52 protein-coding genes, 1 tRNA gene and 2 pseudogenes are annotated in these 56,140 nt (G+C 59.7%); 24 read left to right on the top strand and 31 right to left on the bottom strand.

Annotated features, from left to right (window positions below):
• Window positions 1-77 precede the first annotated feature (77 nt).
• Entirely contained in the window at window positions 78-1,427 is a 1,350-nt protein-coding gene (locus ACTJLA_RS14115) for an MFS transporter (protein ID WP_054921658.1), read from the top strand.
• 19 nt (window positions 1,428-1,446) lie between these two features.
• Entirely contained in the window at window positions 1,447-2,772 is a 1,326-nt protein-coding gene (gudD, locus tag ACTJLA_RS14110; RefSeq protein ID WP_072447976.1) for a glucarate dehydratase, read from the top strand.
• 197 nt (window positions 2,773-2,969) lie between these two features.
• Here the strand turns inward: gudD and ACTJLA_RS14105 are convergent.
• From ACTJLA_RS14105 to ACTJLA_RS14090, 4 genes and pseudogenes are all read right to left on the bottom strand, one after another.
• Window positions 2,970-3,971: pseudogene (locus ACTJLA_RS14105) on the bottom strand (chitinase); the annotation flags it as partial.
• Between the two features lie 40 nt (window positions 3,972-4,011).
• Window positions 4,012-4,647, bottom strand: a complete 636-nt coding sequence (locus ACTJLA_RS14100; protein ID WP_200584443.1) for a lytic polysaccharide monooxygenase auxiliary activity family 9 protein — start codon at window positions 4,645-4,647, stop codon at window positions 4,012-4,014.
• 209 nt (window positions 4,648-4,856) lie between these two features.
• Window positions 4,857-5,240, bottom strand: a complete 384-nt coding sequence (locus ACTJLA_RS14095; RefSeq protein ID WP_056785934.1) for an addiction module antidote protein — start codon at window positions 5,238-5,240, stop codon at window positions 4,857-4,859.
• A 1-nt stretch (window position 5,241) separates the two neighbouring features.
• Entirely contained in the window at window positions 5,242-5,544 is a 303-nt protein-coding gene (locus ACTJLA_RS14090) for a type II toxin-antitoxin system RelE/ParE family toxin (protein ID WP_054896297.1), read from the bottom strand.
• A 627-nt stretch (window positions 5,545-6,171) separates the two neighbouring features.
• Here ACTJLA_RS14090 and ACTJLA_RS14085 point away from each other — a divergent pair.
• The 3 genes from ACTJLA_RS14085 to ACTJLA_RS14075 all read left to right on the top strand — a co-directional run bounded on the left by ACTJLA_RS14085 (window position 6,172) and on the right by ACTJLA_RS14075 (window position 8,470).
• Window positions 6,172-6,507: a DUF6124 family protein gene (locus tag ACTJLA_RS14085; protein WP_089041995.1), complete on the top strand. Its 336-nt coding sequence runs from the start codon at window positions 6,172-6,174 to the stop codon at window positions 6,505-6,507.
• A gap of 189 nt (window positions 6,508-6,696) precedes the next feature.
• On the top strand, window positions 6,697-7,437 hold the full coding sequence (locus tag ACTJLA_RS14080) for a type 1 glutamine amidotransferase domain-containing protein (RefSeq protein WP_034126180.1): 741 nt from the start codon (window positions 6,697-6,699) through the stop codon (window positions 7,435-7,437).
• A gap of 106 nt (window positions 7,438-7,543) precedes the next feature.
• Entirely contained in the window at window positions 7,544-8,470 is a 927-nt protein-coding gene (locus ACTJLA_RS14075) for an acetoacetate decarboxylase family protein (RefSeq protein WP_034126376.1), read from the top strand.
• Window positions 8,471-8,484: 14 nt separating this feature from the next.
• Here ACTJLA_RS14075 and ACTJLA_RS14070 read toward each other — a convergent pair whose 3' ends face one another.
• Complete coding sequence (locus tag ACTJLA_RS14070) at window positions 8,485-8,943, bottom strand: MerR family transcriptional regulator (RefSeq protein ID WP_034126375.1); 459 nt, start codon at window positions 8,941-8,943, stop codon at window positions 8,485-8,487.
• Between the two features lie 177 nt (window positions 8,944-9,120).
• Here ACTJLA_RS14070 and ACTJLA_RS14065 point away from each other — a divergent pair, with 177 nt between their 5' ends.
• The 3 genes from ACTJLA_RS14065 (at window position 9,121) to ACTJLA_RS14055 (ending at window position 11,285) form a co-directional block, all read left to right on the top strand.
• The gene (locus ACTJLA_RS14065; protein WP_032896079.1) at window positions 9,121-9,951 is read left to right on the top strand and encodes an alpha/beta fold hydrolase; all 831 of its coding nucleotides are present in this window, start codon (window positions 9,121-9,123) and stop codon (window positions 9,949-9,951) included.
• 94 nt (window positions 9,952-10,045) lie between these two features.
• Complete coding sequence (locus tag ACTJLA_RS14060; protein ID WP_314549894.1) at window positions 10,046-11,071, top strand: alpha/beta hydrolase family protein; 1,026 nt, start codon at window positions 10,046-10,048, stop codon at window positions 11,069-11,071.
• A 43-nt stretch (window positions 11,072-11,114) separates the two neighbouring features.
• On the top strand, window positions 11,115-11,285 hold the full coding sequence (locus ACTJLA_RS14055) for a DUF2986 domain-containing protein (RefSeq protein WP_069558568.1): 171 nt from the start codon (window positions 11,115-11,117) through the stop codon (window positions 11,283-11,285).
• Here ACTJLA_RS14055 and ACTJLA_RS14050 read toward each other — a convergent pair.
• The 5 genes from ACTJLA_RS14050 to ACTJLA_RS14030 all read right to left on the bottom strand — a co-directional run bounded on the left by ACTJLA_RS14050 (window position 11,257) and on the right by ACTJLA_RS14030 (window position 15,769).
• Window positions 11,257-12,252, bottom strand: coding sequence for a GlxA family transcriptional regulator (locus ACTJLA_RS14050; RefSeq protein WP_314549888.1), 996 nt, complete (start codon window positions 12,250-12,252; stop codon window positions 11,257-11,259). The two genes, ACTJLA_RS14055 and ACTJLA_RS14050, sit on opposite strands and share 29 nt — an antisense overlap.
• Before the next feature lie 4 nt (window positions 12,253-12,256).
• On the bottom strand, window positions 12,257-12,799 hold the full coding sequence (locus ACTJLA_RS14045; protein ID WP_200584447.1) for a cysteine hydrolase family protein: 543 nt from the start codon (window positions 12,797-12,799) through the stop codon (window positions 12,257-12,259).
• Window positions 12,800-12,890: 91 nt separating this feature from the next.
• On the bottom strand, window positions 12,891-13,424 hold the full coding sequence (locus ACTJLA_RS14040; RefSeq protein ID WP_198790809.1) for a GNAT family N-acetyltransferase: 534 nt from the start codon (window positions 13,422-13,424) through the stop codon (window positions 12,891-12,893).
• Window positions 13,414-14,625 (bottom strand): YeeE/YedE family protein, encoded by a 1,212-nt coding sequence (locus tag ACTJLA_RS14035; RefSeq protein WP_103299821.1) that lies wholly within the window; start codon window positions 14,623-14,625, stop codon window positions 13,414-13,416. The genes ACTJLA_RS14040 and ACTJLA_RS14035 overlap by 11 nt, the downstream gene beginning before the upstream one ends.
• 526 nt (window positions 14,626-15,151) lie before the next feature.
• Window positions 15,152-15,769 carry a TetR/AcrR family transcriptional regulator gene (locus ACTJLA_RS14030; RefSeq protein WP_054896303.1) on the bottom strand — a complete coding sequence of 206 codons (618 nt, stop codon included), beginning with the start codon at window positions 15,767-15,769 and terminating at the stop codon, window positions 15,152-15,154.
• A 134-nt stretch (window positions 15,770-15,903) separates the two neighbouring features.
• Here ACTJLA_RS14030 and ACTJLA_RS14025 point away from each other — a divergent pair, with 134 nt between their 5' ends.
• Window positions 15,904-16,344 (top strand): hotdog fold domain-containing protein, encoded by a 441-nt coding sequence (locus tag ACTJLA_RS14025; protein WP_314549877.1) that lies wholly within the window; start codon window positions 15,904-15,906, stop codon window positions 16,342-16,344.
• Window positions 16,345-16,354: 10 nt separating this feature from the next.
• On the opposite strand, the gene ACTJLA_RS14020 is transcribed toward ACTJLA_RS14025, so the two are convergent.
• Together ACTJLA_RS14020 and ACTJLA_RS14015 are read right to left on the bottom strand one after the other, a co-directional pair.
• Window positions 16,355-17,683, bottom strand: a complete 1,329-nt coding sequence (locus ACTJLA_RS14020; RefSeq protein ID WP_294164944.1) for a sensor histidine kinase — start codon at window positions 17,681-17,683, stop codon at window positions 16,355-16,357.
• Window positions 17,676-18,350, bottom strand: a complete 675-nt coding sequence (locus tag ACTJLA_RS14015; protein WP_034126172.1) for a response regulator transcription factor — start codon at window positions 18,348-18,350, stop codon at window positions 17,676-17,678. Before ACTJLA_RS14015 ends, ACTJLA_RS14020 begins: the two co-directional genes overlap by 8 nt.
• Window positions 18,351-18,485: 135 nt before the next feature.
• On the opposite strand from ACTJLA_RS14015, the gene ACTJLA_RS14010 reads away from it, so the two are divergent.
• The 4 genes from ACTJLA_RS14010 to ACTJLA_RS13995 all read left to right on the top strand — a co-directional run bounded on the left by ACTJLA_RS14010 (window position 18,486) and on the right by ACTJLA_RS13995 (window position 19,871).
• Complete coding sequence (locus ACTJLA_RS14010) at window positions 18,486-18,659, top strand: hypothetical protein (RefSeq protein ID WP_014719228.1); 174 nt, start codon at window positions 18,486-18,488, stop codon at window positions 18,657-18,659.
• Entirely contained in the window at window positions 18,640-18,987 is a 348-nt protein-coding gene (locus ACTJLA_RS14005; protein ID WP_294164945.1) for a hypothetical protein, read from the top strand. Before ACTJLA_RS14010 ends, ACTJLA_RS14005 begins: the two co-directional genes overlap by 20 nt.
• The gene (locus tag ACTJLA_RS14000; RefSeq protein WP_155290827.1) at window positions 18,988-19,146 is read left to right on the top strand and encodes a hypothetical protein; all 159 of its coding nucleotides are present in this window, start codon (window positions 18,988-18,990) and stop codon (window positions 19,144-19,146) included.
• Between the two features lie 155 nt (window positions 19,147-19,301).
• Window positions 19,302-19,871 (top strand): type 1 glutamine amidotransferase family protein, encoded by a 570-nt coding sequence (locus tag ACTJLA_RS13995; RefSeq protein WP_314549870.1) that lies wholly within the window; start codon window positions 19,302-19,304, stop codon window positions 19,869-19,871.
• 296 nt (window positions 19,872-20,167) lie between these two features.
• On the opposite strand, the gene ACTJLA_RS13990 is transcribed toward ACTJLA_RS13995, so the two are convergent.
• From ACTJLA_RS13990 to ACTJLA_RS13980, 3 genes are read right to left on the bottom strand one after another with little or no spacing between them, the layout of a single operon-like run.
• Window positions 20,168-21,262, bottom strand: coding sequence for an HlyD family secretion protein (locus ACTJLA_RS13990; RefSeq protein ID WP_314549867.1), 1,095 nt, complete (start codon window positions 21,260-21,262; stop codon window positions 20,168-20,170).
• A complete protein-coding gene (locus tag ACTJLA_RS13985) occupies window positions 21,255-22,892 on the bottom strand; it encodes a hypothetical protein (RefSeq protein WP_054896307.1) in 1,638 nt (545 codons plus the stop codon). The genes ACTJLA_RS13990 and ACTJLA_RS13985 overlap by 8 nt, the downstream gene beginning before the upstream one ends.
• 39 nt (window positions 22,893-22,931) lie before the next feature.
• Entirely contained in the window at window positions 22,932-25,268 is a 2,337-nt protein-coding gene (locus tag ACTJLA_RS13980; RefSeq protein ID WP_314549861.1) for a membrane-bound PQQ-dependent dehydrogenase, glucose/quinate/shikimate family, read from the bottom strand.
• Window positions 25,269-25,360: 92 nt separating this feature from the next.
• Between ACTJLA_RS13980 and ACTJLA_RS13975 the strand changes: the two genes are divergently transcribed.
• Window positions 25,361-26,266 carry a LysR family transcriptional regulator gene (locus tag ACTJLA_RS13975; protein WP_252949827.1) on the top strand — a complete coding sequence of 302 codons (906 nt, stop codon included), beginning with the start codon at window positions 25,361-25,363 and terminating at the stop codon, window positions 26,264-26,266.
• Window positions 26,267-26,359: 93 nt separating this feature from the next.
• Window positions 26,360-27,034, top strand: a complete 675-nt coding sequence (locus tag ACTJLA_RS13970) for a MarC family NAAT transporter (RefSeq protein ID WP_034126166.1) — start codon at window positions 26,360-26,362, stop codon at window positions 27,032-27,034.
• 134 nt (window positions 27,035-27,168) lie between these two features.
• On the opposite strand, the pseudogene ACTJLA_RS13965 reads toward ACTJLA_RS13970, so the two are convergent.
• The 3 genes and pseudogenes from ACTJLA_RS13965 to ACTJLA_RS13955 form a co-directional block, all read right to left on the bottom strand.
• Window positions 27,169-27,365, bottom strand: a pseudogene (locus ACTJLA_RS13965) (ParA family protein); the annotation flags it as partial.
• A 112-nt stretch (window positions 27,366-27,477) separates the two neighbouring features.
• Window positions 27,478-27,553 (bottom strand) — tRNA-Asn (locus ACTJLA_RS13960).
• A gap of 33 nt (window positions 27,554-27,586) precedes the next feature.
• Entirely contained in the window at window positions 27,587-28,510 is a 924-nt protein-coding gene (locus ACTJLA_RS13955) for a LysR family transcriptional regulator (RefSeq protein WP_198790817.1), read from the bottom strand.
• A gap of 99 nt (window positions 28,511-28,609) precedes the next feature.
• On the opposite strand from ACTJLA_RS13955, the gene lldD reads away from it, so the two are divergent.
• Both lldD and ACTJLA_RS13945 read left to right on the top strand, forming a co-directional pair.
• Window positions 28,610-29,740: an FMN-dependent L-lactate dehydrogenase LldD gene (gene lldD / locus ACTJLA_RS13950; protein WP_314549854.1), complete on the top strand. Its 1,131-nt coding sequence runs from the start codon at window positions 28,610-28,612 to the stop codon at window positions 29,738-29,740.
• 411 nt (window positions 29,741-30,151) lie between these two features.
• Window positions 30,152-31,078 (top strand): GGDEF domain-containing protein, encoded by a 927-nt coding sequence (locus ACTJLA_RS13945; protein WP_314549850.1) that lies wholly within the window; start codon window positions 30,152-30,154, stop codon window positions 31,076-31,078.
• 134 nt (window positions 31,079-31,212) lie between these two features.
• On the opposite strand, the gene ACTJLA_RS13940 is transcribed toward ACTJLA_RS13945, so the two are convergent.
• The 7 genes from ACTJLA_RS13940 to ACTJLA_RS13910 form a co-directional block, all read right to left on the bottom strand.
• Window positions 31,213-31,986 (bottom strand): TenA family transcriptional regulator, encoded by a 774-nt coding sequence (locus ACTJLA_RS13940; RefSeq protein ID WP_153474739.1) that lies wholly within the window; start codon window positions 31,984-31,986, stop codon window positions 31,213-31,215.
• A 78-nt stretch (window positions 31,987-32,064) separates the two neighbouring features.
• Entirely contained in the window at window positions 32,065-34,527 is a 2,463-nt protein-coding gene (locus ACTJLA_RS13935; RefSeq protein WP_054922581.1) for an EAL domain-containing protein, read from the bottom strand.
• A 71-nt stretch (window positions 34,528-34,598) separates the two neighbouring features.
• On the bottom strand, window positions 34,599-36,401 hold the full coding sequence (locus tag ACTJLA_RS13930) for an ABC transporter ATP-binding protein (RefSeq protein ID WP_314549846.1): 1,803 nt from the start codon (window positions 36,399-36,401) through the stop codon (window positions 34,599-34,601).
• Window positions 36,394-37,029, bottom strand: a complete 636-nt coding sequence (locus ACTJLA_RS13925) for a DsbA family protein (protein ID WP_032896046.1) — start codon at window positions 37,027-37,029, stop codon at window positions 36,394-36,396. Before ACTJLA_RS13925 ends, ACTJLA_RS13930 begins: the two co-directional genes overlap by 8 nt.
• Window positions 37,030-37,032: 3 nt before the next feature.
• Window positions 37,033-37,974, bottom strand: coding sequence for an oxygen-dependent tRNA uridine(34) hydroxylase TrhO (trhO, locus tag ACTJLA_RS13920; protein WP_014719256.1), 942 nt, complete (start codon window positions 37,972-37,974; stop codon window positions 37,033-37,035).
• Between the two features lie 101 nt (window positions 37,975-38,075).
• Window positions 38,076-38,369 (bottom strand): BolA family protein, encoded by a 294-nt coding sequence (locus tag ACTJLA_RS13915; protein ID WP_054896313.1) that lies wholly within the window; start codon window positions 38,367-38,369, stop codon window positions 38,076-38,078.
• 6 nt (window positions 38,370-38,375) lie between these two features.
• A complete protein-coding gene (locus tag ACTJLA_RS13910; RefSeq protein ID WP_014719258.1) occupies window positions 38,376-38,894 on the bottom strand; it encodes a DUF2059 domain-containing protein in 519 nt (172 codons plus the stop codon).
• 196 nt (window positions 38,895-39,090) lie between these two features.
• On the opposite strand from ACTJLA_RS13910, the gene ACTJLA_RS13905 reads away from it, so the two are divergent.
• Complete coding sequence (locus tag ACTJLA_RS13905) at window positions 39,091-40,473, top strand: class II fumarate hydratase (RefSeq protein ID WP_057977022.1); 1,383 nt, start codon at window positions 39,091-39,093, stop codon at window positions 40,471-40,473.
• On the opposite strand, the gene ACTJLA_RS13900 is transcribed toward ACTJLA_RS13905, so the two are convergent.
• The 3 genes from ACTJLA_RS13900 to pap form a co-directional block, all read right to left on the bottom strand.
• Entirely contained in the window at window positions 40,470-41,426 is a 957-nt protein-coding gene (locus tag ACTJLA_RS13900; protein WP_181125058.1) for a DMT family transporter, read from the bottom strand. The genes ACTJLA_RS13905 and ACTJLA_RS13900 overlap by 4 nt on opposite strands.
• A gap of 183 nt (window positions 41,427-41,609) precedes the next feature.
• Window positions 41,610-42,794 (bottom strand): thiolase family protein, encoded by a 1,185-nt coding sequence (locus ACTJLA_RS13895; protein WP_057977018.1) that lies wholly within the window; start codon window positions 42,792-42,794, stop codon window positions 41,610-41,612.
• Window positions 42,795-42,970: 176 nt separating this feature from the next.
• The gene (gene pap, locus ACTJLA_RS13890; protein WP_314549832.1) at window positions 42,971-44,485 is read right to left on the bottom strand and encodes a polyphosphate:AMP phosphotransferase; all 1,515 of its coding nucleotides are present in this window, start codon (window positions 44,483-44,485) and stop codon (window positions 42,971-42,973) included.
• A 154-nt stretch (window positions 44,486-44,639) separates the two neighbouring features.
• On the opposite strand from pap, the gene mnmC reads away from it, so the two are divergent.
• From mnmC to ACTJLA_RS13865, 5 genes are all read left to right on the top strand, one after another.
• Entirely contained in the window at window positions 44,640-46,640 is a 2,001-nt protein-coding gene (gene mnmC, locus ACTJLA_RS13885) for a bifunctional tRNA (5-methylaminomethyl-2-thiouridine)(34)-methyltransferase MnmD/FAD-dependent 5-carboxymethylaminomethyl-2-thiouridine(34) oxidoreductase MnmC (RefSeq protein WP_054920482.1), read from the top strand.
• Between the two features lie 136 nt (window positions 46,641-46,776).
• Window positions 46,777-48,549, top strand: coding sequence for an N-acetylglutaminylglutamine amidotransferase (locus tag ACTJLA_RS13880; protein WP_314549827.1), 1,773 nt, complete (start codon window positions 46,777-46,779; stop codon window positions 48,547-48,549).
• A 3-nt stretch (window positions 48,550-48,552) separates the two neighbouring features.
• Window positions 48,553-50,298, top strand: a complete 1,746-nt coding sequence (ngg, locus tag ACTJLA_RS13875; protein ID WP_137204244.1) for an N-acetylglutaminylglutamine synthetase — start codon at window positions 48,553-48,555, stop codon at window positions 50,296-50,298.
• 157 nt (window positions 50,299-50,455) lie between these two features.
• Window positions 50,456-51,640: an osmoprotectant NAGGN system M42 family peptidase gene (locus ACTJLA_RS13870; RefSeq protein ID WP_034126152.1), complete on the top strand. Its 1,185-nt coding sequence runs from the start codon at window positions 50,456-50,458 to the stop codon at window positions 51,638-51,640.
• A gap of 72 nt (window positions 51,641-51,712) precedes the next feature.
• Window positions 51,713-51,940 (top strand): YheU family protein, encoded by a 228-nt coding sequence (locus tag ACTJLA_RS13865; RefSeq protein ID WP_003192759.1) that lies wholly within the window; start codon window positions 51,713-51,715, stop codon window positions 51,938-51,940.
• A gap of 10 nt (window positions 51,941-51,950) precedes the next feature.
• Here the strand turns inward: ACTJLA_RS13865 and csrA are convergent, their stop codons facing one another.
• Window positions 51,951-52,154, bottom strand: coding sequence for a carbon storage regulator CsrA (csrA, locus tag ACTJLA_RS13860; RefSeq protein WP_072433735.1), 204 nt, complete (start codon window positions 52,152-52,154; stop codon window positions 51,951-51,953).
• A gap of 127 nt (window positions 52,155-52,281) precedes the next feature.
• Entirely contained in the window at window positions 52,282-53,097 is an 816-nt protein-coding gene (locus ACTJLA_RS13855; protein WP_014719268.1) for an SDR family oxidoreductase, read from the bottom strand.
• Between the two features lie 329 nt (window positions 53,098-53,426).
• On the opposite strand from ACTJLA_RS13855, the gene ACTJLA_RS13850 reads away from it, so the two are divergent.
• On the top strand, window positions 53,427-53,579 hold the full coding sequence (locus tag ACTJLA_RS13850; RefSeq protein ID WP_003192767.1) for a DUF3309 family protein: 153 nt from the start codon (window positions 53,427-53,429) through the stop codon (window positions 53,577-53,579).
• Window positions 53,580-53,752: 173 nt separating this feature from the next.
• Here the strand turns inward: ACTJLA_RS13850 and ACTJLA_RS13845 are convergent, their stop codons facing one another.
• Window positions 53,753-55,840, bottom strand: coding sequence for an LTA synthase family protein (locus ACTJLA_RS13845; RefSeq protein ID WP_034126149.1), 2,088 nt, complete (start codon window positions 55,838-55,840; stop codon window positions 53,753-53,755).
• Between the last annotated feature and the right edge of the window lie 300 nt (window positions 55,841-56,140).

Below are 56,140 nucleotides of genomic sequence, written 5' to 3'. Positions count from 1 at the left end.
TTCAAAAAACAACTTGTATGATGTCTGTCAACAAAACACCAAACCCGCATAAAAATAATCAGGGGGAGTTTTCATTCGTGAAGCATTCAAGCCCAGCATCTGCCGTACCCGAAAGTGATTCAGCGCTCGCCCGCGCCGTGAGCAAAGTGAAGGGCCATGTGCTCCCACTGTTCGTGGTCATGTTCATCCTCAACTACATCGACCGGGTCAATATCGGCTTCGTGCGCACGCACATGGAGCATGACCTGGGAATCGGCGCAGCGGCCTACGGCTTCGGCGCCGGGCTGTTCTTCATTGGCTATGCACTGTTCGAAGTGCCCTCCAATATGCTGCTGCAAAAAGTCGGCGCCCGCATCTGGCTGACCCGCATCATGTTCACCTGGGGCATCGTCGCCACGCTGATGGCGTTTATCCAGAACGAAACCCACTTCTACATCCTGCGTTTCCTGCTGGGTGTGGCGGAAGCCGGGTTCTTCCCTGGCGTGATCTATTACTTCACGCGCTGGTTGCCCGGTGTGGAGCGTGGCAAGGCCATCGCGATCTTTCTCAGTGGCTCGGCGGTGGCGTCGTTGATCTCCGGGCCGTTGTCGGGTGCGTTGTTGCAGATCGAAGGCTTTGGTTTGCATGGCTGGCAATGGATGTTCGGCATCGAAGGCCTGGCCTCGGTGGCGCTGGGCTTCTTCGTGTGGTTCTGGCTCGACTCCAAACCCCATGACGCCAAGTGGCTGAGCCGCGAAGAGCAGGATGCGCTGGTGGGCGCTATCGATCAGGAACAGCGTGATCGCGAAGCCCTGACCACGGTGAAACCCACCCTCGGCAAGCTACTCAAAGACCGCCAGATCCTGCTGTTCTGCGCTCTGTACTTCTGCATTCAACTGACGATCTACGCCGCCACCTTCTGGCTGCCGAGCATCATCAAGAAGATGGGTGACTTGAGTGATGTGCAGGTCGGTTTCTTCAACTCGATCCCCTGGCTGATCTCGATCATTGCCATGTACGCCTTTGCGTCGCTGTCGGGCAAGTTCAAGTTCCAGCAGGCCTGGGTCGCGGCGGCCCTGCTGATCGCGGCGGCCGGCATGTTCATGTCCACCACCGGCGGGCCGATCTTCGCTTTCGTGGCGATCTGTTTTGCGGCCATCGGGTTCAAGTCTGCGTCGTCGCTGTTCTGGCCGATCCCCCAGGGCTACCTGGATGTGCGCATCGCCGCCGCGGTGATCGCGCTGATCAACTCCATTGGCAACCTGGGCGGTTTTGTGGCGCCGACTACCTTCGGCTTTCTCGAACAAACCACCGGCTCGATCCAGGGCGGGCTGTATGGCCTGGCCTGCACCTCGGTGCTCGCGGCCATCCTGGTGTTCTTTGCCAAGACCTCACCCTCTGCCGTACCGGCCGTGCCCAGCGGCGCCGCCATCAGCAAACCTCTTTGAACTCAGCCAGGAACTTGCCATGAATACCCCTGTAGTCACTCACTTCCAAGTCATTCCCGTCGCCGGCCACGACAGCATGTTGCTGAACCTCAGCGGCGCCCACGGGCCCTACTTCACGCGCAATATCGTCATCCTCAAGGACAGCAGCGGCAACACTGGCGTGGGCGAAGTACCCGGCGGCGAGCGCATTCGCCAAACCCTGGAGGATGCCCGCAGCCTGGTGATCGGCCAGCCGATTGGCCAGTACCAGCGCGTTCTCAACCAGATGCGCAGTACCTTTGCGTCTCGAGACAGCGCGGGCCGAGGCCTGCAGACCTTCGACCTGCGCATCACCATCCACGCCGTCACCGCCATGGAAGCCGCCCTACTCGACTTGCTTGGCCAATTTCTTGAGGTGCCGGTGGCCGCCTTGCTTGGCGAAGGCCAGCAACGCGATGCGGTGAAGATGCTCGGCTACCTGTTCTATGTGGGGGATCGCAACGCCACAGACCTGGCCTATCGCAACGAGGCCGATGCCGACGATGAGTGGTTCCGCCTGCGTCATGAAACAGCCCTGACCGCCGACGCGGTAGTGCGCCTGGCCGAAGCGGCCAAGGCCAAATATGGTTTCAACGATTTCAAGCTCAAGGGCGGCGTATTGAGTGGCGACGCGGAAATCGAAGCCGTCACCGCGCTGGCCGAAAGGTTTCCCGATGCGCGCATCACCCTTGATCCCAACGGCGCATGGTCGCTGAAGGAAGCCATCCGCCTGTGCCGCGACCAGCATCATGTGCTGGCCTACGCCGAAGACCCCTGCGGCGCAGAAAACGGTTATTCAGGCCGTGAAGTCATGGCCGAATTCCGCCGCGCCACGGGCCTTAAAACCGCCACCAACATGATCGCCACCGACTGGCGCGAAATGGGCCACGCCATCCAGTTGCAATCGGTGGACATTCCCCTCGCCGACCCGCACTTTTGGACCATGCAGGGCTCGGTGCGCGTCGCGCAAATGTGCAACGAGTGGGGCCTGACCTGGGGCTCGCATTCCAACAACCACTTTGATATTTCCCTGGCAATGTTCACCCAGGTGGCGGCGGCCGCACCGGGCGAGATCACCGCCATCGACACCCACTGGATCTGGCAGGACGGCCAGCGCTTGACGCGGGAGCCGTTGAAGATTGAAGGGGGCTATGTGAAGGTGCCGGCCAAGCCTGGCCTGGGTGTGGATATCGATATGGACGCGGTGGCCAAGGCTCATGAACTGTACAAAGGCATGGGCCTTGGAGCCCGGGATGACAGTGTGGCGATGCAGTTTCTGATCCCGGGTTGGGGCTTTGATAACAAGCGGCCTTGTCTGGTGCGGTAAATCGGCTTTAGGAATGCTCAGCGCAATTTGAGCGTGACGCAAAAAATCCGATGCCCAAACAGGCATCGGATTTTAGTCAGATCAGAAGCTTAGCTGTTTGACCTCTGGCACGTCTGCCAGAGGCCCCTTTTGCGCTACTGCCGATTGGCGATCTCCAGATCCGCCTCTTCCTGCTCCAGGCCAGCGAGATCAGTGCCATTGATCATCGGCCCATAACGGCGGCTGAACTCCCAGTTGTAGGGCACATGGTCTTTGTTGATCCCGTTGTCCCAATTCACCGACCAGGTCATCAGGCCCTTGATCGACAATCCTTTGTCGTGCAAACGCTTGAATGTATTGGTCACGGCTGTCGGGTTGACTACATAACCGGTGGCAGCCGCATCGACGTTGGCGGGCAGGCCAATGACGAACTTGTCGGCAGGGATTTTGGTAAACCCGCGCGTTCCGCTCACCAGACTTTCGGTGAGGTAAAACAGGAAATCCTCCTTCATCGCGTCGTTGTTCTGGGCAATCCAGGCGCCGTTGCCATTGTTGACCTCCTGCACCCAGATGCCGTCGCCCCCCTGGTTGTAATACTGCGGGGCGATGAAGTCGTAATAGCCTTCCAGCGCCTGGATGTAACCGACGTATTTGCCGGCGGTGGTGAGGTACGGAAACTCCGGCGCCATGCTGATGATGAAGTGTTTGCCTTGAGCCGCGTAGTGGTCCTTGACCAGCTTCAAGGCGGCGGGCAGGACAGTCTTGTTGTCGGCGAAATCAATCGCGCTCTGTTCAAGATCGATATCCAGGCCATCAAAGCCATAGGTTTCCACCAGGCGGATAATTTCGCTGGCCAGTGGCTGTTCGTTGCCTTTATGCAGTTCGATGTGTGCATCGGCGCCGCCAAGGGAAATCAGCACCGCCCTGCCCTGGCTGTTCAGCACGCCCACCTGGCGACGAAACTCGGCATCGGACAGGTTGTACGGTTTGAAGGTTGGGATACCGTTGCCCTTCATGAAGGCCACGGCCACCACGTTGTAATCCTTTGGGACATCCACCAGGCTGATATTGGCGAACTGGCCACGCTGGTAGCCATCGCTCGGGCCGGCAGGCCAGTTGTGCCAGAAGCCCATGAGGATCTTTTTGCCGGCAATGCTCGGCATCAGCGAAGCGGCATCGTTGAGCGGCGATTGCAGTGAGGTAAAGTCAATCTTTGACATGTTCTAATCCTTCAGAACGTGTGGGTTTAACGGCGCGGGCTTATTTGAAGTCCACATCGAAGGCTTGATAGAAGGCGTTGCCGGTGTTGGCGACGATCCACATCAACACAATCACATGCTGGCCCTTTTTGTGGGTCGGCAGTTTCACTTCATGATTGACCTTGGCCTTCAGTTCGCCTGCATGGCTGTAGTACGGCACCTGGGCATAGAAGTCTTCAGCGAACGGCTGGGTTTCCAGTTGCGCGCGGGTGATGCGCTGTTTCGGATCCCAGCCATCCTTGGTGATCAGCCAGCGATAGCCACGGGTGGTGTGCGGCGCGGTGTATGCCCAGGTGACCTTGAAGGTCTGACCCGACTCGACATTGAGCAACGGCCAGGTGAAGGCGCGGCCAAGTTTCTTGGCCATTTCCTCGTGGGTGAAGTTGATGCAGTCACGGGCATCGGTCTTGCCACCGCTGAGGATGACGCCGTCGGCGGGTGGGGTGACGCTGTCACTGTCGGTTTGATAAGGCGCCGGGAACGGACCGGCCGTCAGTGCCGGGAAGTTCTTGCCGCCTTCCATTTCATTGACCTGCCAGGTCTCCAGCAGGCCGAGATCCACGGCGACTGCGCCACGGCTGGAAGGGGATGTGACACGCCCATGGCGAAGAGGTGTCTGGGTTTGTGGTTTGTTCATGTTGTGACTCCATTGATTTGATTAAGAACTCTCCTTTCTTGAAGGAGAGGACCTCAACCTAACGGAGTGGCTTTTTTTTGCCACAGGCCCATTTTTCACTCATTTTCGGTTCATGAGCGCGCAGACCTGCAAATACTGGATATATAAACAGTACTATAGGGAAACCCTTACGCTTCCAGAGGTCGATTTCCTACAAGACCATGCGCATTTCAATACAGCTTCTCTGTACCGATGGCAGCCGTTTTTTTAGGGGGGGTCGCAGTAATCGGTCGCACCGTCAGTTCCACCCCCAATGCCAGCATCAGCTTCTGGACCGTCTCATAACGCGTCTTTGAGCCGCCTTTCAGGGTTTTATACAGACTCTCCCGATTCACCCCCGCCGCTTCGGCAACCTTGTTCACTCCCTGGGCCTTGGCAACCTCGGCCAGCGCCTTCATAAGGACTTGCGGGTCATGGCACGCCATGCTTTGCGCAAGATAGGCACTGATGGTTTGCGGGCTATCAAGGAAACGTGAAGCCTCATAGGCGCTGGTGCCGGATGTATCCAGCTCGAGGATCGGCATGTCCTCTGGTTTGAATGTTGACTGACTCATGTCATTGACCTCTCAGGGCATCAAGAATCTCTTTTGCCCGCTTGATTCCTCGTTTCTGGTCGGTTTTATCGCCTCCCCACAGCATCAGGTAAGCGGTGATGCCCGTGCGCACAAAGTAAATCCTGTAGCCGGGCCCGACAAACACACGCATTTCACTCATGCCATCGCCTACAGGCTGGCAATCGCCAAAATTGTTTTCTTCGGCTCGATCCAGGCGGATCAGTACAGCCGTCTTACCCCACACATCCTTCATACCGTCGAGCCATGTATCGAACTCGGGCGTCCTGCCGATCGTATTGGTCACAGATTCAAATGTAGCCTACTGGCTACTCCTTGTAGATGCCAGTGAATTTTTAATGTCGGTGTGCACCGCCAGAAAAAATCCTAGTCCAGCCGCCGCGCAGGCAGCCGAGCAATACTATTAGCGCTTGTGTCCTCAAGACCGAAACGTTGCGTCGCGACTGAGGCATCCTCTCTGTAGGAGCGAGCTTGCTCGCGAAGAACGTAAAGATAATGTGTTCATCCAGAATGAACGCGGCGCCTATGGTTTTTCGCGAGCAAGCTCGCTCCTACAGGGAGTGAGTGAGTGGGCCGGCGTTGATGTAGACCCGTCCTACAGCAAGCTGCACCACCTTGCTCCATTGCCTACAGTTGCGTCAGAATCCGCCGGCTTGTGCGCTTGGATGGGCGTCTCTAAGGTGGCTCGGTCGCTGACAACTCAGTGATCGGGTTTAGTAGCCCGAGGGTCAATTACATTTAGTGCATGAGCTTCATCTATCAGACGTTCCTGTCTGTGCCTGATGGTGGCTGTGCGTAGGGCGCCTTCGGGCGCGCCGGCTTTGTGTAATTCCCCGGTCTACTAACCTGCGTACAGCTGCCACCCTTTCGTTTAGTAGCGAAACGGTGTCGGCCCCATTCAGGAATTACGCATATGTACAAAGTCACCCCAAACCCTCCAAACGATCCAAACCTGAAGCTTGATCAGGCAGCCCGTCGTGCGATCGATCACGCCCTCAACCCCAACGCCGAACCCTCTCCTCCACCCTCGACACCGCTGTTCAGCGTTGCCGACGATGCCAGCAATGAAATGCTCATCGCCAATAGCTATGAAACCTTTTCCTCAGTAACCGCCCTGCTGCTCGACCTGTCGGATGAACTGACCGGTAAACAGCGCGACGTCGCGTTGGCGATTCATCAGTTAAGTGAGCTGGGAATGTTGTTGGTCGATAAGTTGATGGAGCGCGAGGCGGCTGTAGCAGCTGGCTAAACGTTCAACACGCCCAAAAAAAGCCGAGCCGTCGCGCCCCAAGACGACTCGGTTTTTTTTTGCCAAAGCAGGGGTTGACCTTAAAGCGAGGTTTAAGGTGAGCATGCACCAACCGACAGGATTACTGGACTCTGGATCATGCTCAAAACCCTTATTTCTTTTGCGTTGGTAGCGATAGGTGGCGCGCTTATGACATTTGCACAGGCTGAACCCGGCCCTTCCACGGCCGCTGCAAACAATCGCCAGATCCTGGTGATCATGACCAACCACGCCAGCTACCCCTCAAGGCCCGATACCACGGGCCTGTGGCTGACAGAGCTTACGCATTTCACCGAGGTCGTGGAAGCGGCTGGCTACACGACGGTATTTGCCAGCCCCAAAGGAGGTGCTGTGCCTCTGGACGAGCGCAGCCTCGGTTGGCTGTACATGGATAAGGCGGCGCGTGAACAGTTGCAGTCCCCGGCCTTTCGCGCCCGGCTGCAAAACACGCTGCCCATCGCCAATGTCGATCCGTCGCAATTTCGCGCGATCTACTTCACCGGCGGCCACGGTGTCATGTGGGACTTCCCTGGCAACCTCGACCTGCAACGTGTCGCCCAAACCATTTACAACCAGGGCGGCATCGTCTCGGCCGTGTGCCACGGTGTGGCGGGCCTGCTGGATCTGAAGGATGAACAGGGCAACGCGATCATCAAGGGCAAAAACATCACCGGCTTCTCCAATCGCGAAGAACTGCTATCGGGCATGAAGCGTGAGGTGCCGTTCTTGCTTGAAGACCGGCTGCTGAGCCAAGGGGCGCGTTACCGCAAGGGCTGGGTGCCGTTCACCTCATTTGTCATCACCGATGGCCGCCTGATCACGGGCCAGAACCCGCAATCGCCCAAGGCCGTCGCACTCGCCGTAATAACCGAGCTGTCCCACGAACGATAACGCCTAGCCCCTCTCTGGAGAAAACCGATTGAACATTCCAAGCGCCATTTTAACCGGATTGCTGCTCACCCCTTTTGCCAACCTTGCGTTGGCCGGAACGCCCGAGATGCCCAGCCCCAACGACACAACCCACATCGATATCGCCGGCCAGCAGGTGCCCGTCGTCAAGGGTGGCTTGTACGACCGCTTTCGCTCCAACCCGCCGTTGTCGGTGGTTGCAGCAGAATTACCCGGGGTTGATTTAAGCTGGTTCAAAGGGTTGCAAAAGCACAAGGTCGACATCGGTTTTGAATCCTACTCGCCCAATTTTTACTACCAGAACAGTCGGGTAACAGCAGTCTATACAGCCGACATCGATAAGCTTCGGGCGTTGATGCCACCGCAGGTACTGGCCGCCGTGCAGCCCTTGCAAGTCTGGCCGGGTCGCGGGCTGATCGCGTTTACTGCGTACACCTATGAGCATTGCGATAACGACGCCTATAACGAAGTCGCCGTGTCGATCATCACGAACAAACCTGGCAAAGCCAACCTGGGCCCCTTTACGCTGGTGGGCCAGTCGATGTCGCAGGACTTTTGGGGCTATGTGCTCAAGCTGCCGGTGAATACCGAGCTGGCGCGGGTGCGCGGGGTGGTCGGTTACAACCTGCCGAAATGGCTGACCGGCATTGATCGCAAAGAGGATGGGCACTCGGTGGTGTATGACATTACCGATAGCAAGACCGGCAAACTGGACGTGTCGTTCAAGGCTAAAAAGCTTGAGAAGCTGTCCCGTGATATGGACCTGGTCACCAGCAGTTTCACCAATCTCGATCACCACGGCCAACTGGCCTATGGGTATGCGGTTTCCCGCCAGCTCAGCCATGGCTCCAGCCGTGACGCAGACTCAGCCACCCTCACGCTAGGCGATGGCAGCCTGTCCGATTACCTGCGCGACCTCAAGCTGGGGAAAATGGTGAAGTACGAATACGTACCCGAGTTCCAGAGCGCACTCTATGCGCCAGAGCCGCTCGTCAACCTGATTGGCGAACGCTGAACCTCGTGCGCCGGTCAGGCCCTCGGGGCCCGGCGGGCGCTTTTTTTTGTGGATGAGGCTGGAGCGCCCCCTTCCTCGCGCAGACGGTTTATCAGCATCTGCGCATTCTCGGCACAGGCCATGCCCTCGGGCTTGCCTTCGATGCCCTTGATGACGTTCAGCAACTGCGCCTTGTTCTGGGCCAGCCGTTGTTGCAGAACCTCGATTTCCTCGACCTTGTGCTTGAGCCCGCTGAGCAGCTCGTCATGCTGCCAACCACCGGCACTGCGGGGCATTAACTGCCGGATTTCTTCCAGAGAGAAACCGGCTGCCTGGGCACCCTTGATGATCTCCAACACCGCCTCGGTGCCGGGCGTATAGTCCCGATAGCCGTTGGATTTACGCTCAACCGATTGGATCAGACCGCTCGCCTCGTAGAAGCGGATGCGTGAGGCCGCCAACCCGCTGATTTTTGCCAACTCGCCTATTCTCATGTACCACCCACAAAAAACCATTGACCTTAAAGTTGACTTTAAACCTAAAGTCATTGGGCGGCCAAGGCGGCAATTGGTAGGCGGCGCGCTTGCCAGACACGCATGGGCCGCAGTGGGTCAATCCAGCGCCATGATCGCGATTCGATCAGGCCATCATTTCATTTGGGAGAGGCGAACATGGGCTACGTCACCACGCGAGACGGTGTTGAAATTTTCTACAAGGACTGGGGCCCACGCGATGCCCAGGTCATTTTCTTCCATCATGGCTGGCCACTGAGCGCAGATGATTGGGACGCGCAAATGCTGTTTTTCCTGGGCGAAGGTTACCGGGTCGTTGCCCACGACCGGCGTGGCCACGGGCGTTCCAGCCAGGTCTGGGACGGGCACGATATGGACCACTATGCCGACGACGTTGCGGCGGTGGTCGAGCACCTGGGTATACAAACTGCGGTGCATGTCGGTCACTCCACCGGCGGCGGTGAAGTGGTTCATTACATCGCCCGCCACGGTGAAGAGCGCGTCTCGAAGGCCGCCATCATTAGTGCCGTCCCTCCTTTGATGGTCCAGACCCCGAGCAATCCTGGTGGCCTGCCCAAGTCAGTGTTCGACGACTTGCAGGCGCAGCTGAAAGCCAACCGCGCACAGTTCTATCAGGACGTTCCCGCCGGACCTTTCTACGGCTATAACCGCCCAGGCGCCAAGCCGTCCGAGGGCATCATCCTGAACTGGTGGCGGCAAGGCATGATGGGCTGTGCCAAGGCGCACTATGACGGGATCGTGGCGTTTTCCCAGACCGATTTCACCGAAGACCTGAAGAGCATCCAGATTCCCGTATTGGTCATGCATGGCGACGATGATCAGATCGTCCCCCATGAAAATGCCGGGGTGCTGTCCGCCAAATTGTTGAAAAACAGCACGCTGAAAATCTACCCGGGCTTCCCGCATGGCATGCCTACTACCCATGCCGATACGATTAATGCGGATTTGCTGGCGTTTATAAGGAGCTGATTGATTATTGGGGGGGCGGGTGACCGCCTCCCCTCTACCTGAACCGCTCGTTTCAGGTCATGCTGCGTCCTTCATTTCAAGGACGATAAAAACAATGAAAGCCCCCCTCGCCGCCCTGCTCCTGATCAGCCTGACTGGGCCTGCACTCGCCAACGACCCCATCGGTTTCCAAACCACCACCATCCGTGACACTCACAACATTCGCCCACTGGAAATGGCCGTGTGGTACCCCTCCACCAGCACCGCCCAACCCAAGCTGATCGCTGACAACCTGGTGTTCATCGGTGTGCTTGCGGTGCCTGATGCCGCACCGACGCCCGGTAAACATCCGGTGGTGGTGCTCTCCCACGGCTACGGTGGCAATTGGGGCAAGCAGGCGTGGTTGGCCAGTGCGCTGGCCCGGCAGGGGTATATCGTGGCGGCAGTGAATCACCCTGGCACCACCAGCCAGGATCGCAGCGCGCAAGCCGCCGCGCAGTTGTGGCAACGGCCCAAGGATTTGAGCCGGGCCATTGATGCGCTGCTGGCGCAGGCCACGCCATTTGGCGCGGCGGATAGTGGCCGGATCGCGGTGATAGGCCATTCCCTGGGGGGCTGGACGGTCATGGAGAGCGCGGGGGCGCGTTTTGACCCGGCGTTGTTTGCCCGGGACTGCGACGCCCATCCGACGTTGGTGGCGTGCAAGGCTTACCGTGAGATGAACCCTGAAGGTACGCCGAGCGGGAAGGCTCAAGTGGCCGCGGACTTGAGCGACAAGCGCGTGACCGCTGTGGTGTCTCTGGACTTGGGCCTGTCGCGCGGCTTTACTGATGCGAGCCTAGCGGCATTGCCGGTGCCGGCGTTGGTAATCGCTGCCGGTGTGCCGTCAGCGGATTTGCCGGCGCAAATGGAATCGGCTGACATGGCCAAGCGGCTGCCAAAAATGTCGACTCAGTACGTGGAGATCCAGGACGCCAACCACTTCAGTTTTATGTCTCAGTGCAAACCGGGCGCGGCAGCGGTGCTTGACGCTGATGTGCCCGGCGACAGCATGATTTGCCAGGACGGCGAAGGCGCGCGGCCACGGCCCGTGATCCAGCAGCAAGTGATCACGCTGATCAGCGAGTTCCTGGCGCGCTGAACCGGTAGTATCATCCGCGCCTTTCCCCTTCAGGCAACGAAACATGAACCGCCAGAAAAAACTTCAGCAGCTCTTCAAAGCCAAAGCGAAAAAGGCCAGCGCCAAGCTGGCGCCTAAAAGCAAAGACAAATACATCAGCAAGGCGGACCGTTTGAAGCTGGCGACCGAGGCCGGCCAAGAGCCGGTCACGGCTGTCGAGACGCCTGCTGAGTAAGGCGCATGGCTGAAGGGGTTGCCGCTTCATATTTGCCCCAGATACGCCGCAGATGCCGCGCAGAACCAAAGCCTGCGCGCTCGGCGATGGCTTCAATGTCCAGGGCCGACTCGGCCAGCAGTTCACGGGCTACGGCCAGGCGCAGGCGGTGCAGATAGTCCAGCGGGCTGGTGCCGACATGCTCCTGAAACAAGCGCGCCAGGTGGCGACTGCCGGTACAGGCCAGGGCCGCCATACGGGTGACCGTCCAGGTTTCACAGGGCGCGGCGGCGATGGCGTCTTGCACACGATGCACCGCCGGGTGCAGGTGATTGCGCCCGGTTATCCAGGGCGACAACTGCGGGTCGCTGCCGCTGCGGCGCAGGTACACCACCATGTCTCGCGCCACCGCGCACGCCAGCCGTGGCCCGGCCAGTTCGGCAACCAGGTGCAACATCAGGTCGATACCCGCTGTGACACCGGCGCTGCAACTGACCGCGCCATCGGTGACGTACAGGCGGTTTTCCAGAACCCGGGCCTTGGGGGCGAGGGCCTGCAGGGTGGCGCACAGAGAATGGTGCGTGGTGCATTGGCGCCCATCGAGCAGCCCGGCCCTGGCGGCACTCAATGCGCCGGCGCACACGCACACCAGACGCTCGGCCGAGGGCGCGACGACGTTTTGCAGCCACTGGGTGAGCTGATGACTGGCCGATTCGAAGGCCTTTTGGTGGGCTTTCGACACGTTCATCGTGGAGCCCACCAACACCACCAGCGTACCGGGGGCCAGGGTCGGCGGCAGCGGCGCCAGCCCCATCAGCGGCAAGCCGATGGAGGTGTGCAGCGTTGCCACCGGGCTGACGTATTGCAAGTCGAAATCCACCGCCGCCGGGTCGTCGACCTGCGCGGCCAGGCGCAGTACTTCGGCAGGCCCGGCCAGGTCGAGCATCAGCACGTTTGGCAATAGCACGAACAGCACCGGTACGCTCACCGCTTCACTCCGCCAGTGCCTGGGCGACCGTTACGATGCGGGCGAAGCGGTCATCGAGGACCAACTCCGTGCGTTCGCGAATCTCAGCCGGCGTATAGACCCGGCCGCTACGCACGTGGGTCATCGGGAAGGTCAACGTCGCCTCGCTGACAAAATCCACCTTGAAGCCGCTGTCCGCAGCGTGCCGCGTTGTGGTCTCGCAGCATTGCTCAGTGCGGATGCCGCTGATGATCAGCGTGGTGACGCCCATTTCCACCAACCGAGCGGCCAGTGGCGTACCGGCCAAAGCACTGTGGTAGCGCTTATGGATCACCAGTTGCGGCTTGATCGACAGCTCGCTCAATGCCCTGACGTTGCCCGATTGCATGGAGAAATGCCCTTGGTCTTCAACATGGAAGACTTGTATCACCGGGATGCCGCGCTGAACACAGCCATCGATGAGGGCCTGCTGTTTTTCCAGATAGTCGGGCAGGTCATTTTCGGACCAATAGGTTGAATGGCGGAATGAATGTTGCGCGTCGATCACGATCAGGGCTTTATGGGTCATGGACAGTCCTTGTGGCTTGCATCAATGGGTAAACGATGCACGCCATGGTAAGGACCACCCACAGTGCGCGACAGACGCAAGGCAGACTACTTCAGGACGGATTCGGACATGTCACCGGGCACGCCATGGCACAACGGCTGCCGGGTTCGAAGCCATGGGCGTACTCGTCCGCCAGGATCGTTTCCAGACGCGAATCAACGTGAGGCGCAAAGCCCAGGCGCCGATAGAACGGAGCATTCCAGGGTACATGCACGAAGGTGGTCAGCGTCACCGCACGCAGGTGTTGGGCGCGGGCATGATCTATCGCCGTTTCCACCAATCTGCGCCCCCAGCCCTGGCCTTGGAGCGGCTGAGCCACTGACACTTCATGGATATGCAGGTCGTCGCCAAAGCGTTCTGCGCTGAGGAAGCCTTGAGGGTGATCGTGGTGATCAACCACCACCCAACAGGTCGATAGCGCGATCCACTGCCGATGGCACTCGACGCCGATCGGCGCGGCATCCGCCAGCCAAGCCAGCCCTTCGATTGCGCGAAATGCCTGGGCTGCGCTCTGCTCGATGGCGGGCAACAAACCGGCATCTTGCGCGCGCGCCAGGCGAATGTGGGTGGACTGCTCAGCAGCCACTCAAGGCCACCTGGGGCCGTTCGCCCGCAAAGAAGAAGGGCCGCAGGCGCACGCCCACGCCGTTACCGATAAAGGCCGCCACCAGCCACACCCAGCCATGCAGGCTGCCCGAGGCGATGCCACTGAAGTACGCGCCGATGTTGCAGCCATAGGCCAGGCGCGAACCGTAGCCAAGCATCAGGCCGCCGATCACAGCCGCGATCAACGAGCGCGCTGGAATATTCAGGCTGGGCGCGAAACGCCCGGCCAGGCCAGAGGCCAGCAGCGCGCCGAGGACAATGCCGATGTCCATGACGCTGGTGATGTCTTCCCACACCGGTGCAGCCAGGGCCTTGGCATTGCCCGGCATCTCCCAGAATGCCCAGCTGGCAACGTCCACGCCCAGCCCGCTCGCCACCTTGGCGCCCCACAGCGCGAACGCCGAGGTAATGCCCCACGGCCGCCCAGCCAAGGCCAGGGTGGCGTAGTTGAGCAGCGCCAGGCCAATCGCGCCCCACACTAACGGCCATGGCCCACGCAGAAAGCGGCGTAGCCCTTGGTGCTCGCTTTGCACGCCTTGTTCAAGTTGACCATAGCGACGTTTTTCCAGGCGCACGGTCACCATAGCAATCAGCGCGAACACCGCCAGGCTCAGGACCAGCGCCGGCAGCACACCGAAACTTTTGACAATGGAAACCGCCGGGAACGATGGCAGTGCAAACCACCAGTCGACGTGATGGGTGGCGATCAACGAGCCACAGATAAAGAACAGCAGTGTCACCAACATCCGCGCATTACCGCCGCCGACGGTGAACAAGGTTCCCGACGCACAGCCGCCGCCCAGCTGCATGCCGATCCCGAAGATAAACGCCCCGAACACCACCGACACACCCGCCGGCGCCACCAGCCCCACGACCGGCTGACCGAACAAAGTGCCTGCGCCCAGCGCCGGGAAAAACAGCAGCACCGCCACCGCCAGCATCACCATCTGCGCACGCAAGCCAGCGCCACGCCGATCATTGATAAACACGCGCCAGGCCGAGGTGAAACCGAAGGCTGCGTGATAGAGCGTCAGGCCCAGCGCGGCGCCGACCACCAGCAGCAACACCTGGCGTGCGCCAACCATGTTCTGCAGGAACAGCGCGCCCGCCACCAGGATGATAAAGGCAATCAGTGGCGCGACGGGCTTGCGCACGGGCGTCAGGGAAAGAGACGTGCTCATGGGGTTCTCGATTGGTTGGAAGGAGGCAAGTATAGCCTCAGAAGGAATTTGATCAGGTGGGGCATTACCGAAAGGATCATCGTTTGAACCACCGCTTTCGCAGCCTCGCTAAAGCTCGACAGCTCCCACAGGGGATCGGTTGTGTATGTGGAATCACGCTTTGCAGGCCCATCGCGCCAAACACAATTCTCGACAGCAACACCGTCCAAATGTGGGAGCTGTCGAACTCCAGCGAGGCTGCGATGGCGGCGGCACAGGCAACCTCTTCATCGCCTGAACCACCGCTATCGCAGCCTCGCTAAAGCTCGACAGCTCCCACAGGAGATCGGCGGTCTATGTGGAATATCGGTTTGCAGGGCCATCGCGCCAAACACGACTCTCGACAATAACACCGCCCAAATGTGGGAGCTGTCGAGCCCCAGCGAGGCTGCGATGGCGGCGGCACAGGCAAAATCTTCAGCGCCTGAACTACCGCTTTCGCAGCCTCGCTGAAGCTCGACAGCTCCCACAGGGGATGGAGGACTGACTAACCCAGGCTGATCGACTTCCACGCTGCTTCAGCCAGCAGTTCGCGGTATTCAAATGGGTTCTTTTTGACCTTCGCCGACAACCACGCACGCGAATAACTTTCCGCCGCGCCAATGATCAGCGAAGGGATCAGCTCGGCAGGCAAGTGACTGAAATGCTCCTTGCGCCCTTCCCCGCTCATCCACTCCTTCAACTGTTGGTTGCGCTGTTTATTGCGTGCAAGCAGCTCGTCCTTGAACGGGCCGCTGGAGACGGCAAAACGGCTTTGGAACACGAACCGCGCCCAGTCCGGCTGTGCGGTCACCCATTCAACGTAGCTGTACACCAGCCCGACGACGCCTGCGTGGGCGGTGTCCGCTGCTTGCAGATAGTGGTCACGCAGACTGGCCTGGTCCTCCAGCGCCGCAAAGAACAGCGCAGCGACCAACCCTTCTTTATTGCCGAAGTGGTGATAGATAGCGCCCACGCTGGTGTCGCAGCGCGCGCGAATGGTTTCGATAGAGGTCGCCTCGATGCCCACCTCGTTAAAACACGCCAGTGCTTCGCGCAGGATGATGCGCTTGAGGTCGCTGCGCCTGCCGGGGAAGGTGCGCTCGATGAGATCGATGGAGTGCATGGAGGAACGCCAAATCAAAACAGTTTATAGGCTGAACGACCGGCAGAGAAAGCTCAGGTTGACAGTCGTGGAATCAACAGAATATTGTTCCGTTACAGAATATTATTCTGCAAATGACCCTTGAGGATATTCCGATGAGCCAAGCCCTGAGCATGTTCAATAGCGTAGGCCCCGCCGCATTCAGCAACCTGGCGTGCCAAATGGCACCCTACTTCAGCACCATCACTCCCGAGATCGCGGAGCTCAAACCCAACCATGCGGTGGTCACCGTGCCGTTTCGCAAGGAAATCACCAATCACCTGGCCTCGGTGCATGCCATCGCACTGTGCAACGCCGCCGAACTGGCCGGCGGCATGATGACCGACGCGTCGATCCCCGCAGGCGCACGCTGGATTCCCAAAGGCATGACTGTGGAATATCTGGCCAAGGCGAAAACCGATATCCGCGCTGTTGCCGATGGCAGCGCTATCGATTGGCAAACCGCCGGAGACAAGATCGTGCCGGTGGAGATCTTCGATGCGAGCGGCGTCAAGGTCTTCACCGCCCACATCACCATGAATGTGAAGCTCGCTTAGACACAATCGTTCAACAGACTACAGGTGCGCCGTCTGCCGGCGGCGTGTCCCGTACATTCGTAAAATCAAGAATGACCGTAAACCGTTGCTGCTCGCGGATCACCTCAATCTGCCAGCCCAGCTTTGCGCACAACTGCCGCATCAACTGCAACCCAAGCCCATATCCAAAATCATCGGACTCCTGCCGCGGCTTGACCTCACTGATGTAATTGGCAATCACCAGCCGGGGGTATTTGAAACTGATATCTACCGTGCCCTCTTCCGCGTATTGCAGCGCATTGCGCAGGAAGTTGCCGATCACGATACGGCACGCCGTAGGGGGCAGCCGGCAAGGTTCGTTGTGGATGTCGATGCTTAGCTCAATATCCCGGTGACCGATCAGGTAGCGGTGCCTTTCAATCAGTTCGCCAACTACTTCGCTCAGATTAACGTCTTCCTCGGGCAACGACTCTGGACGTTCGCGGCTCATCCACAGCAATGTCTCGGCGATGAGCTGCATATTGAGCACCGAGCGTTCTACGCGCTGCAACGAGGGTGGTAGCACACCACCCGATTGCAGGGCCAATAATTCGATATTGGCCTTGAGCACCGCCAGCGGCGTGCGCAGTTCATGGCTGGTGTAGCGCAACAAGCGGCCTTCACGCTGGCTGGCGGCCTGCACTTGCACAACACTTTTGGCCAGGGCATCGGCCAACATATTGAACTCCTTGAAGTTGAAACCCGGCCGCTCGCTGGCCAGGGCGTCAGGATTGTTCAGGGTGCTGGACCATTGGATCAGACGTCCCAGCGGACGCACCAACCACCACACCAACAGCGCGATGATAATCAGCGCCGGCACGAATACGGCCAGGCTGATGAGCTGGACGCTTTCCAGTACCTGGTCAAAGTAGGCGTCGGACAATGGCGTCTCGACCTCACCCCCTACCTCCTTATCGTGGTCGATGTCATACATGTAGAGGGTTTTGCCGTCGCCCAGAGGTTGTTCGAGAACGATATGGAACGGCGCCTCGTCGTCATCGGAATAGAGATCGCCGAAGATATTCACCGCACCAAAGGACAGGCTCGGCGGTGCATTCAGCAACTCGCGCACGTCCTGCGGCAACGCCTCCTTGCCGATGACGCTGGTGTAGTAGTAATTGTGCGGCGTCGGCGTGGTCGGGTCCTGTTTGTAGTGCCGGAGAAAATACAGGGCTTCCTCCTCCATCATCGCGCTGGCGGTGTAGAACAGGCCGCGCACGGTGAATTCAGGTAGCAGCCTGCTATAGATCACCAGCACCACCGCAATCAGACACAGGAAACTGCCGCTGATTACCCACTTCAGGCTCAGGCCGCTACGCATGGGCCTTTACCTGGATGCCGACACCCGCCAGGGTATGGATCAATGGCCGGCCAAAAGGTTTGTCTACCGTCTTGCGCAGCCGATGCATATGCACTTTGAGCGTATTACTGTCGGGCGGCTCATCGCCCCAGATTTTGCTTTCCAACCGCTCCCTGGGAACAGGCTCGGGGCTGGCGCGCATCAAGTGCTCCAGCAAGGCCCAGCAAATGGGTGACAGATGCAGCTCCTGCCCTGCCCGGCTGACTTTGCGGGTGGTCAGCTCCATGACCAAGTCGTCCACTTGCAGGCGGCTGGTCTGGCCGCTGCGCCGCAGGCTCAAGGCGCGAATCCGCGCCACCAGCTCGGCAAGCTCGAACGGCTTGACCAGATAGTCGTCGGCTCCTGCAGCAAAACTGGCGAGCTTGTCGGGCAACGCATCCAGCGAGGTCAGCATCAGGATGGGGGTCTGGATGCCTTGCTGGCGTAAGCCTGCGCACAACTGCTGGCCGTTCAGTCGCGGCAGCATGATGTCCAGCAGAATGACGTCGTAATGCTGGTTGAGCGCCAGGTTGAGCCCGGCCTGGCCATTGCTGGCGTGATCGCAGACGATACCGCTGATCTCCAGGTACTCGATGACAGTGGTGGCCAGGTCCAGGTTGTCCTCGACCAGCAGCAGATGAATATGCACGGAAAAACCCTCGGGCAGATGGTGCTCAGCGGTGTGAAGGATAGCGGAAGTCAGGCTGTTTCCTGCGATGTTTACCTGGTGTTAACCCCGCGCTGCTTAGGCTAAGGCTCTTCTTATCCAGAGCTCGTCACCGTCATGAACCTGTATTCGATGATCAAAGGGGTGCTGTTAGCCGTGATTTTCCTCGCGCTGATGGTGGGCATCCTTCCACAGCAAACTCAGTTGGTACGCATGGGAGGCAGTGGCTGGTTTCTGATTGGCCAGAATGTTGAGCAGACAGGGTCGTGTCATGTCGCCCGTGCGTCGTGATGAGCTGGGCGCCGGCTATGCCAGCCAGTTGGTCGCCTGCGTGGTGCTGGTTATTGGTGTGGCGGTTTCGATGGGTATCTATATCGCGCGCTTGAATGCGCACCTCGATGAGCAACGCAACCTGACCTCGGTGTATCTGCCCGACTGCCCTGACGGCCGTGGTGGTTTTATGGTCTATCCCGATGACAGGCGCAGTGGTGACGAGTGCTACACCGCGCAGGAAGATGAGTCGATCGATGTCGATGAGCTGCAGCGGCTATCAGGCTGGAGCCTTGCGCAACGGTTCGACTCCATCTTGACTGCGGCTCAATCACCGCGCACGTTTTAGATGCACAGCCTTTATGCTTACCCAGTGCAGGCGCCGGGCCGCTCTAAAGCCGCTGCGCTGGAGGCAGACTTGCTGCCAGGCCAGGTCGCCAACGGCGAGCTGCGCAGCGCACCAGAACACCCTCTCAACGTTTCACGCCTGAACATGCCGCCGCGTTGATCACTGTCATTGCCAGTTGAAACACATACTGCCGATACTCCACCACACCATTCATCAACCCCGCTGGCGAGTACACTCGACAGCAATGCCCACCAGGACAACCCTGCTGGGCAGGTTGCTGCTGATTATCATGGAAACTTGAGAAGGACACTCAAATGGTACGTGCCGTTACTATCCTCACCGAGAATTTTTCTGACTGGGAGCCCGCGCTGATCAATTCCACGGGCCGCGCCTACTATGGCTTCGAGACTTGTTTTGCCGCTCCCGGTGGCAAGCAAGTGACATCATCCGGAGGCATGACCATCATTCCCGACCTGGCCATCGAGGCCATTCGGCTGGAAGATGTCGACTTGCTGATTGTGCCGGGAGGCCCGATCTGGAGAACAGACAACGCCCCCGCCATCGAGGCGCTGGTCCGTGAGGCTCACGCCAGGAACATCGTCGTGGCGGGAATCTGTGACGGTACCCGCGTACTGGCCAAGGCTGGAGTGCTGGATCACTTGCAGCACACCTCCAACTCCGCTGACAACCTCAAGCAGGTGCATTATCGCGGAGCAGATTATTACCAAGACGTACCGTACGCCGTTGCCGACCAGGGAGTGGTCACGGCTCCTGGCAGCGCGCCGGTCAGTTTCATGGCCCAAATTCTCGACACCTTGGGTTTGAAAGACAAGAAGCTGGATGCCTACCTGGCCATGCATGCGGCTGAACATATTCACGGCTGAACCCCTTCCCTCTGTCTCTCCCCCTCACCTCGGCGCTGCGGCCTGTTACCGGGCCGTAGCGCGCTTCACCGTTGAACCGCTCCTCCAATACCCAAAGCGGCAGAACCGATGCTGAACATGATTGAGTGGTGGATATGTCTGAACATGCCGCCTGACGAGGTCAACAAAATCGCCCGGCTCCGCGAACTCAATGATGCTCAAAAAGCGCTGATGCTTTCAGCTCGTAAGAAGTCAGGGAAATTCACGGAGGGGTCCTGGGGACTCTCAACAGCAACTGAATGCTGATAGCCGCCTCCTCACCGATGACGCGTATCGACATCGACCTCAACCGACATGCCCGGGCGCAACGAAGACTCGAAAGGCTGGTCCGGATCAACAGATATGCGCACCCCGATACGCTGCGGTACCTTGACGAAATTGCCCGTTGCATTGTCCGGCTTGAGCACCGCGAATTCCGAGCCCGTCGCTGGTGAGAGCCGCTCGACATGCCCCGTTAGCGTCGCCCCTCCTAACGCATCAATCCTGAGCGTCGCGATCTGGCCGGGCGCAATAGCCTTAGTCTGCGCCTCCTTGTAGTTCGCGACTATCCAGTGATCAGCGGGCACTACCGACATCAATTGTGTGCCGTGGGTCACGAATTGGCCCAACCGCACGCCCACTTCTCCGAGCACGCCATCCTCCGGCGCCTGGATGACCGTGTGATTAAGATCAATCTGAGCCGTACGCAGTTTTGCCTGTGCCACCCGCACCTGGGCTTCCAGACCTTCACGGCCGACATCCACGGTACGCAACTCCTCCCGAGCAATCGACTCTTGCGCACCCGCCTGCTGTACCTCGGCCTGGGCTTGACTGAAATCGGCTCGTGCCTGGTCGCGCTCGCGCGTAGAAATGGCGCCATCGATGACCAACGCGTTTGCGCGCTGCATGTCAGCGCGGGCACGCAATAAGCGCGCCTGCGCACCGGCCATAGCTGCAACATGACTCTCGATGCCCGCCATGCGAGCAGCGTGCGCCTGCTGGTTGTTGGAGAGGTCGGCATTGGCGACGCCAAGATTGGCCGTCGCCTCATCTACCTGCGCCTGATAGACCTCATCGTCAATACGCACAAGGACCTCGCCTCGCTTGACCTGCGCGAAATCTTGCCCGGCCACCTGGACGATATAGCCGCTGACCTGAGGGGCAATCACCGTGGTTCGCCCCCTCACATAGGCGTTATCTGTCTGTTGCAGACCTGCGTCAAAAGGCGGCAACTTCCAGATGTACAGGACGATCGTAATAACGCCAATCGCAGCCAGCACCATGATGATGCCTTGCAAACGGCCCCGGGGCGGGGGCGACCAATGAAAAGCAGTGTGTTCAACATCCGATGGAACAGTCATGGAATCAGTCATTTACGTTCTCAGGCTCGCGACGGATGCGCGAGAGGAAAAAAGCCGACATCTGCAGGTAAAACACATACATCGCGGTGCCAAAAGCCAGCACTGACACGATGCGAAAGACGTCATTGAATGCCAGTACGCTAGCCTGTTGCTGCAACGCCTGTCCTAGCAGCTTGCTGCCCTGTTTCTGACGCTGTTCCGGGTCGGCTATATGACTCGAAAGCAACGCCTCGCCAATGCCGAGGCGCGCTACGACAAGAGGATTGGTGATCGGCGTACTGTCCGCCAGGCTAGCGATATGGGACTGGGTTCTGATGAACTCGTAGCTGCCCATTACAGCCGACCCTGCCAGGCTGCCGATACTCTGGCTCGCCCCGTACAGGACCACGAGCGTGATCATGTACTGAGGTCCCTTCGCGAACAGTTTGAGAAAGCCAAAGATCAAGGCAGGCCCGATGAACAGCGTCGCACCGAACCCAATCAAACACTGGCTCAGGTACAGTTGCGGCGCACGCGTGAGGCTGGTGGATTGCGAGTCCAGATACGCTCCCGTTGCGATAAACAACGCCGCGACCATGACCTGCCAGGGGATACGTTTGGGCGACAACGTCAGGCAAGCGACGACGATCCCCATCAGCATCGACACCAGTACGCACGCAAACAGGACACGCAACTGATCGTTATTGAGCCCGCCCATTGATAGCAAACCTACCGAGCCGAAAGTCTGCTCGGCCAGCGATAGCCGAACCAGCAGCGCAATCGCAACAAAACGCATCAAGTCGAAACTGCCCAGCCATTCCAATTGCAACAGCGGCTGACGCCGACGTCGTTCAATGAACACCACCGTCACCAGCAACGAGATAGCCGCCACCAGCATCCAGCCGAGAAAGGGCGCGTCGGTCCACCAATAGCTCCGGCCGAGGCCAAGCACACCGGCAAACAGCAGGAAGGATGAAACCAGCAATACAATCACCACTGCGTCCGAGGCAGAAAACACGCTGGCCCTATCACTGCGTGGCAAAGGCACCGCCAACGTCACACCCAACACCGCCATACCAATGCCCAGATTCAACAAGTGCAGCCCCAGCCAATGTTCCGAGGCGAGAAATTCCACGGGAATCATGCGCGCCACCGGCGATCCTATCTGGGTAAGCCCTACGCTGATAATCAGGGCCATCGGCTGGGCCGATGGGGCTAGGGCCTGCATCAGATAATAGGTACTCAAGGCGATCAACGTCGCGCACATCAAGCCGTTGATCGCCGTGGCAATGACCGCAGTTGTCAGAGTGGGCCACAGTAACTGCAGCACGCAGGCAGCGATGTAGGTACCGACAATGCTTGCCGTAACCAAAGGGATTCCGAACTGCATCCGGGCCTTGACCAAGGTCAGGTTGGCGCTGGCATTGATCGCCAAAAAAACTGCCACCAACCATGAGACCTGAGCCGTGTACTCGCCAATAGAGCCAGAGATTACGCCTAGATTGCTCGCCACCAGGCCGTTGCACAGCGTCGTGCAGGTTCCGAGGAATAAGCCTACGACAAAATAGATGGCACGCCTGGCCGGCGACAGCTTGGGCTTATAAGGACTGCCCGCCATCGCCGGTTTCTCGTCAGCTTTGAACACGTATTCAGCGCTGGCCATGTGCAGGTAACGCCTTCTTTTGCTGTCGCTGCAGACGCTTCACGGTTGGGATGTCGGCAGGCTGAAGGCCATTACATAGTCACCGGTGTCGGGAGAATGCGCTGCCCCGCCTACGGAAATGACAACGTACTGTTTGCCCGTCGTCGGCGAGACGTAGGAAATCGGCGTGGCGCTGGCGCCGACCGGTAATTCATGCTCCCAGACGAGTTTGCCACTTTGCCCGTCGTATGCCCGGATGTAGTAGTCCTGATAACCCGCAAAGAATACGAGGCCGCCTGCTGTGGTCATCGTTCCTGCATAGGTTGGCATGCCCATGGGCATAGGCAGGTGTGATGCGATACCCAGTGGCCCCAATCGCTCTGTGGTGCCAGCCGGCACTTGCCAGGCTATCTTGTGCGTATTCAGATCGACCGCTGTGACGGTCCCATACGGTGGCTGGTTGCACGGAACCCCTAGGGATGACATCCAGATATAGATGGCTTGACCGTAAGGTGTTTTCAACTGCGGTGACGGCCCATGTCCGCTCACCTCGATCTGGTGGGTTTTTGTCCAAGTATTGAACTCATCACGAGGCATCAACCAAAAGATGTTTGGCACCCGGATATCGTTCATGTAAGCCAGATGATTAACGGGGTCGTAGGAGACGCTACCCCAGTTGAATCCTCCGATATTGCCGGGCTGATCCAGCGCCTTGGTCAGACCGATCGGCGTGAAGTCCCCCTCGTAGCGCAGTTGTTTGAACATGATGCGGCACATGAGTTGGTCGAACATGGTTGCACCCCACATCTTCTTCTCGGTGAGGTGTTCGGCACCGATAGTCGGCATCCCTACCGAATAAGGCTGTGTAGGCGAAAGCTTTTCTTCAGGTACCGCACCGGCCGTAGGCACGGGCTTTTCGACGACGTCCGCAATCGGCTCCCCGGTAGCGCGATTTAGCAGGAAAAGCTGGCCACGCTTGGTGGTTTGCAATACCCCAGGGATGGTTCCGCCTTGGCCGTCAGGCAAATCGACCAGCGCGGGTTGAGAAGGCAAGTCGTAGTCCCAGATGTCGTGATGGACGGTCTGGAATTTCCATTTCGGGCGGCCCGTCATGATATCGAGGGCGACGAGAGAAGAGTTGTATTCATCCGAGTGCGGTGGACGCTCCATGCCGAAAAAGTCCGGCGTGGCATTTCCCAGCGGCGCATAGATAAGACCCAACTGGTCGTCATAGGCAGCGGCGGTCCACATGTTGGGCGTGCCGGGCGTGTAGGTCTGCCCCGCCGGTGGCAAGCCGGTTATGTCCGGGTTGCCCAGGTCCCACGCCCATGCCAGTGCGCCGGTGCGGGCATCAAAGGCGCGGATCACGCCTGACGGCTCACCGCGACTGTAGTTATCAACTACCCAGCCACTGATAATAATGTAGTCGCGCGCCACCAGCGGCGCGGAGGTCTGAAAGTAGAACCCAGGCTTAACGTCGCCCATTCCCTGCTTCAGGTCGACGACGCCGTCGCTGCCAAAACCTGGGCACTGCTTGCCGGTCTTGGAATCTAGTTCGATCAGGCGCGCATCGATGGTGGAATTGACGATTCGTTCCGCACAGACGCCATCAGCCGGCGCCTCCTTGAGCTTGTAGTAACCCAGGCCGCGGCAACGGTTCCAGATAGGAGATGCACTATGGGTATCGAATTTCCAACGTTCTACCCCCGTATCTGCATCGATGGCAGCAATGCGATCATCGGGTGTGCAAGTGAACAACGTATCTTCAATTTGCAATGGGGTGTTCGAATCCACGGCGCCCTTGTCCAACTGGATCTTCGCGCCGGTACGATAGGTCCAGGCCACTTTCAGGTCCTGAACGTTGTCACGGTTGATCTGCGTAAAGGGCGCGTAGCGCGTACCCGCAGTGGTTCGGCCATATGCGGACCAATTTGAAGGCGTGGTGTTTGTGGCTGCTGCAGTAAAAGGTGTGCCCGAGACAGGCGAGACGACACCATGTGGAGTAAAGGCAAACCCAAAGAACACAGCCGTCCCTAATAACGCTAGTACACCCAGGCCGCGTATCCGACGCCGGGAGTCCGCAGGCGACCAAGTGGATAACAGGAGCAAGCCGATGCTCGCCAACGCTGCCGGTACGAGCAGGCGTGGAAACAGCGCCCAATAGAACGTGCCTGACTCCCAGAGCGCCCATGGAACACTCAGCACGGCAACCGCTACCAGCAGCCATACTCCACAAACTTGCCTACGCCAAAGCATGACGCCAGCGCTCAGATAGGCCCATCCGGCCAGCACGTAATAAAACGATCCGCCAAGGGTTAAGAGGTAAGCTCCACCTAACAATAGCCCCAGCCCCATCAAGGCAACTAGGCTGGCAAAAATACGATTTATCGAGGTCACAGTTGAACTCCTATACGCTAAATGGCTCTCAGACTTGGTGATGATAGTGTTAGCCTATTAATTTTAGCCATGCCATATGGAGCAACTATACATTGCATAAAAGCAACGCCATGTGGAGCGAATACCACACCTTCCTCGTTGCCGCGGAAACATTGAACTTCAGCCGTGCGGCTGAACGGCTTGGGCAGAACACTTCAAGCATCAGTCGCGCCGTGACCCGGCTGGAGGAGCACCTGGGTCTGCGCTTGTTCAATCGGATGCCCTCTATGCGATTGACGGACCCGGGCGAGCGGCTCTATAGCGAAATCGCGCCCTTGTTCGAAGGCCTTCAAGAGGTCGAAAGCGCGATCAAGTCGGATGATGGAAAAATTAGAGGACGCATCCGGGTCGTCGGATCGCCCGAGGTTGTGCACTGGTTTATCAACCCGGCTATCGCTCGAATGCTGGAAGAACAGCACGAAATTCATTTTGAAGTGGAGGCCAGCACACGCGTGCCAAACCCCCTTGAAGAGCCAGTGGATGTCTACTTCAGTCATCGCCGCGCCGAAGTGATTAACAAGTCGCTGGTTGCTCGGCCAATCTGTTCAATGCCACAAGGGTTATTCGCTTCTCCCCTGTTACTGGCCGTCAGGAACCCTCCCCGGGTACCGGACGATCTCTTGCAATGGCCCTGTCTTGGGCGTCAGGGAGAACCCGAGTGGGAGCTGATCGACACCCAAGGACATAAACACCTGACGCCGGTGCAAGCCATCCTGCTTGCCACACCGAACGATGCGCGCATGGATCTTACTCTGCGCGGACTTGGCATCGCGCAGTTCAATTTGCCCAGCGCCAATGACGCCGTAGAGAGCGGCAAACTGGTACGTGTTTTACCTGGCTATACCCTCCAGAACATGTCGCTGTATGCTTTTCTACTTTCACGGCGCTTGATTCCGCAGGCGGTGCAGATCTTTCTGCGCTATACCACGGAAGAGGCAAAAAAATACTTTCCTGATTGAGTCCTGACTTGATATCGGTTCGTTAGGGCAGATGACGTACGACCTTAATAATCTTATAGCCTCCTATTCGTTGCATAACCGAGTAAAAACACTATGGGTAATTACTTTCATCATGTTCTTATTGGACTATTAGCCCTGCTTCCTATGGCCAATCCTCTAACTAGCATCTCCCTTTTACTAGGACTTGGAGGAAAGCTGCCTACAGTAGAGCGTAACCGGCAAATCCTGAAGGCAAGCTTATATGTAGCTCTGATTATGTTTGTCAGCTTCTACGGAGGCAGCTTGGTAATGCAGGTATTCGGAATATCTGTCCCCGGCTTGAGAATAGCCGGAGGCCTGATCGTTACCTACATCGGTTTCGCCATGCTTTTTCCAGCAACGACACCTGACGAAACGGAGGTTCAGAAAGATTTCCTTTCAGAGAAAGAGAAAGCAACTCCACATTTTCGCGATTTGTCATTTGTACCTTTAGCTCTTCCTGGCGCAGCAGGCCCAGGCACGATAGCGTTGCTTATCAGCTCCGCCTCTACCCTGCAGTCGACCTACCAGACCCTGCCACTCGTCATTCATCTTGCAGCCGCAACCGTATTCATCATTACTGCGCTTATTTTCTGGATAGCTTTACGATGTTCGGGGCGAATCATGAAAGTGCTTGGTGAGTCAGGAATCGATGCAATTTCCCGAGTCGTTGGTTTTCTACTGGTTTGTATGGGCGTTCAGTTCGTTATCAATGGTGGTTTTGAATTAGCGTCTACACCTATGCACTGATCATAGTTTTTCATAATAGTGAATTATTAAAGGCCGTTGATACTTCCGCGGCCACATTCGCTAGCAATTTTATCAAATGCCTGGCTCAGCGCTTCACCTCATTACCGACAGAAGAAAGCGCTCCGCGGAGGCATTTCATTATTAACGATCAGTTGGTAGGTCCCGCCCGGCGCCTCACGCATTAGCGTATAGAACAAGGACAGTGACGGCTGGGATCGAGATCGATCAGTAAGGTCCAATGACACGCGTCGGCGCAGAACGCGCCTAGATTGGCGCCAACCGCGGTTTTCCCCGGCCCGCCTTTGGTTGAAACGACTGCAGCGACTTTCATTGGCCTTACCTCTGAATCGAAGGATTAGAGATGGCGTCATGCTAAGCGTCTGGATTGCTGGGTCAAATCCCAAGCAAAAAAAAGCCTGTATTTCTACAGGCTTTTCTCTATCTGGCTCCACGACCTGGACTCGAACCAGGGACCCAATGATTAACAGTCATTTGCTCTACCAACTGAGCTATCGCGGAATGCGCCGTATGTTACTGATTAAAAAGAAGAAGTCAAGCACCCTCAGAAATTTTCCGCCAATTGGCCCGCTGTTCGCTTGAATACGACGGTTCCCTGGCCAGTTCCAACCAGGCCCGCGCTGCCGGTGGCAAGTGGGCGCTGGCGCGCCAGGCCAGGGCGATGTGCCAATCGGTGTGGGGTTCGTCCAGGGGGATCAAGGCGATGCCGGGGTGTTGGTGTTTGTGCGCCAGCATCCGGGGCAGGAAGGCGACGCCCAGCCCTGCGGTGACCAGGTCGACGATAAAGTCTATTTGCCCGCTGCGGGCGGTGACTTTGGGGGTAACGCCTTTGCGTTCGCAGGCGCTGAGAATCTTGGCGTTGAGGGCAAAGCCGGCTTCGAACAGGATGAACGGCGAGTCGGCCAGGTCGGTGAAGTCGATACGCTCGCGCCGGGCCAATGGGTGGCCCATGGGTAACACGGCGATCAACGGCTCGTTGCGCACCGGTTGGTAGTCAAAACCTTCATCAACCGGCAGCAGCAAGGCGGCGAGGTCCACCTCCCCTGCTTCCAGGCATTCGCGCAGCCTTTTACTGCCGTACTCCGTCAGTTCGATGTCGATGCCCGGGTAACGGCTGCGGTAAGTGGCGAACATCGCCGCAAACAAGACTCCGCACCCTACCGGCGGCAGGCCGATGCGCAGCACGCCGCGCTGGAGGCCGCGCAGGTCGTTGATTTCGGCCATCAAGTCGGTGCGTTCGGCGAGCATCACCAAGGCGCGGCGGTAGGCAATTTCGCCAGCGGCGGTGAGTTCATTCCTGTGGCCGAGACGATTGAGCAACGGCATGCCCAGTTCGTCTTCAAGGGTCTTGACCGCTTTGCTGACGGTGGACTGGGTCAGGGCAACCACTTCGGCCGCCTGGGAGAATCCGCCCTGGCGCACCACTTCGACAAACGCACGCAAGGTTCGCAGGTTCATCAGTATTCCTTTGGCGACTGGATGACAGTGATAAAAGTTGTTTTCATCATGGCATAACTTTGCTTAGGGTGTAGCGCTTTGCCCAGGGAGACACTGTTGATGATCATCTCGTCCGCTTCCGATTACCGCGCTGCGGCCAAGCGCAAGTTGCCGCGCTTTCTGTTCGATTACATCGACGGCGGTGCCTACGCCGAGCACACGCTTCGCGCCAACAGTTCGGACCTGGCCGAGATCAGCCTGCGCCAACGCATCCTGCGCAATGTCGACAACCTGAGCCTGAGCACCAACTTGTTTGGCACGGAACTGGCGATGCCGGTCATCATTAGCCCGGTCGGGCTGACCGGCATGTATGCGCGACGCGGTGAAGTGCAAGCAGCCAAGGCGGCGGCCAACAAACACATCCCCTTCTGCCTGTCGACAGTGTCGGTGTGTTCGATTGAGGAGGTGGCCTCGCAAAGCCCGCAGTCGATCTGGTTCCAGCTGTATGTGCTCAAGGATCGCGGCTTCATGCGCAACGCTCTGGAGCGGGCGCAGGCAGCTGGCGTGACCACCCTGGTGTTCACGGTGGATATGCCCACACCCGGCGCACGCTACCGCGATGCGCACTCGGGCATGTCTGGCCCCTATGCAGCGCAGCGACGCATGTTGCAGGCGGTGACCAAGCCGCAGTGGGCCTTCGATGTGGGCTTGATGGGCCGCCCTCACGACCTGGGCAATATTTCCAAATACCTGGGCAAACCCACCCACCTGGAGGACTACATTGGTTGGCTGGCCAACAACTTCGACCCGTCCATCAGTTGGAAAGACCTGGAGTGGATCCGCGAATTCTGGAAAGGCCCGATGATCATCAAGGGCATCCTCGACCCCCAGGATGCCAAGGACGCGGTGAGTTTCGGTGCCGACGGCATCGTGGTCTCCAACCATGGCGGCCGCCAGCTCGACGGGGTGCTGTCCACGGCCAAGGCGTTGCCGCCGATTGCCGAAGCGGTGGGCGATGACTTGACCGTGCTGGTGGACTCCGGCATTCGCTCCGGGCTCGATGTGGTGCGCATGCTCGCCCTGGGCGCCAAGGCGTGCCTGCTGGGGCGCGCCACCGCCTACGCGCTGGCCGCCGAGGGCCAGCAAGGGGTTGAGAATCTGCTGGACATCTTCGCCAAGGAAATGCGCGTGGCCATGACCCTGACCGGGGTCACCTCCATCGCGCAGATCGACCGTACCACCTTGGTCTAGTGGTGATGGGTGCGGTGTACTTTGTTCACGAATAACGAAGCGTTGTTTATTTGCGACAAGCAACTCGCCCCACCGAAACAGTTACGTCAACCGGGCCGGCGGCAACGCTCGCCCAAATCAGCCAAATAACTGGCGCCATGCTTTAACGGACTTTTCTTATTTAAAAATTAGTTAATTGATTTATAAGGATTTTTGCCAACTAAAGACACTTGGCATGAATCTCGCTCTAGTACTGTTCAAGCAGGTTCGGCGATGACAAGACGTGCGGCAGGGCCATGGGGTTATAACCCAATGAAAAGCGGTTTAAACTGTTTCCAATGTTTTACGGAACTGAAGGATCAGTAAGACGCTTGGCACTCGCCACCCTCATCCCGCCTGTAAGACAGCCCAGTGCTTAGAGGCCACGCGCTTATGAAAACCCCCACCCAGACCAACGCAATTGACTTTGACAGTGCCAAATTGCAACGCCTGGGATTTGGCCAGCCATCCTTGCGCCCACGCCGCCCCGCCACCCTCGCCGAACTTCGCCAGCAACTGAACCAGCAGTTGCAGACCAGCCTGGAGCCGGAGCGCATCCTGGGCCTGTTCTTTCGTGAGGTTCAGCGCCTGGTGCCGCTGGACGCGTTGCAATACCGTCACACCGCCAGCGACCTGCGCCTGGAGTTTGGCCACCGGGGTCATCACTCCGTCAGCTACACCCTGAGCCATGAAGGCGAACACCTGGGGGAACTGGTCTTTCGTCGCAACCAGCGGTTGCTTGAAGAAGAACTGAGCCAACTCGAACTCCTGCTGGTGACCTTGCTTTATCCGATGCGCAACGCCCTGCTCTACCGCGCCGCCACCCGCAGCGCCCTGCGTGACCCGTTGACCGAAACCGGCAACCGTGTGGCCATGGACCAGACGCTGCAGCGAGAAATCGACATGGCACGCCGGCATTTGCACCCGCTCTCTTTGTTAATGCTGGACATCGACCACTTCAAGAAAATCAACGACACCCATGGGCATGCTGCGGGCGACAGCGTACTGCGCGCTGTAGCCGGGGCGATCAAACGCCAGCTGCGCAACGTGGACATGGTGTTTCGGTTTGGCGGGGAAGAGTTTCTGATCCTGCTCTCCAACACCGGTCGCGATGCCGCGAGAATGGTGGGAGAACGCCTGCGCCAGGCGGCGCAAGCCCAGGACTACTGGGTGGAGGGCACGCGAATCGAACTGACCGTGAGCCTCGGCTGTTCTACGCTGCTGGCGGCCGAGTCGGCTGAAAGCCTGCTGCGCCGTGCCGACAATGCGTTGTATGTAGCCAAACGCGAAGGTCGCAACCGCTTGGCGATGGCGGGATAAGGCCAGTTGTGGCGAGGGAGCTTGCTCTCGCTGGGGCGCGAAGCGGCACCGTTCTTTATTTAAAAAGAATGAGCCTGCTACGCAGTCCAACGGGAGCAAGCTCCCTCGCCACAAATACCATCCGAACCGTTACATCACGCCTCGCTGGCAATGCGCACAGGGCGCTCGCGAACGGCTGGCGCCTTGTCTTTTTCCGCATTCTCTAGACGCATGCAGCTTTCCAGGAACAAGTGCATGTAGTCGTAGCTCTTGCACACCGCCTGGCGCAACTCTTCCTGCAAGGCCTTGCTCGGGTTGGTCCCGGCCAGTGTGCAGATGATTTCCAGGGCTTCCCAAGGGTGGGCATCGTCGTATTGGGCGTGCATCTTCAGCCACTTCATCGCCCGCTTGCGATCTTCCTCAGGGAAGGCGGCAGCATACACACCGGTAGAGCAGACCACGGCGGACCACTCCCCCGTCGCCCCCTCGATCGCGTAGTTGGTGGCGGCAATCGCGACGATCAACGCATCCGCCGAGCTGGTGTGCCAGCACCAATGACTCAGGGCGTGCAACTCGGGCGGCACCTCCTGCGCTTGCAGTTCTTCAAGGCTGACGCCGTGAGCCCGCGCCCAATTGACCCAATAGTCGGCATGGTTGAGCTCCACGCGAATGTTGCGCATCAACCAACGGCGCGCCATATCCTCCCCAGGATGGCGGGCAAACTTGGTCTTGGTCAGGTTCTGCGCCATGTACAAGGCAAACTGTTCCACCACCGGCCAACCACCAATCAGGTAGTGGCGCATGGTCTTGGCGCTGAGGGCGTTGTCGCGCATGCGCTGGTACAGTTCGTGCTCGACAACCCGACGCTTGCTCTCGCTACAGTCCTGGATCAGTTGCTGCGCCCAGGCGGGGTAACTCGAGGCTTCCATAAGCGGGCCGGTTCTGTTGAATGTGTCGATCACTGTGGGGCTCCTTTTCAAGTGTGATTGTACAGACCAGCAAATGTTTCAGCGGAAAGTGCCGGGCGCCTTGAATAACAGAGGCTGCGGCCGCTCAGGTCGGCACTGCAGGCTATCAAAGGTAAACAATTGCGGGCGTTCAATCAGGTAGCCCTGAGCGTAATCCACACCTATCTCAAGTAAAGCCTGTTCGATCTGGGGTGTTTCAACAAACTCGGCAATCGTGCGCTTACCCATGACGTGGCCGATGTGGTTGATCACCTCGACCATGGCGCGGTTAATCGGGTCGTCCAGCATATCCTTTACGAAACTTCCATCGATCTTCAGGAAGTCTACAGGTAAATGTTTCAAATATGCGAATGAGGACATTCCGGCGCAAAAGTCATCCAGGGAAAAATGGCACCCTAACGCTTTGAGTTCATTAATAAATCGAATCGCACTGCCCAAATTGGCTATAGCGCTCGTTTCAGTTATTTCAAAACAAATCATTTCCGGTGGAATGCTGTAACTATCGAATTTCTGACGTAAAAAACCCAAAAAGTCATCATCGCCAATGGTGATGCCTGACAGATTAATCGCACACATGGCCATGGGTCGGCCCGGACGCTCATGCATGCAGCGGGCGATAATCTTGAATACGTTTTCCACTACCCAACGGTCCAGGGACGTCATCAAACCGTAACGCTCGGCCGCCGGAATAAAACTGTTGGGTAAAATGATCCGCCCCGCTTCGTCATGCAGGCGCAGGAGAATTTCGATGTGCCCATTGCCAGCGTCGGTAGGGCCCAACGGCGCGATTTCCTGGGCGTAGAGGCAAAAGCGATCTTCTTCAAGGGCGATATGCAGCCGCTGTACCCAGGCCATCTCGCCAAACCGCAGAGACAACTCGGAGTCGTCGACGTGGTAGACCTGCACCCGGTTGCGCCCCTTTTCCTTGGCCATGTAGCACGCCATGTCGGCGGCGCGCAGGGAGGTTTCCAGGGTGGTCGGGGTTTGCGAGATATGCACCAGGCCGATGCTGACAGTGGTCATGAAGGGCCGCCCCTTCCACACGAAGTGCAAGCTTTGCACGGTATGGCGCAGGCTCTCGGCGATTTTTTCCGCCACCGGCGCCGGGCAGTTTTCCAGCAGGATGCCAAACTCGTCCCCGCCCAACCGAGCCAGGGTGTCGCCTTCGCGCAAGTCTGATTGCAACAGCGCGCAGATGTGACGCAACAATTCATCGCCTGCCGCGTGCCCACAGGTGTCATTGACCAGCTTGAACTGGTCGAGGTCGAGGAACATCAAGGCATGTCGCCCACTTTGCTGGCGCGCGACCTGTTGCAGCACCTGTTCAAGGCGGAACTCGAACTCGCGACGGTTGGCCAGGCCGGTCAAGGCGTCATGGGTGGCCTGCCAGGAAAGATTGGCGATGTACTGGCGTTCCTGGGTCATATCGTGCAGCACCAGGACCGCACCGCTGATCTTGCCGGCGCTGCGGATCGGCGCGCCCACCAGGGTGACCGAGACCGTGCTGCCGTCCAGGCGCTGGATCAGCTTGGAATGCTCGCTGCCGCCGCTGAACTGGCCCTTGACGATGTGCTCAATCAGGGTGAATCCGTCGGGCTCGGCGTTTTCATTCAAAAGCTTGAACAACGCCGCCAGCGGCAGGCCCTGGGCCTGCTCCGAGCGCCAGTGGGTCAAGGCTTCAGCGGCAGGGTTCATATAGGCAATGGCCCCGTCGACATCGGTGGTAATCACCCCGTCGCCAATCGACTCCAATGTAATCTGCGCCCGCTCCTTCTCCGCTTGCAGCGCATCGGCAAAGGCATGACGCTGGGCCAGCAGCTTGTGGGTGCGCAGCAGCGCCAACACGATCAGGCCCAAGGCCGTCGCCAGGTTGGTGATCAACAACAGGCGCAGGATCATCCGCGAACCTTCGCCCAGGGCATCGCTGAAGGCTTTGGCGGCGGGCGTCACCCCTTCATTGATGGCCGTGATGCGCGCCTTCCAACTATGGACATCGTCACTGCCGACGTAGCCGGAGGTAATGGCGCCGTGCATCTCCTGGGCCAGCTCATCCAACTGCAGCAGATAGCCGTCGCCCACCGTCCACAGCTCAATGGCTTTTTCCAGGTAGCTGAAATGGCGGAAGTTGAGGTACAGCCAGATCAGGCTGGAAACGTCGTCCGGATGGTTGCCGCCCTTGAGGATACCCAGGCGCGCGGCCTCCATGTCTGGATTGGGACGGTCCAGGGCAATGCGCAATTCATGCCCACCCTGGGGCACGGCAATGGCCTGCTGGTATTTGAGGTAGGTGGCGTCGTTGCGGTTATCGGCGTAGAGGGTCAGGTAGTAGATGGCATCCTTCTGGCCCTTGGACCACAGGCTTTCGCCCGCCACATAGCCCCGCACTGCCGAAAGCACGTAGAGACTGACGCAGCCTAACAATGCCTGGAACAACACGACGGCGATGAAGGGCCAGACAATACCCAACAGGCGTGGCGTTCCGAGAGTCCGCTTTTGCTTCATGAAGTCCCTTACACATGCACAGCTTAATACGCACGCGAAAATCCGCTCCCGATAGCACAGCCTAAGCTAAATCAACGTACTTGTTGCAAGTGTCCGTACAGTTTGGCGTACAACCCACCATCGGCAATCAACTGCTGATGGTCGCCATCCTCGGCGATGTGCCCGCCATCGAACACCAACACTCGGTCAGCCTGCTTCACCGCAGACAGCCGGTGGGCGATGATCAGTGTAGTACGCCCGCTGAGAAACCGCGCCAGTGCCTGGTGCAGGTTGTATTCGGTCGCCGCATCCAATGCAGACGTGGCCTCGTCCAGAATCACCACTTTAGGCTCGGCGAGCACCATGCGGGCAATCGCCAGGCGTTGCCGCTGGCCACCGGAAAAGCGCACGCCCGAACGCCCGACCACGCTGTCCAGGCCCAAGGGCAATGCCTTGACAGTAGCATCCAGTTGGGCGATTTCCAGCGCCTTCCAGCAGGCTTGATCGGTGCGGGTGCGGCCCATGGTCAGGTTGGCGCGCACGGTATCGTTGAACAGCGCCGGGTGTTGCAGCACCACCGCGACGTTTTCGCGGATGGTCTCCAGGCCGATCTCCTGCTGGGTGGCAGCACCAAAACGAATGCTGCCGGACTGCGGTGTGTAGAGCCCCAGCAACAGTTGCACCAGGGTGCTTTTACCGCCGCCGCTGGCGCCGACAATTGCCACCTTTTCACCCGGTGCGATGGCCAGGTTCAACTGGTTGAGTACCAGGTCTTCGCCGTAGCCGAAGTCGAGGCCACGCACTTCGATGCCGACCGTCTCGCGCCCGCTGAACGGGTCTGCGCCGCCTGGGTATTGCGGCTCATCGGCACGCGCCAGCAGCTCGTTGATGCGCGACAGCGCGCCGCCCGCCGCGTAATAGGCGTATTGCAGGTTCAGCAGTTGTTCCACCGGGCCAATCATGAACCACAGGTAACTGAACACCGCGAGCATCTGGCCGATGGACAGGTCGGAAAACAGCACGGTGAGCATGGCCGCGGCGCGGAAGATGTCGATACCGAACTGGAACAGCAAGCCACTGGCGCGGCTCGACGCGTCGGTTTTCCACTGGGAATGAATGGCGTAGTCACGCACTTCCTGGGCACGCTGGCCCAGGCGCCCGAGGAAAAAGCCTTGGCGGTTGCCGGCACGTACTTCCTGGATGGCATCGAGGGTTTCAGTCAGCGCCTGGGTAAAGCGTGAAGTACTGTCGTTTTCCAGCTTCTTGAGGTGCTTGACGCGCTTGCCCAACTGCACCGTGGCGTAGATCACCAACGGGTTGAACAACAGGATCAACAACGCCAGTTGCCAATGCATCCACACCAGGATCGCCGAGGTGCCGACCAGGGTCAGCATCGCCACCAGGAAGCGGCTGAGGGTTTCACCCACGAATTTGTCCAGCGTGTCCAGGTCGGTCACCAGATGAGTGGTGACCGTACCGCTGCCCAGGCTTTCGTACTCACCCAGAGAGATACGCTTGAGACGCTCGATCAGGCGCACGCGGATGCGGTACACGATGTCCTTGGCCAAGCGCGCAAACAGCCGCGCCTGCACCACGTTGAACACCAGCGCGCCGCAGCGCAGGGCCAGGGTGACCAAGAGCATCAGGCCGATATAGCCAGCGGCTTTTTGCCAACCCAGGGGCAGCGCGTGGTTCATCACCTTGAGGGCGGCATCGCCATGGCCCAGCAGCACTTCGTCCACCAGCAACGGCAATAACAGCGGGATAGGCACGCTGCACAGGGTGGCGAGCACGGCGACACCGTTGGCGACCCACAGGGATTTCTTGTGGCGCAGGGCCAGGCGGCGAATTTCTGCCCAGGTCAGGCGGTCGGTGCGTGGAGGCTGTTCATACACAGGCAGCTCGCTCCAGCCATCGACCCAGTAACGGCGACAGCTCGGACAGCGGCTGGTAACCATTGGTCAGCAAGGCCAACTGGCCGTTGCGCTCGGCCAGCAGGGTCGGGAACCCGGCAATGCCCAGGTCCTGCACCCAAGTGAAATCGGCCGCCGTGGCCGCGTGCTGATCGGCACGGTCGAACTCGCCGGCAAACTCGATACGTGGAATACCGGCCTGTTCGGCCAGCTCCACCAGCACAGGGGCGAGCGTCACGTCCCGGCCTTCGACATAGAACGCACGCTGGATCAGCCCCAGCAACTTCCAGGCGCAATCCGGCGCCAGGCTGCGTGCGGTGACGATAGCGCGGCATGCCGGCTCCGTGTCGTAGACAAACCCGTCGGGCAATGCGCCTTCTCGCTTGAACGGCTGGCCGGTGGCGTCGGTGACGGCCTGCCAGTGTTCAAGGATGTAGCGCCGGGTAGTCGGCTCCAGCGCCGCGCCGCTGCCGGTGCGCAAGCCGCCCACCACCAGGTGCACGTCCACGCCGGCCGCCTGGGCCTGCTCCACCAGCGCTTGTGCCACCGGGGCAAAGCCCCAGCACCAGGAACACATCGGGTCCATTACATAGAGCAGGCGCGCAGACATGGCTCAGGCCTCGGAAGGGGTTTGCTTGTAGTTGTAACCAATCGGGTGCGGCATGTTGCGGGCCTTGGCCAGTTCGATCTGCTTCTGGCGGTCGATCGCACTGCGACGAGTCTTCTCCGGCAGCTTATCCCAGCAATGGGGGCAACTGATGCCCGCCACGTAATGCTCGGAGGCGCGGTCTTCTACGCTCACGGGTGTGCGGCAGGCATGACATTGATCGTAGTCGCCTTCACTCAAGTCGTGGCGCACGGTCACGCGATTGTCGAACACAAAGCAGTCGCCCTGCCATTTAGTTTCTTCCTGGGGCACCTCTTCGAGGTACTTCAGGATACCGCCCTTGAGGTGGTAGACCTCATCGAAGCCTTCGCTGAGCATGTAGCTCGACGCCTTCTCACAGCGAATGCCGCCAGTGCAGAACATGGCGACCTTCTTGTGCTTGGCCGGGTCGAAGTTGGCTTTGATGTAGTCGGGAAATTCGCGAAAACTGGTGGTTTTCGGGTCGATTGCGCCTTCAAAGGTGCCGATGGACACTTCGTAGTCGTTACGGGTGTCGATCAACAATACTTCCGGGTCGCTGATCAGCGCGTTCCAATCCTGCGGGTCGACGTAGGTACCCACCTTTTTGTTCGGGTCCACGCCTTCGACACCCAGGGTCACGATCTCTTTCTTGAGTTTGACCTTGGTGCGGTAGAACGGCTGGTCGTCGCAGTAAGACTCTTTGTGGTCGATGTCGACCATGCGTGGGTCTTTCTTGAGCCAGGCCATCAGGCCATCAATACCTTCGCGGCTGCCGGAAACGGTGCCGTTGATGCCTTCTTCGGCGATCAGCAAGGTGCCTTTGATGCCGTTATCGACCATCGCCTGCAACAGGGGCTCGCGCAGGGCGACGTAATCTTCGAGGGTGACGAACTTATACAGTGCCGCCACGACAATCGGTTGAGTCATGGGTGTTCTCTCCAGGTGGCTACCCTCGTAAGGGGTGAACCGGATGCAAAAAAAACGCGCCGGCTAAGCGGCGCGTTGCGGATTCTATCAGGGTTACCCCATCAATGTCCGCCGGCGCAGGTCGGCGAGGCCGGGGCTGCGTCGATTGTCGCCCACTCGTCGGGCGTATAGGTATGCAGCGCCAGCGCATGGAACTCGCTCATCAGATCACCCAGGGTGGCGTAGACCTTCTGGTGGCGCTTGACGCGGTTGAGCCCCTCGAACTGCTGGCTGACCAGCACGGCCTTGAAGTGGGTCTGCAACCCACGGCTGTGCATGTGGCTTTCATCCAGCACGCTCAAGTGTTGCGGGGCCAGGGCGGCAAGGGCCGTTTCGATACGCTGTTGCATGGTCATTCCTGCTTACTTCTTCTTGGCCGGTGCGGCGGCTTTTGGCGCCAGCTCGTTGGTCATGTCTTCCAACAGCTTGTTCACCACCGGTACGGCGCTTTCCAGCTTGGCCTGGGTCATCTGGGCCGATTGCTGGGTCAGCTGGGGCATTTTTTCCAGGACTTTCTTGCCAAGTGGCGACTGGTAGAACGCTACCAGGTCCTTGAGCTCGGATTCGCTGAAGTTGGTGGTGTAGAGCTTGACCATGTCAGGCTTGAGCTTCGGCCAGCCGATGGCCTGGTCCAGAGCGGCGTTGGCCTTGGCCTGGTAGCTGTCCAGTACCGACTGCTTGGCGGCAGGCGCCTTGGTCTGTTCGAAACGCTGGGCGAACATTTGCTGCACTTGCATGTACACCGGGGTACCCAGCTTGTCAGCATGGGCCAGGGTAAGGAAGGCTTCGGCACTGGCGTTGTGGCTGGCGGTATCGGCAAGAACCTGGCCGCTGGCGCAAACCAGAGCAACCGCGGTACAGATGGCACGAAGACGAGTCATCGAGTTTCCTTTTCTAGCAGGCGAGGTAAGACCCCAAGGGCGACCATTCTGCGCCTAAAAAACCTCGCGGCTCAACCCCACTCCTTGGCAAGCCCCGGTTTCACGGGGCGCGATGGCACAAATGCGCTTTTAGGGAACCCACGCTGGCCGCCAGGGCCTAAACTGACCAATCACGACTGCATAAGGAGGGTGACCGATGAGCCGTATCGAAACCGACAGCCTGGGGGAAGTACAGGTCCCTGATGACGCCTATTGGGGCGCGCAAACCCAACGTTCGCTGGTCAATTTCGCGATTGGCGAGCAGCGCATGCCGCTGGCGGTATTGCATGCCCTGGCCCTGATCAAGAAGGCTGCGGCGCGGGTCAACGACCGCAACGGCGACTTGCCCGCCGATATTGCCCGCCTGATCGAGCAGGCTGCCGACGAAGTCCTGGACGGCCAGCATGACGACCAGTTCCCGCTGGTGGTCTGGCAGACCGGCAGTGGCACCCAGAGCAACATGAACGCCAACGAAGTGATCGCTGGCCGCGCCAACGAACTGGCCGGCAACAACCGCGGCGGCAAGAGCCCGGTGCACCCCAACGATCACGTCAACCGTTCCCAGAGTTCCAACGACTGCTTCCCCACCGCCATGAGCATTGCTGCGGTGCAAGCGGTGAACAAGCAACTGCTGCCGGCAATCGCCACCTTGTCCGGTGGGCTGGCAGAATTGGCCGCGCGGCATATGAAGCTGGTCAAGACCGGCCGTACCCACATGATGGATGCCACACCGATCACCTTCGGCCAGGAACTTTCGGCGTTTATCGCCCAGCTCGATTACGCCGAGCGTGCGATCCGCAGCGCCCTGCCCGCGGTGTGCGAGCTGGCCCAGGGCGGCACCGCCGTCGGCACCGGCCTCAATGCCCCCCATGGCTTTGGCGAGGCGATTGCTTCCGAGCTGGCCGCGTTGTCGGGTCTACCCTTTGTGACCGCGCCGAACAAATTCGCCGCCCTCTCCGGCCATGAGCCGCTGGTGACCCTGCACGGCGCGCTGAAAACCCTGGCCGTGGCGCTGATGAAGATCGCCAACGACCTGCGCCTGCTGGGTTCCGGCCCTCGCGCCGGGCTGGCCGAAGTCAAGTTGCCGGCCAACGAACCGGGCAGTTCGATCATGCCCGGCAAGGTCAACCCCACACAATGCGAAGCGCTGTCGATGCTGGCCTGCCAGGTGCTGGGCAACGACGTGACCATCGGCATGGCCGCCAGCCAAGGGCACTTGCAGTTGAACGTGTACAAACCGGTGATCATCCACAACCTGCTGGAGTCGATCCGCCTGCTGGCCGATGGCTGCAACAACTTCCAGGAGCATTGCATTGCCGGTCTTGAACCCGACGCCGAGCAAATGGCCCAGCACCTGGAACGCGGACTGATGCTGGTCACCGCCCTCAACCCGCATATCGGCTACGACAAGTCAGCCGAAATCGCCAAGAAGGCTTACGCCGAAGGGCTGACACTGCGTGAGGCTGCACTGGAGCTGGGCTATCTCACCGATGCCGAGTTTGACCAGTGGGTGCGCCCGCAAAACATGCTCGGCGCTTAAACCGACATCCGCAGCCGCCGGGCCCTGAGCCCGGCGAGCAGCGAAGGCGCCAGCGCCACCATCGCCGAGCCAGTCACCACCACCAAAGCCCCCACATACCCCAAGGCATTGATCTCTTCGGCTTGCACATAGTCCGGCCACAGCCAGGCCGACACTGCCACCGCCACAAAGGTCACCAACGGCGTCAACGCCAGGGTCGCACTGACCCGCGAGGCTTCCCAATGCGCCAGGGCTTCGGCAAATGCGCCGTAGGCCACCAGCGTATTCATGCAGCACGCCAGCAGCAGCCAGCCTTGCAACGGGCTCAACTGCAACGCCTCCAGCGGGTGCGCCCAAGGCGTGAGCAACACCGCGCACGACAGGTAGATCACCATCATCACCTGCAATGAATTCCATACCGTCAGCAACTGCTTCTGCCCCAGTGCATAGAACACCCAGATGGTGGTGGCGAGCAGGATCGTCAGCACACCGGCGGTGTAGGTGCCCATGGACGTCAGCAACTCCACCAGGCGCTGGTTGAAAAACAAGCCAAAGCCTGCGATCAGCACCACCAGCCCCACACCCTGCCCCAGACTGAAGCGCTCCTTGAACACAAACACACTGGCAACCATCAGAAAGATCGGCCCCATCTGCACCACCAACTGCGCAGTGCCTGGGCTGAGCATTTTCAGGCCAACCAGGTACAACACGTAGTTGCCCACCAGGCCACACACCGCCATGCCCACCAGCCACCCACCCTTGGGGCCAAGCACTTTGCGGCTGGGCAGACGTTTGGTGGCGGCCAGGTAAACGAACAGGCACGTGCCCGCTACCATGAGGCGAAACCAGGTCACGGTGATCGGGTCCATCACCTGCAACACTTGCTTGAGCTTGATCGGGAGAATGCCCCACAGAAACGCGGTCAGCAGGGTCAGGAAGAAACCGTAGACCCAGCGGCCGGAAGAGATGTGCATGAGTGCCCCAGATGCCAGAGGAAGTGGAGCAGGCATTCTAGGGGCAAGTCACTGAGTTCGGATACGTCACAGTCTTGAATGTGGGGGCTGGCTTGCCTGCGATGGCGATTTNGTCCAATCTGTCGCTGACCCACCGCAATCGCAGGCAAGCCAGCTCCCACATTGGCGGTATTCCAACCTGACTCAGCGTACGGCTTCGAAGAGTCCGGTGGCGCCCATCCCACCCCCCACGCACATGGTGACAACCCCGTAACGCAGGTTGCGCCGTTGCAGTTCGCGCACCAGGTGCCCCACCTGCCGCGAGCCGGTCATGCCGAACGGGTGCCCGATGGAAATCGAGCCGCCGTTGACGTTGTATTTGGCATTATCGATCTCCAGGCGATTGCGCGCGTAAAGGCACTGGGAAGCAAAGGCCTCATTGAGTTCCCACAAGTCGATATCCGCCACCTGCAACCCCTTGGCCTTGAGCAACTTGGGCACCGAGAACACCGGGCCGATGCCCATCTCGTCCGGCTCGCAACCGGCCACGGTAAAGCCACGGAAGAACGCCTTGGGCTTGAGCCCCAGTTCCAGAGCTTTTTCCAGGCTCATCACCAGGGTCATCGACGCACCGTCGGAGAGCTGCGAGGAGTTACCTGCAGTCACCGAGCCATCCTCGGCAAACACCGGCTTCAAGCCGCTGAGGCTGGCCAGGGTGGTGTCCGGGCGGTTGCAGTCGTCCCGGTCTACCACGCCATCCAGGATCTGCACCGCGCCAGTGTTCTTGTCCTCGACCTTGTACTTGACCGCCATCGGCACGATTTCATCGTTGAACAAGCCATCAGCCTGGGCCTGGGCGGTGCGTTGCTGGCTTTGCAGCGCATAAAGGTCCTGGTCTTCGCGGCTGACGTGATAGCGGCGCGCAACGATTTCGGCGGTCTGGCCCATGGGGAAGTAAATGCCCGGCACCTGTTCTTTAAGCAGCGGGTTGATCAGGTTATCGGTGTTGACGCTCTTCATGGTCAGGCTGATGGACTCCACGCCACCGGCAACAATGATGTCGCTGCAGCCCGAAGCGATCTGGTTGGCGGCAATGGCAATCGCCTGCAAGCCCGACGAACAGAAGCGGTTGAGGGTCATGCCGGCCGTACCGGTGCCCAGTTGCGAGAGCACCGCCACGTTACGCCCGATGTTATAGCCCTGGGCGCCCTCGTTGGAGCCGGCACCGACGATGCAGTCTTCTACCGTCGCAGGGTCGATACCGTTGCGGGCCAGCAGCGCATTGACACAATGGGCCGCCATGTCATCGGGACGGGTCTGGTTGAACTTGCCGCGAAAGGATTTGGCCAGGCCGGTTCGCACGCTGTCGACGATCACTACTTCACGCATGGGCTACCTCGATCTTGTGGTTGTGGATCGAGGATAGATCCAGGCCTGGCCGACCGCGATGATCATTCACTGCGTGGATGCAAAAGCATGGAGCCTCTGTAGGAGCGAGCTTGCTCGCGAAAAACTAATAGGCGCCNATCGTTGACGTTTTTCGCGAGCAAGCTCGCTCCTACAGGCTATTTCTTTTTCTTTTTGTCGTGCTTGTCGCTTTTATCAAACGCTTCTTCCAGCGCACGGTTGATGGTGCGCAGCACCTTGACCCGCGCCCAGCGCTTGTCGTTGGCCTCGACCAGAGTCCAGGGCGCCACCTCGGTGCTGGTGCGGTCAACCATATCGCCCACTGCCGCGCGGTAGTCGTCCCACTTGTCGCGATTGCGCCAGTCGTCTTCGGTGATCTTGAAGCGTTTGAAGGGGATTTCTTCACGGGCCTGGAAGCGCTCCAGTTGCGTCTCCTTGTCGATGGCCAGCCAGAACTTGACCACGATCACCCCCGCATCGCGCAGTTGCTCTTCGAAGTCATTGATCTCGCCATAGGCGCGCATCCAGTCCGCAGGGGTACAGAAGCCTTCGATGCGCTCCACCAGCACGCGGCCGTACCAGGAGCGGTCAAACACGGTGAACATGCCGCGCGCCGGGATTTTCTGCCAGAACCGCCATAGATAAGGCTGGGCCCGTTCGTCTTCGCTGGGCGCGGCAATCGGCACGATGTGGTACTGGCGCGGGTCCAGTGCTGCCGCCACACGGCGGATCGCCCCGCCCTTGCCCGCCGCGTCGTTGCCCTCGAACACGCTTACCAGCGCGTGCTTGCGCATACGTTTGTCGCGCATCAGGCCAGAGAAGCGCGCCTGTTCGGTAATCAGTTGCTCTTCATAGTCGTCCTTGTCCAGGCGCAGGGTCATGTCGAGGCTGTCGAGCAGGCTCTTTTGGTCCTCCGAGGCAAGCAACGGCGCCGGGTTCATGCCGCTGGCCTTGACCTTGGCCTGCTTCAGGGCACTTTGCAGCCCATCGAGCAGGATCTTGCCCACGGTCAGCCCACGGTAATGGGGGTCGACGCCTTCGATCACATGCCACGGCGCGTAATCGCGGCTGGTGCGGCGCAGCACACGCTCACCGAAATGCACGAACTTGTCGTAGGTCTTGGACTGCTGCCAGTCCAATGGGCTGATGCGCCAGCTGTGCAGCGGGTCGTCGGCCAGGGCCTTGAGGCGCGCCTTCATCTGTTTTTTGGACAGGTGGAACCAGAACTTGAAGATCAGCGCACCTTCATCGCAGAGCATCTTTTCCAGACGTTCGGCGCCGGCGATGGCCTGGTCCAGGCGCGCATCCTTGATCTGCCCATGCACGCGGCCTTGCAGCATCTGGCTGTACCAGTTGCCGAAGAAAATGCCCATGCGGCCCTTGGCCGGCAGTTGCCGCCAGTAGCGCCAGGCCGGTGGACGCGCCAGTTCTTCGTCGGTCTGCTGGTCGAAGGTGCGCACTTCGATCAGGCGCGGGTCCATCCATTCATTGAGCAGCTTGACGGTTTCACCCTTGCCCGCGCCCTCGATGCCGTTGATGAGGATGATCACCGGGAAGCGTTTCTGCTGTTGCAGCTCGTACTGAACTTCCAGCAAGGCTTCACGCAAGGCCGGCACTTCGGCGTCGTAGGTGTCTTTGTCGATGGCGTGACCGATTTCGGCGGATTCGAACATGGGCAGCTCCGTTTCAAGATGGCTCAAGACTAGCGGATTGGGCCCCGACACGCGCAAGGAAATACAACCCAGCCTTGCCATGGATCAATTCAACGCCGGTTGATCGGCTAGAATGGCCGCCTTGCCTTTGCCCGCTTTCATTTTATGAGCCGCCATGAACCCCATCACCCACGCCCAGCTCGACTGGGATGACCAAGGCCGCCCGCATTCGCGGGTATTCGACGACGTGTATTTCTCCGACCAATCGGGCCTGGAAGAAACCCGCTACGTGTTCCTGGAGCAGAACCGCTTGCAGGAACGCTTCGCCGCCTTGCCCGCAGGTGGGCGCCTGGTGATTGGTGAAACTGGCTTCGGCACCGGCTTGAACTTCCTCTGCGCCTGGCAGTTGTTCGAACAGCACGCAGTCGCCGGTGCGCGGCTGCACTTCGTCAGCGTGGAAAAGTACCCCCTCAGCCATGCCGACCTGCAACGCGCCCTCGCCCTCTGGCCCGAACTGCAACCCTTGGCCGAGCAACTGCTGGCGCAATACATTGCCATCCACCAGGGTTTCCAGCGCCTGGTACTGGACAACGGCCGCGTGACCCTGACCCTGTTGATCGGCGATGCGCTGGAACAATTGCCGCAACTGGACGCCCAGGTCGATGCATGGTTTCTCGACGGGTTCGCCCCGGCGAAAAACCCCGACATGTGGACCGCCGAGCTGTTCGCCCAACTGGCGCGCCTGGCGGCACCGGGCTCGACCATCAGCACCTTCACCAGCACCGGCTGGGTAAGGCGGTTGATCAATGCAGCCGGGTTCAAGATGAAACGCACGCCAGGCATCGGCCATAAGTGGGAGATCCTGCGTGGGGAGTTTGTCGGTTGGCCCGCCGACTTACCCGCGCCGGCCCCACGTAAACCCTGGTTCGCCCGGCCACCCGCCATCGAGGGAGAACGTCATGCCTTGGTCATCGGCGGTGGCCTGGCCGGTTGCGCGACCGCCGCCAGCCTGGCCGCCAGGGGTTGGCGTGTCAGCCTTCTGGAGCGCCACGCCGGCTTGGCACAGGAAGCGTCGGGCAACCCACAGGGTGTGTTGTACCTCAAGCTTTCGGCCCATGGCACGGCCTTGTCCCAGCTGATAGTCAGCGGTTTTGGCCACACCCGACGCCTGCTGGAACATTTGCACCGAGGTGTCGATTGGGACGGCTGTGGCGTGTTGCAACTGGCGTTTGACGCCAAAGAGATCCAGCGTCAGGCTCAATTGGCAAACGCCTTTGCTCCGGACCTGTTGCATCTGCTGGACCGCGAGCAGGCGCAGCAAAAGGCGGGAATCGAACTGGCCCACGGCGGGTTGTTTTTTCCAGAGGGCGGTTGGGTGCATCCGCCCGCGCTGTGCCAGTGGCAGGCCAAACATCCACTGATTGAAGTGCTCACCCACCACGAGGCACTGGAACTGCACCGGCTCGACGACCAATGGCAAGCCCGCGCCGGTGACCGCGTGCTGGCCAGCGCCGGTGTCGTGGTGCTCGCCGGGGCTGCGGAGATCAAGCGTTTCCCCTTCAGTGCTGACATACCGCTCAAGCGCATCCGTGGGCAGATCACTCGGCTGGCGCAAACCTGCGCGAGTAAAGCGCTGGCCACGGTGGTCTGTGCCGAGGGCTACGTCGCGCCGGCCCGGCTTGGCGAACACACCCTGGGCGCGAGTTTTGACTTCAACAATCAAGACCTCACGCCCACGCCCGCCGAACACAGCGGCAACCTGCAGATGCTGCGCGAGATGTCTACCGACCTGCTGCAGCGCCTGGGTGCCGACCGCCTGGCGGCCGAACAACTGGAAGGCCGTGCCGCGTTTCGTTGTACCAGCCCCGACTACCTGCCCATCGTTGGGCCATTGGCCGACCATGCGGCGTTTCAGCAGGCTTATGCGGTACTGGGCAAAGACGCCCGGCAAGTGCCGCAAACGCCCTGCCCGTGGCTGCCGGGGCTGTTTCTCAATAGCGGCCATGGCTCGCGTGGCCTGATCACTGCACCGTTGTGCGGCGAACTGCTGGCTGCATGGCTGAGTGATGAGCCCCTGCCAGTGCCAACCAGCGTAGCCGAGGCTTGCCACCCCAATCGATTTGCCCTGCGCGCGCTGGTGCGAGGCCAGGGCGCTGCACAAAAAAAGCCGGATTAAAGGCAAGGCGGCTATTTGCCTTATAACTTATCGGTCTAAAACTCCACGCATAGCACTGGGTCAGTTTCTGGGTACGCGCCCTTTTGGGCGTATTGAGTATTGACCCCTCCCCAACGGAAAAACCGGTAAGGAATTTATGTGTGGACTAGCTGGCGAGTTACGCTTTGATCATCAACCTGCCGACCTGGCAGCCGTAGAACGCATCACGCACCACCTCGCCCCCCGAGGCCCCGACGCCTGGGGCTTTCATGCCCAAGGGCCGATTGCCCTGGGCCACCGCCGCCTGAAGATCATGGACCTGTCGGACGGCTCCGCCCAACCGATGGTCGACGCCCATCTGGGGCTGTCCCTGGCGTTCAATGGCGCTATCTATAATTTCCCGGAGCTGCGCCAAGAGTTGGAAGCCCTGGGTTACGCCTTCTATTCCGGCGGCGACACCGAAGTGTTGCTCAAGGGTTATCACGCCTGGGGCGAAGCGCTGCTGCCCAAGCTCAACGGCATGTTCGCTTTCGCCATCTGGGAGCGTGATGCCCAGCGTCTGTTCATCGCTCGTGACCGTCTCGGTGTGAAGCCCTTGTACCTGTCGCGCACGGGCCAGCGCTTGCGTTTCGCCTCGGCGTTGCCAGCGTTGCTCAAGGGTGGGGATATCAACCCGATCCTCGATCCGGTCGCCCTCAACCATTACCTGAATTTCCACGCCGTGGTCCCTGCGCCGCGCACGCTGTTGGCCGGCATCGAAAAGCTGCCGCCCGCCAGCTGGATGCGCATCGACGCCAGCGGCAAGACCGAACAGAAAACCTGGTGGACCCTGCCCTACGGGCCCCATGAGGACGAAAAACACCTGACCCTGGAAGACTGGACCGACCGCGTGCTCGACAGCACCCGCGAAGCCGTGGCCATTCGCCAACGTGCGGCGGTGGATGTGGGGGTGCTGCTGTCCGGCGGCGTCGACTCGAGCATGCTCGTCGGCCTGCTGCGTGAAGTGGGCGTGGAGGGTTTGTCGACCTTTTCCATCGGCTTTGAAGACGCCGGCGGCGAACGTGGCGACGAGTTCCAGTACTCAGACCTGATCGCCAAACACTACGGCACCCATCACCACCAACTGCGCATCGCCGAAAGCGAGATCATCGAGCAACTGCCGGCCGCCTTCCGCGCCATGAGCGAGCCGATGGTCAGCCATGACTGCATCGCCTTCTACCTGCTGTCGCGGGAAGTGGCCAAGCATTGCAAAGTGGTGCAGAGCGGCCAGGGCGCCGATGAACTGTTCGCCGGTTACCACTGGTACCCGCAAGTGGACGGTGCCAGCGACCCGTACGCGGCCTATCGCGAGGCGTTTTTCGACCGCAGCTACGACGACTACGCGGCGACCGTCGCACCCCAATGGCTGACCGCCAACGACGCCGCCGGCGATTTCGTGCGCGAGCACTTTGCAATGCCGGGCGCCGACGCGGCCGTGGACAAGGCCCTGCGCCTGGACAGCACGGTGATGCTGGTGGATGACCCGGTCAAGCGCGTCGACAACATGACCATGGCCTGGGGCCTGGAAGCGCGCACGCCGTTCCTCGACTACCGCCTGGTAGAGCTGTCGGCCCGTGTGCCGGCCCAGTTCAAGCTACCCGACGGCGGCAAACAGGTGCTCAAGGAAGCGGCGCGCCGGGTCATCCCCAGCGAAGTCATCGACCGCAAGAAAGGCTACTTCCCCGTGCCCGGCCTCAAGCACCTGCAGGGCGATACCTTGAACTGGGTGCGCGAGTTGCTGCTGGACCCGAGCCAGGACCGCGGGCTGTTCAACCCGGCCATGCTCGACCGCTTGCTCACCGACCCGCAAGGCCAACTCACCCCACTGCGCGGCTCCAAGCTGTGGCAGTTGGCGGCGCTGAACCTGTGGCTGAGCGAACAAGGAATCTGATCCATGAAACCGAATGCCGCGGCTTACAGCCAACGCTTACTCAAGGGCCAGGCGCCGACCTACGAGCGCCTGCAAGCGCGCCTGGCCGAAGATGGCAGCGCACTGGCCGCCGACCCGATTGCCGTGCATTGCGGCTGGGGCCGTTTGTTGATCGGCCACACCTTTCCCGACCCGGCAAGCCTGGCCCAGGAACTGCTCAACGAGCAGCCTGGCGAGCGCGATATCGCGCTGTACGTGGCAGCGCCCCAGCAAATCCTGGGCATTGACCCGCAGCAACTGTTCCTCGACCCGTCCGACACCCTGCGCCTGTGGTTCACCGACTACCGCCCGGCCACCCGGGTGTTTCGCGGCTTTCGCATTCGCCGGGTGCAGAGCGAGGCCGACTGGCAAGCGGTCAACCACTTGTACCAGGGCCGCGGGATGCTGCCTGTCGACCCGGAACGCCTCACCCCACGTCATCAAGGCGGCCCGGTGTACTGGCTGGCCGAAGATGAAGACAGCGGCGCGGTGATTGGCAGCGTAATGGGCCTCAACCATCACAAGGCCTTCCACGACCCGGAGAACGGATGCAGTCTCTGGTGCCTGGCCGTCGACCCTCAATGCACGCGCCCTGGCGTCGGTGAAGTGTTGGTGCGCCACTTGGTGGAGCACTTCATGAGCCGAGGCTTGAGCTACCTGGACTTGTCGGTGCTGCACGATAACCGCCAGGCCAAGAGCCTTTACGCCAAGCTCGGCTTTCGGGCGTTGACCACCTTTGCAATCAAGCGCAAGAACGGCATCAATCAACCGCTGTTTCTGGGCCCGGGGCCCCAGGCGGAGTTCAACCCTTACGCGCGCATCATTGTCGAAGAAGCCCACCGACGCGGTATTGATGTGCAAGTGGACGATGCCGATGCGGGTTTGTTCACCCTTAGCCACGGCGGGCGTCGCGTGCGTTGCCGTGAGTCCCTGAGCGACCTGACCAGCGCCATCAGCATGACCCTGTGCCAGGACAAGAGCCTGACCCACAAGGTGCTCAAGGCGGCGGGCCTGCAGGTGCCGGTGCAACAGTTGGCGGGCAGTGCCGACGACAACCTGGAGTTTCTCGACGAACACCAGCGCATCGTGGTCAAGCCGCTGGATGGCGAGCAAGGCCATGGTGTCGCCGTGGATCTGCGCAGCATCGAAGAGGTGCAGCAGGCGATCGAAGCGGCGCGCCAGTTCGACAGCCGCGTGTTGCTGGAAAGCTTCCACGAAGGCCTGGACCTGCGGATTCTGGTGATCGGTTTTGAAGTGGTCGCGGCTGCGATTCGTCGCCCCGCCGAAGTGATCGGCGACGGCCAACATTCGATTCGCGCGTTGATCCAGGCGCAAAGCCGTCGTCGGCAGGCGGCCACCGACGGCGAGAGCAAAATCCCGCTGGATGCAGAAACCGAGCGCACCCTCAAAGCCGCAGGTTACGACTACAACAGCATCCTGCCCCGTGGCGTGCAACTGGCCGTGCGACGCACCGCCAACCTGCACACCGGGGGTTGCCTGGAAGATGTCACGGCGATCCTGCACCCCACGCTGGTAGACGCGGCCGTGCGTGCGGCCCGTGCTCTGGATATCCCTATGGTCGGCCTGGACCTGATGGTACCTGCCGCCGACCAGCCAGAGTATGTGTTTATCGAAGCCAACGAACGGGCCGGCCTGGCCAACCATGAACCGCAACCCACGGCTGAGAAGTTTGTGGATTTGTTGTTTCCACACAGTCAGCCGGCTACCTGACTACCGATCGTTCCCACGCTCCGCGTGGGAATGCAGCCTGTGACGCTCTGCGTCACCACAGCGGACGCAGAGCGTGCCTGAGGCATTCCCACGCAGAGCGTGGGAACGATCGCACGATCGCAGAGCGTCGATCGCCCTCAACTCATCAGGAGTTTCCATGACCCGAACCATTCCCGAACCCGATCTCGCGTACCTGCAAAAAGTGCTGCTGGAAATGCTCGCCATTCCCAGCCCCACCGGTTTTACCGACACCATCGTGCGTTACGTCGCCGAACGCCTGGAAGAGCTCGGCATTCCGTTTGAAATGACCCGGCGCGGCACCATTCGCGCCACCCTCAAGGGCCAGAAGAATAGCCCTGACCGCGCCGTCTCCGCCCATCTGGACACCATCGGCGCCGCCGTGCGCGCGATCAAGGACAACGGGCGCCTGACCCTGGCGCCGGTGGGCTGCTGGTCGAGCCGCTTTGCCGAAGGCAGCCGGGTCAGCCTGTTCACCGACAACGGCGTGATTCGCGGCAGCGTATTGCCGTTGATGGCCTCCGGGCACGCGTTCAACACTGCCGTGGATGAAATGCCGGTGAGCTGGGACCATGTAGAACTGCGCCTGGACGCCTACTGCGCCACGCGTGCCGACTGCGACTCCCTGGGCATCAGCGTCGGTGACTACGTGGCGTTCGACCCACTGCCCGAGTTCACCGAGAGCGGGCATATCAGCGCTCGCCACCTGGACGACAAGGCCGGCGTCGCCGCCCTGCTCGCCGCGCTCAAGGCCATCGTCGACAGTGGCGAACCCTTGCTGATCGACTGCCACCCGCTGTTCACCATCACCGAGGAAACCGGCAGTGGTGCAGCGGCCGCCCTGCCCTGGGATGTGAGTGAGTTTGTCGGCATCGATATTGCCCCGGTCGCCCCCGGCCAGCACTCCAGCGAACACGCGGTGAGCGTGGCCATGCAGGACTCCGGCGGGCCCTATGATTATCATCTGTCCCGCCACTTGCTGCGCCTGGCGTCGGAGAACGACCTGCCGGTACGCCGCGATCTGTTCCGCTATTACTTCAGCGATGCGCACTCGGCGGTCACCGCCGGCCATGATATACGCACCGCCCTGCTGGCCTTCGGTTGTGACGCCACCCACGGTTACGAGCGTACCCATATAGACAGCCTGGCCGCCCTGAGCCGCTTGCTGGGCGCTTACATCCTCAGCCCGCCGGTATTTGCCAGCGATGCGCAACCGGCCCAGGGCTCACTGGATCGGTTCAGTCATCAGATCGAGCATGAAACGCAAATGGAGAGCGACACCCGCGTGCCGTCGGTGGACAGCCTGGTCGGCCAGAAGTCCTGACGCGGTGAGTTGATACTGGCAACAAAGGTCCCGGCACAGTAGCATCGCCGGGACCTGACACCTGAGGCTTGTATGCTGATTCCCTACGATGCACTTGAAGTCGACACCCTGACCCGCCTCATCGAAGACTTCGTCACCCGCGACGGCACCGACAATGGCGACGACACGCCCCTGGAAACCCGCGTGCTGCGCGTGCGCCAGGCGCTGACCAAAGGCCAGGCGCTGATCGTCTTCGACCCCGAGAGCGAGCAATGCCAGTTGATGCTCAAGCACGATGTGCCCAAGCATCTGTTCGACTGAAAAGCTGCGCCTAAGGGTTGGGCACCGGCACGGGATGAGTAGCCTGGCCCTCGCCTTTGAGAATCTTGCGGTACACCTCGGAGCGGTACACGTTGACGCCCATCGGCGCCTCGATGCCAAACTTCACATGAGTGCCGTTCACGTCAAGGATATGCACGGTGATGTCATCGCCAATGGCGATGGCTTCGCCTATGGCACGGCTTAAGACCAGCATGGCGGTAGTCCTTTTCCAGTAACAGGACCTCGACCATGCCCCCTTGGCGCTGGACCGACAATGGCTTGCGGGCAAATCAGGCATCTCCTACACAGGTAGGTAACTTGCCTGACAGACCCCAGCCAAATCAGGCCTTAACAGCCTGCGCCTTGGCGCGCATCTTGTCGGCCATCAGGGTCATTTCGTCATACAGCAACTGCGGATTTTTCTGTTTCAACGCCCAGGCCATGCGGCCTTGCTCGTGGGGCAGGATCATGAATTCGCCTTCGGCCACGCGCTGGTAAATGTAGTCGGCAATATCCGCCGCCGAGATGGGCGAACTCTCAAGCAACTTGCCCACTTGAGCCTTCATGGCTGGGGTTGGCCCACGGAACGAGTCGAGCAGGTTGGTCTGGAAAAACGACGGGCACACCACATGCACGCCCACTTCCTGTTGCTTGAGCTCCACCAACAGGCTCTCGGACAACGCCACCACGCCCGCCTTGGCCACGTTGTAGTTGCTCATGGCCGGGCCTTGCATCAGCGCTGCCATTGACGCGATGTTGATGATCCGCCCCTTGCTCTTTTCCAACAGCGGCAGGAACGCCTTGCAGCCTTTGACGACGCCCATCAGGTTGATTGCGATCTGCCAGTCCCAATCCTCCAGGGACAGTTCAGCGAAGAACCCGCCCGAGGCCACGCCGGCGTTATTGACGATCACATCGATGCCCCCGAGCTTCACCTCACAGGCCTGGGCAAAGGCCGTGAGCTGGCTGTAGTCACGCACGTCGCAGCGCTGGGTAAAGCCATCCCCCCCGGCTTCGCGAACCTGCTTGAGGGTTTCCTGCAAACCGGGCTCGCTGACATCAGACAACGCCAACTGCCAGCCTTCACGGGCCCAGCGCAGAGCGATTTCGCGACCCAGGCCAGACCCGGCGCCAGTGATCATCATGCGGTTTTGCATAGGAGGTAGCCTTGTGGTTCACGAAAGAAGTGACCGGCAGTGTAGCGAAGGTTTTTGCTCTACCCACGCACCATCAGGGTGATGAATGCCCCGGGCAAACCGCGGGCCCGGTCGCAAGCGTGCCTATCGACTAAGTTCAATTTTTTTCAACTGATTAGTTCAAGTTGCGCACGCGTTAAAAGAAATAAGCGTCACATCAAAATGTTTTATAAAAACAATGAATTTTCTACGAAGTAGCAGAGTCGGAATGGGTAAGGCGTCCCACTGTACATGGACGAACCAACGGTTAAACAGCCGGTTTTTGCAAAGAACCTATAAGGAATAAAACCATGAGCCTCATTCTGATTATTATCCTGATCCTGCTGCTGGTCGGTGGCCTGCCCGTGTTCCCGCACTCGCGTAACTGGGGTTATGGACCGTCGGGTATCCTGGGTGTGGTGCTGGTTGTTCTGCTGGTGCTGTTGTTGCTCGGCAAGATATAAACGCCGCGCTACGCTTTTTGTAGGAGCGAGCTTGCTCGCGAAAAAGGTACAGGCGCCGCGTTTATTCAGGACGCGCGTTATCGTTGACCTTCTTCGCGAGCAAGCTCTCTCCTACAAGTAAGAAAGCAAAAAAAAGAGGCCCTCTAGAGGGCCTCTTTTTTATTGCCGGTCAGTTAGTCCGGTTTGCCATCTACCACACCTGCGGTGTTATCCAGCAGGCTCTTGGTCGCGGTCTGCAGGAACGACTCGAGCTTCTGCTTGAGCACAGCTTCGTCCGGCGACTCAGGAATCACCTTGCCAGTCGGCTCGGCGCCCAGTGTGTATTCCCACAACTTGGGTGGCATTTCCTTGGGCAATACCAGTACGCGGTCGCCGGTGAGCAAGGCCACGGTCTGGTCGCTGCCCGATGGCTTGATCACGCCGAAACCCTTGTCACCTTCCGGCAGGTTCAGCAGGTCGCGGCCCCAGCACTGGTGCAAGGTATCGCCGCCCAGGCGGCCCATGATGGTCGGCACGATGTCGATCTGGGTGCCCACGGTGTGGTCACGCTCACCGAACTTCTCGCGCATGCCCGGTGCAATCATCAGCATCGGCACGTTGAAGCGACCCAGGTCCATCTCGGTGATCTGCTGCTCATTGCCAAAGCCGTGGTCACCGACGATCACAAACAGGGTTTCCTTGAAGTACGGCTCTTTGCGGGCCTTTTCAAAGAACTGGCCCAAGGCCCAGTCGGAGTAACGCATGGCCGTCAAATGCTCGTTGAGGCTGCCACGGTCGGTGACCTTCTCAACCGGCAATGGGGTCGGCAATGCGTACGGCGTGTGGTTGGACAGGGTTTGCAGCAGTGCGTAGAACGGCTTGCCGCCTTCGCGCGCCTTCAGTTCTTCCAGGCCACGGTTGAACATGTCCTGGTCGGACACGCCCCATGTAGGGTCGGAGAACACCGGGTCGACGAAGTCATTGCGGCCGATGAAGTTGGTCATGCCCTGGTTGCTGAAGAAGCCCGACTGGTTGTCCCAGGCGAAATCGCCGTTGTAGACATACACATCGTCGAAATCACGCGCACTGAGCAACTGCGGCAGGCCCGACAGCTTGTGGCTGCCTTCCGGAGTCTGCATCAGGTATTCGAAACCCGGCAGGTTCGGGAAGCAGGCCATGGTGGCGAACATACCCTGGTGGGTGTGGGTGCCGTTGGAGAAGAAGCGGTCGAACAGCAAGCCCTCGTGGGTCAACTTGTCGAAGTACGGGGTGATATTGCCCGGACGTCCCAATGCGCCCACCGAATGACCAGCGAAGCTTTCCATCAGGATCACCACGACGTTCTTGATCGGCAGGGTTTTCTCGGCCGGTGGCGTGAAGTCACGGCGCACGGCAGCGGTGTCGGTGTCTACCAGCTTCTCTTGCGGCAGCACCAGCATGTCACGCACGGTCTGGGTGGCCAGCGGTTGTTCCAGGGTCGCCTTCCAGATGTTGGCGCGGTCTTCACCAAAGCGCGCCTTGGCCGCCGCGATCAGCGACAAGGTGCCATTGAGGCCCAACTGGTTGGCGAAGTTCGAATCGGTGGTGTAGACGTCACCCCAACGCAGCGGTGGCCCCTGGCGCAGGGTGCCACGGATGGCGACCACGGCGACCAGCAGGCAAACCATGAACACTGCGATGCGGCTGTACCATGGCGCCACCTGGCGCGTGCTGATAGTGCCGCCGCTGAACGGGCCCCGTGGGCGCGTTGCGCGGTCAGCGCCCTTGAAGGCCATGCTCAGGATCAGCGTGCCCACGGCCCAGGCCAGCAGGTAACGCACCACCGGGAAACCGTACCAGAGCATGCTCATCACGGTTTTCGGGTCTTCCTTCACATACTGGAAGACCAGGCCGTTGAGGCGCTGGTGGAATTCGCGGTAGAAGTCCATCTCCATCAAGCCCAGGAACAAGGCGATGCTGGACGCGACGGTCAGCCACAAACGGAAGAACCCGCGCGCCGCCATGGCCCGCACGCTGAACAGCGCCAACAGCAGCGGAATCAGCAGGTACATCACCAGGCGAATGTCCAGGCGCAGGCCGTTGGCGAACGCTTCAAGGAACGTCGAGGCCGGCGTATCGAGGATCATCTCGCGGTTGTAGACCAGCAACGCCAGGCGCAGCAGGGAAAACATCACCATCATGACCAATGCGCAGAGCAGCGTGTACGCCAGATGGGATTTGACGGTCGGTTGCAGCAGGCGATTTGAAGCTCGCTGCTGATTCAGGGCGTCCGGGTTTGCCATGTCGTTTTAGGACCCATTGGAAGTTTAAGTTGCGAAATAATGCAGTGGCGTCCGTCCCTCGCCCAGGCTAGCTGGGGTAGGCGGTTAACGCGGTGGCACAAATGGTGCCCGATCGAGGCCGGCAAGGCTATTAATTACTGAACGTAAGGCACGGCCCTGCCTTTAAGGGCACTGGAGATAGAGCCCTGGCAGCCGGATAAAGCCGGCGAATTGTCTTGGATGGGATGTGAAAATTTCGTGCGGCGAATACTTTCGACACACAAATTTAATTAACGCCGTAAACCCCACTGTGGGAGCTGG

The sequence above is a fragment of the Pseudomonas sp. 22072 genome (genome assembly GCF_052046095.1).
Taxonomy (GTDB): Bacteria; Pseudomonadota; Gammaproteobacteria; order Pseudomonadales; family Pseudomonadaceae; genus Aquipseudomonas; species Aquipseudomonas paracarnis.
This window is presented reverse-complemented; position numbering and strand designations above follow the sequence as displayed.

Coding starts and splice junctions, on each gene's coding strand:
- ACTJLA_RS14080 (WP_034126180.1), top strand. CDS start 6,697: ATGACATTTGCACAGGCTGAACCCGGCCCTTCCACGGCCGCTGCAAAC.
- ACTJLA_RS14025 (WP_314549877.1), top strand. CDS start 15,904: ATGAGCCAAGCCCTGAGCATGTTCAATAGCGTAGGCCCCGCCGCATTC.
- pap (WP_314549832.1), bottom strand. CDS start 44,485: ATGTTCGAATCCGCCGAAATCGGTCACGCCATCGACAAAGACACCTAC.
- ACTJLA_RS13935 (WP_054922581.1), bottom strand. CDS start 34,527: ATGAAGCAAAAGCGGACTCTCGGAACGCCACGCCTGTTGGGTATTGTC.
- ACTJLA_RS14065 (WP_032896079.1), top strand. CDS start 9,121: ATGGGCTACGTCACCACGCGAGACGGTGTTGAAATTTTCTACAAGGAC.
- ACTJLA_RS13865 (WP_003192759.1), top strand. CDS start 51,713: ATGCTGATTCCCTACGATGCACTTGAAGTCGACACCCTGACCCGCCTC.
- ACTJLA_RS13955 (WP_198790817.1), bottom strand. CDS start 28,510: ATGAACCTGCGAACCTTGCGTGCGTTTGTCGAAGTGGTGCGCCAGGGC.
- ACTJLA_RS13990 (WP_314549867.1), bottom strand. CDS start 21,262: ATGACTGATTCCATGACTGTTCCATCGGATGTTGAACACACTGCTTTT.
- ACTJLA_RS13870 (WP_034126152.1), top strand. CDS start 50,456: ATGACCCGAACCATTCCCGAACCCGATCTCGCGTACCTGCAAAAAGTG.
- ACTJLA_RS14055 (WP_069558568.1), top strand. CDS start 11,115: ATGAACCGCCAGAAAAAACTTCAGCAGCTCTTCAAAGCCAAAGCGAAA.
- ACTJLA_RS13925 (WP_032896046.1), bottom strand. CDS start 37,029: ATGTCTGCGCGCCTGCTCTATGTAATGGACCCGATGTGTTCCTGGTGC.
- ACTJLA_RS14095 (WP_056785934.1), bottom strand. CDS start 5,240: ATGAGTCAGTCAACATTCAAACCAGAGGACATGCCGATCCTCGAGCTG.
- ACTJLA_RS13940 (WP_153474739.1), bottom strand. CDS start 31,986: ATGGAAGCCTCGAGTTACCCCGCCTGGGCGCAGCAACTGATCCAGGAC.
- lldD (WP_314549854.1), top strand. CDS start 28,610: ATGATCATCTCGTCCGCTTCCGATTACCGCGCTGCGGCCAAGCGCAAG.
- ngg (WP_137204244.1), top strand. CDS start 48,553: ATGAAACCGAATGCCGCGGCTTACAGCCAACGCTTACTCAAGGGCCAG.
- ACTJLA_RS14085 (WP_089041995.1), top strand. CDS start 6,172: ATGTACAAAGTCACCCCAAACCCTCCAAACGATCCAAACCTGAAGCTT.
- ACTJLA_RS14070 (WP_034126375.1), bottom strand. CDS start 8,943: ATGAGAATAGGCGAGTTGGCAAAAATCAGCGGGTTGGCGGCCTCACGC.
- ACTJLA_RS14035 (WP_103299821.1), bottom strand. CDS start 14,625: ATGAGCACGTCTCTTTCCCTGACGCCCGTGCGCAAGCCCGTCGCGCCA.
- trhO (WP_014719256.1), bottom strand. CDS start 37,974: ATGACTCAACCGATTGTCGTGGCGGCACTGTATAAGTTCGTCACCCTC.
- ACTJLA_RS14010 (WP_014719228.1), top strand. CDS start 18,486: ATGAACCTGTATTCGATGATCAAAGGGGTGCTGTTAGCCGTGATTTTC.
- ACTJLA_RS13905 (WP_057977022.1), top strand. CDS start 39,091: ATGAGCCGTATCGAAACCGACAGCCTGGGGGAAGTACAGGTCCCTGAT.
- csrA (WP_072433735.1), bottom strand. CDS start 52,154: ATGCTGGTCTTAAGCCGTGCCATAGGCGAAGCCATCGCCATTGGCGAT.
- ACTJLA_RS13845 (WP_034126149.1), bottom strand. CDS start 55,840: ATGGCAAACCCGGACGCCCTGAATCAGCAGCGAGCTTCAAATCGCCTG.
- ACTJLA_RS14005 (WP_294164945.1), top strand. CDS start 18,640: ATGTCGCCCGTGCGTCGTGATGAGCTGGGCGCCGGCTATGCCAGCCAG.
- ACTJLA_RS14020 (WP_294164944.1), bottom strand. CDS start 17,683: ATGCGTAGCGGCCTGAGCCTGAAGTGGGTAATCAGCGGCAGTTTCCTG.
- ACTJLA_RS14030 (WP_054896303.1), bottom strand. CDS start 15,769: ATGCACTCCATCGATCTCATCGAGCGCACCTTCCCCGGCAGGCGCAGC.
- ACTJLA_RS13915 (WP_054896313.1), bottom strand. CDS start 38,369: ATGACCATGCAACAGCGTATCGAAACGGCCCTTGCCGCCCTGGCCCCG.
- ACTJLA_RS13945 (WP_314549850.1), top strand. CDS start 30,152: ATGAAAACCCCCACCCAGACCAACGCAATTGACTTTGACAGTGCCAAA.
- mnmC (WP_054920482.1), top strand. CDS start 44,640: ATGAACCCCATCACCCACGCCCAGCTCGACTGGGATGACCAAGGCCGC.
- ACTJLA_RS13855 (WP_014719268.1), bottom strand. CDS start 53,097: ATGCAAAACCGCATGATGATCACTGGCGCCGGGTCTGGCCTGGGTCGC.
- ACTJLA_RS14045 (WP_200584447.1), bottom strand. CDS start 12,799: ATGACCCATAAAGCCCTGATCGTGATCGACGCGCAACATTCATTCCGC.
- ACTJLA_RS14060 (WP_314549894.1), top strand. CDS start 10,046: ATGAAAGCCCCCCTCGCCGCCCTGCTCCTGATCAGCCTGACTGGGCCT.
- ACTJLA_RS13900 (WP_181125058.1), bottom strand. CDS start 41,426: ATGCACATCTCTTCCGGCCGCTGGGTCTACGGTTTCTTCCTGACCCTG.
- ACTJLA_RS13910 (WP_014719258.1), bottom strand. CDS start 38,894: ATGACTCGTCTTCGTGCCATCTGTACCGCGGTTGCTCTGGTTTGCGCC.
- ACTJLA_RS14100 (WP_200584443.1), bottom strand. CDS start 4,647: ATGAACAAACCACAAACCCAGACACCTCTTCGCCATGGGCGTGTCACA.
- ACTJLA_RS13970 (WP_034126166.1), top strand. CDS start 26,360: ATGGGTAATTACTTTCATCATGTTCTTATTGGACTATTAGCCCTGCTT.
- ACTJLA_RS14000 (WP_155290827.1), top strand. CDS start 18,988: ATGCACAGCCTTTATGCTTACCCAGTGCAGGCGCCGGGCCGCTCTAAA.
- ACTJLA_RS13995 (WP_314549870.1), top strand. CDS start 19,302: ATGGTACGTGCCGTTACTATCCTCACCGAGAATTTTTCTGACTGGGAG.
- ACTJLA_RS13985 (WP_054896307.1), bottom strand. CDS start 22,892: ATGGCCAGCGCTGAATACGTGTTCAAAGCTGACGAGAAACCGGCGATG.
- gudD (WP_072447976.1), top strand. CDS start 1,447: ATGAATACCCCTGTAGTCACTCACTTCCAAGTCATTCCCGTCGCCGGC.
- ACTJLA_RS13895 (WP_057977018.1), bottom strand. CDS start 42,794: ATGCGTGAAGTAGTGATCGTCGACAGCGTGCGAACCGGCCTGGCCAAA.
- ACTJLA_RS13880 (WP_314549827.1), top strand. CDS start 46,777: ATGTGTGGACTAGCTGGCGAGTTACGCTTTGATCATCAACCTGCCGAC.
- ACTJLA_RS14075 (WP_034126376.1), top strand. CDS start 7,544: ATGCCCAGCCCCAACGACACAACCCACATCGATATCGCCGGCCAGCAG.
- ACTJLA_RS13850 (WP_003192767.1), top strand. CDS start 53,427: ATGAGCCTCATTCTGATTATTATCCTGATCCTGCTGCTGGTCGGTGGC.